This is a genomic window from Corynebacterium sp. sy039 (assembly GCF_007904105.1).
In the GTDB taxonomy this organism is placed as follows: domain Bacteria; phylum Actinomycetota; class Actinomycetes; order Mycobacteriales; family Mycobacteriaceae; genus Corynebacterium.
In genome coordinates, this window is the sequence record NZ_CP042325.1 from 1,845,484 (window position 1) to 1,903,154 (window position 57,671).

General features: G+C 49.5%; 50 protein-coding genes (2 of these 50 only partly in view). 15 read left to right on the forward strand and 35 right to left on the reverse strand.

Annotated features, from left to right (window positions below; all coding sequences use genetic code 11):
• Positions 1-204, reverse strand: partial view of a mycothiol synthase gene (mshD, locus tag FQV43_RS08310; RefSeq protein WP_146339955.1) — the beginning only. The gene continues 684 nt to the left of window position 1, outside the view; the window shows 204 of its 888 coding nt (coding positions 1-204); it begins with the start codon at positions 202-204; its stop codon lies off the left edge, out of view.
• A 120-nt stretch (positions 205-324) separates the two neighbouring features.
• Between mshD and FQV43_RS08315 the strand changes: the two genes are divergently transcribed.
• Positions 325-1,095, forward strand: coding sequence for an LmeA family phospholipid-binding protein (locus tag FQV43_RS08315; protein ID WP_144275488.1), 771 nt, complete (start codon positions 325-327; stop codon positions 1,093-1,095).
• Between the two features lie 18 nt (positions 1,096-1,113).
• Here FQV43_RS08315 and FQV43_RS08320 read toward each other — a convergent pair whose 3' ends face one another.
• The gene (locus tag FQV43_RS08320; RefSeq protein WP_144275486.1) at positions 1,114-2,241 is read right to left on the reverse strand and encodes a diacylglycerol kinase family protein; all 1,128 of its coding nucleotides are present in this window, start codon (positions 2,239-2,241) and stop codon (positions 1,114-1,116) included.
• 123 nt (positions 2,242-2,364) lie between these two features.
• Between FQV43_RS08320 and FQV43_RS08325 the strand changes: the two genes are divergently transcribed.
• Complete coding sequence (locus tag FQV43_RS08325) at positions 2,365-3,066, forward strand: FABP family protein (RefSeq protein ID WP_146339957.1); 702 nt, start codon at positions 2,365-2,367, stop codon at positions 3,064-3,066.
• A 38-nt stretch (positions 3,067-3,104) separates the two neighbouring features.
• Here FQV43_RS08325 and FQV43_RS08330 read toward each other — a convergent pair whose 3' ends face one another.
• Positions 3,105-4,085 (reverse strand): aminodeoxychorismate lyase, encoded by a 981-nt coding sequence (locus FQV43_RS08330; RefSeq protein ID WP_146339959.1) that lies wholly within the window; start codon positions 4,083-4,085, stop codon positions 3,105-3,107.
• A gap of 38 nt (positions 4,086-4,123) precedes the next feature.
• On the opposite strand from FQV43_RS08330, the gene FQV43_RS08335 reads away from it, so the two are divergent.
• The 4 genes from FQV43_RS08335 to FQV43_RS08350 all read left to right on the forward strand — a co-directional run bounded on the left by FQV43_RS08335 (position 4,124) and on the right by FQV43_RS08350 (position 8,318).
• Entirely contained in the window at positions 4,124-5,230 is a 1,107-nt protein-coding gene (locus tag FQV43_RS08335; protein ID WP_146339961.1) for a folate-binding protein YgfZ, read from the forward strand.
• A 192-nt stretch (positions 5,231-5,422) separates the two neighbouring features.
• Positions 5,423-5,692 (forward strand): DUF3073 domain-containing protein, encoded by a 270-nt coding sequence (locus FQV43_RS08340; RefSeq protein ID WP_144275477.1) that lies wholly within the window; start codon positions 5,423-5,425, stop codon positions 5,690-5,692.
• A 190-nt stretch (positions 5,693-5,882) separates the two neighbouring features.
• A complete protein-coding gene (locus tag FQV43_RS08345) occupies positions 5,883-8,117 on the forward strand; it encodes a carbon starvation CstA family protein (RefSeq protein ID WP_146339963.1) in 2,235 nt (744 codons plus the stop codon).
• A gap of 3 nt (positions 8,118-8,120) precedes the next feature.
• Positions 8,121-8,318 (forward strand): YbdD/YjiX family protein, encoded by a 198-nt coding sequence (locus FQV43_RS08350; protein WP_146339965.1) that lies wholly within the window; start codon positions 8,121-8,123, stop codon positions 8,316-8,318.
• A 73-nt stretch (positions 8,319-8,391) separates the two neighbouring features.
• Here FQV43_RS08350 and FQV43_RS08355 read toward each other — a convergent pair whose 3' ends face one another.
• The 13 genes from FQV43_RS08355 to rpsJ form a co-directional block, all read right to left on the reverse strand.
• Complete coding sequence (locus FQV43_RS08355; RefSeq protein WP_144275471.1) at positions 8,392-10,047, reverse strand: AbgT family transporter; 1,656 nt, start codon at positions 10,045-10,047, stop codon at positions 8,392-8,394.
• Positions 10,048-10,100: 53 nt separating this feature from the next.
• The gene (locus tag FQV43_RS08360; protein ID WP_146339967.1) at positions 10,101-11,486 is read right to left on the reverse strand and encodes a M20 family metallopeptidase; all 1,386 of its coding nucleotides are present in this window, start codon (positions 11,484-11,486) and stop codon (positions 10,101-10,103) included.
• Positions 11,487-11,620: 134 nt separating this feature from the next.
• Positions 11,621-11,899, reverse strand: coding sequence for a 30S ribosomal protein S17 (rpsQ, locus tag FQV43_RS08365; protein ID WP_144275467.1), 279 nt, complete (start codon positions 11,897-11,899; stop codon positions 11,621-11,623).
• A gap of 2 nt (positions 11,900-11,901) precedes the next feature.
• Entirely contained in the window at positions 11,902-12,132 is a 231-nt protein-coding gene (rpmC, locus tag FQV43_RS08370; protein ID WP_144275465.1) for a 50S ribosomal protein L29, read from the reverse strand.
• Positions 12,132-12,548 (reverse strand): 50S ribosomal protein L16, encoded by a 417-nt coding sequence (gene rplP, locus FQV43_RS08375; RefSeq protein ID WP_144275463.1) that lies wholly within the window; start codon positions 12,546-12,548, stop codon positions 12,132-12,134. The genes rpmC and rplP overlap by 1 nt, the downstream gene beginning before the upstream one ends.
• A gap of 3 nt (positions 12,549-12,551) precedes the next feature.
• On the reverse strand, positions 12,552-13,292 hold the full coding sequence (rpsC, locus tag FQV43_RS08380) for a 30S ribosomal protein S3 (protein ID WP_144275461.1): 741 nt from the start codon (positions 13,290-13,292) through the stop codon (positions 12,552-12,554).
• Positions 13,292-13,657 (reverse strand): 50S ribosomal protein L22, encoded by a 366-nt coding sequence (gene rplV, locus FQV43_RS08385; RefSeq protein WP_144275459.1) that lies wholly within the window; start codon positions 13,655-13,657, stop codon positions 13,292-13,294. The genes rpsC and rplV overlap by 1 nt, the downstream gene beginning before the upstream one ends.
• Positions 13,658-13,660: 3 nt before the next feature.
• The gene (gene rpsS, locus FQV43_RS08390) at positions 13,661-13,936 is read right to left on the reverse strand and encodes a 30S ribosomal protein S19 (protein WP_144275457.1); all 276 of its coding nucleotides are present in this window, start codon (positions 13,934-13,936) and stop codon (positions 13,661-13,663) included.
• A 16-nt stretch (positions 13,937-13,952) separates the two neighbouring features.
• Entirely contained in the window at positions 13,953-14,795 is an 843-nt protein-coding gene (rplB, locus tag FQV43_RS08395) for a 50S ribosomal protein L2 (RefSeq protein ID WP_144275455.1), read from the reverse strand.
• 24 nt (positions 14,796-14,819) lie between these two features.
• A complete protein-coding gene (gene rplW, locus FQV43_RS08400) occupies positions 14,820-15,125 on the reverse strand; it encodes a 50S ribosomal protein L23 (RefSeq protein WP_144275453.1) in 306 nt (101 codons plus the stop codon).
• The gene (rplD, locus tag FQV43_RS08405) at positions 15,125-15,775 is read right to left on the reverse strand and encodes a 50S ribosomal protein L4 (protein WP_144275450.1); all 651 of its coding nucleotides are present in this window, start codon (positions 15,773-15,775) and stop codon (positions 15,125-15,127) included. The genes rplW and rplD overlap by 1 nt, the downstream gene beginning before the upstream one ends.
• Positions 15,772-16,428: a 50S ribosomal protein L3 gene (gene rplC, locus FQV43_RS08410; RefSeq protein ID WP_144275448.1), complete on the reverse strand. Its 657-nt coding sequence runs from the start codon at positions 16,426-16,428 to the stop codon at positions 15,772-15,774. The genes rplD and rplC overlap by 4 nt, the downstream gene beginning before the upstream one ends.
• 31 nt (positions 16,429-16,459) lie before the next feature.
• Complete coding sequence (gene rpsJ, locus FQV43_RS08415) at positions 16,460-16,765, reverse strand: 30S ribosomal protein S10 (RefSeq protein ID WP_003848085.1); 306 nt, start codon at positions 16,763-16,765, stop codon at positions 16,460-16,462.
• A 750-nt stretch (positions 16,766-17,515) separates the two neighbouring features.
• Between rpsJ and FQV43_RS08420 the strand changes: the two genes are divergently transcribed.
• The 5 genes from FQV43_RS08420 to FQV43_RS08440 all read left to right on the forward strand — a co-directional run bounded on the left by FQV43_RS08420 (position 17,516) and on the right by FQV43_RS08440 (position 24,806).
• Positions 17,516-18,499 (forward strand): ABC transporter permease, encoded by a 984-nt coding sequence (locus FQV43_RS08420; RefSeq protein ID WP_146339969.1) that lies wholly within the window; start codon positions 17,516-17,518, stop codon positions 18,497-18,499.
• On the forward strand, positions 18,500-19,384 hold the full coding sequence (locus FQV43_RS08425; RefSeq protein WP_144275444.1) for an ABC transporter permease: 885 nt from the start codon (positions 18,500-18,502) through the stop codon (positions 19,382-19,384). It begins immediately after the preceding gene.
• Positions 19,381-21,336 (forward strand): ABC transporter ATP-binding protein, encoded by a 1,956-nt coding sequence (locus FQV43_RS08430; protein WP_144275442.1) that lies wholly within the window; start codon positions 19,381-19,383, stop codon positions 21,334-21,336. The genes FQV43_RS08425 and FQV43_RS08430 overlap by 4 nt, the downstream gene beginning before the upstream one ends.
• A gap of 53 nt (positions 21,337-21,389) precedes the next feature.
• Positions 21,390-23,075, forward strand: coding sequence for an ABC transporter family substrate-binding protein (locus FQV43_RS08435; RefSeq protein ID WP_146339971.1), 1,686 nt, complete (start codon positions 21,390-21,392; stop codon positions 23,073-23,075).
• Positions 23,076-23,216: 141 nt separating this feature from the next.
• Positions 23,217-24,806: an ABC transporter ATP-binding protein gene (locus FQV43_RS08440; protein WP_146339973.1), complete on the forward strand. Its 1,590-nt coding sequence runs from the start codon at positions 23,217-23,219 to the stop codon at positions 24,804-24,806.
• 10 nt (positions 24,807-24,816) lie between these two features.
• On the opposite strand, the gene FQV43_RS08445 is transcribed toward FQV43_RS08440, so the two are convergent.
• A complete protein-coding gene (locus FQV43_RS08445) occupies positions 24,817-26,040 on the reverse strand; it encodes an MFS transporter (RefSeq protein ID WP_146339975.1) in 1,224 nt (407 codons plus the stop codon).
• 208 nt (positions 26,041-26,248) lie between these two features.
• Here FQV43_RS08445 and FQV43_RS08450 point away from each other — a divergent pair, with 208 nt between their 5' ends.
• Positions 26,249-27,496 (forward strand): ATP-binding protein, encoded by a 1,248-nt coding sequence (locus FQV43_RS08450; protein WP_146339977.1) that lies wholly within the window; start codon positions 26,249-26,251, stop codon positions 27,494-27,496.
• On the opposite strand, the gene FQV43_RS08455 is transcribed toward FQV43_RS08450, so the two are convergent.
• From FQV43_RS08455 to FQV43_RS08470, 4 genes are all read right to left on the reverse strand, one after another.
• Positions 27,485-28,261 (reverse strand): ABC transporter permease, encoded by a 777-nt coding sequence (locus FQV43_RS08455; protein ID WP_168195078.1) that lies wholly within the window; start codon positions 28,259-28,261, stop codon positions 27,485-27,487. The two genes, FQV43_RS08450 and FQV43_RS08455, sit on opposite strands and share 12 nt — an antisense overlap.
• Positions 28,239-29,015: a hypothetical protein gene (locus tag FQV43_RS08460; protein WP_146339981.1), complete on the reverse strand. Its 777-nt coding sequence runs from the start codon at positions 29,013-29,015 to the stop codon at positions 28,239-28,241. Before FQV43_RS08460 ends, FQV43_RS08455 begins: the two co-directional genes overlap by 23 nt.
• The gene (locus tag FQV43_RS08465; RefSeq protein WP_146339983.1) at positions 29,012-29,989 is read right to left on the reverse strand and encodes an ABC transporter ATP-binding protein; all 978 of its coding nucleotides are present in this window, start codon (positions 29,987-29,989) and stop codon (positions 29,012-29,014) included. The genes FQV43_RS08460 and FQV43_RS08465 overlap by 4 nt, the downstream gene beginning before the upstream one ends.
• A 199-nt stretch (positions 29,990-30,188) precedes the next feature.
• Complete coding sequence (locus tag FQV43_RS08470; protein ID WP_146339985.1) at positions 30,189-31,418, reverse strand: MFS transporter; 1,230 nt, start codon at positions 31,416-31,418, stop codon at positions 30,189-30,191.
• A gap of 195 nt (positions 31,419-31,613) precedes the next feature.
• On the opposite strand from FQV43_RS08470, the gene FQV43_RS08475 reads away from it, so the two are divergent.
• Together FQV43_RS08475 and FQV43_RS08480 are read left to right on the forward strand one after the other, a co-directional pair.
• Positions 31,614-31,949, forward strand: a complete 336-nt coding sequence (locus FQV43_RS08475; protein WP_146339987.1) for a VOC family protein — start codon at positions 31,614-31,616, stop codon at positions 31,947-31,949.
• A 10-nt stretch (positions 31,950-31,959) separates the two neighbouring features.
• Complete coding sequence (locus tag FQV43_RS08480; protein WP_146339989.1) at positions 31,960-33,261, forward strand: MFS transporter; 1,302 nt, start codon at positions 31,960-31,962, stop codon at positions 33,259-33,261.
• 1,165 nt (positions 33,262-34,426) lie between these two features.
• Here FQV43_RS08480 and FQV43_RS08485 read toward each other — a convergent pair.
• The 6 genes from FQV43_RS08485 to FQV43_RS08510 all read right to left on the reverse strand — a co-directional run bounded on the left by FQV43_RS08485 (position 34,427) and on the right by FQV43_RS08510 (position 41,800).
• Positions 34,427-35,593, reverse strand: a complete 1,167-nt coding sequence (locus FQV43_RS08485; RefSeq protein ID WP_146339991.1) for a hypothetical protein — start codon at positions 35,591-35,593, stop codon at positions 34,427-34,429.
• 78 nt (positions 35,594-35,671) lie between these two features.
• Entirely contained in the window at positions 35,672-36,862 is a 1,191-nt protein-coding gene (gene tuf, locus FQV43_RS08490; protein WP_144275421.1) for an elongation factor Tu, read from the reverse strand.
• Between the two features lie 334 nt (positions 36,863-37,196).
• On the reverse strand, positions 37,197-39,326 hold the full coding sequence (gene fusA / locus FQV43_RS08495) for an elongation factor G (protein WP_144275419.1): 2,130 nt from the start codon (positions 39,324-39,326) through the stop codon (positions 37,197-37,199).
• A gap of 210 nt (positions 39,327-39,536) precedes the next feature.
• The gene (gene rpsG / locus FQV43_RS08500) at positions 39,537-40,004 is read right to left on the reverse strand and encodes a 30S ribosomal protein S7 (protein WP_144275417.1); all 468 of its coding nucleotides are present in this window, start codon (positions 40,002-40,004) and stop codon (positions 39,537-39,539) included.
• 3 nt (positions 40,005-40,007) lie between these two features.
• The gene (gene rpsL / locus FQV43_RS08505; RefSeq protein WP_144275415.1) at positions 40,008-40,379 is read right to left on the reverse strand and encodes a 30S ribosomal protein S12; all 372 of its coding nucleotides are present in this window, start codon (positions 40,377-40,379) and stop codon (positions 40,008-40,010) included.
• A gap of 272 nt (positions 40,380-40,651) precedes the next feature.
• Positions 40,652-41,800 (reverse strand): ABC transporter ATP-binding protein, encoded by a 1,149-nt coding sequence (locus FQV43_RS08510; protein WP_146339993.1) that lies wholly within the window; start codon positions 41,798-41,800, stop codon positions 40,652-40,654.
• Between the two features lie 140 nt (positions 41,801-41,940).
• On the opposite strand from FQV43_RS08510, the gene FQV43_RS08515 reads away from it, so the two are divergent.
• On the forward strand, positions 41,941-43,512 hold the full coding sequence (locus FQV43_RS08515) for a hypothetical protein (protein ID WP_146339995.1): 1,572 nt from the start codon (positions 41,941-41,943) through the stop codon (positions 43,510-43,512).
• A gap of 48 nt (positions 43,513-43,560) precedes the next feature.
• Here the strand turns inward: FQV43_RS08515 and FQV43_RS08520 are convergent, their stop codons facing one another.
• The 8 genes from FQV43_RS08520 to FQV43_RS08555 all read right to left on the reverse strand — a co-directional run.
• On the reverse strand, positions 43,561-44,106 hold the full coding sequence (locus FQV43_RS08520; RefSeq protein ID WP_146339997.1) for a hypothetical protein: 546 nt from the start codon (positions 44,104-44,106) through the stop codon (positions 43,561-43,563).
• The gene (locus FQV43_RS08525; protein ID WP_144275407.1) at positions 44,103-45,119 is read right to left on the reverse strand and encodes a hypothetical protein; all 1,017 of its coding nucleotides are present in this window, start codon (positions 45,117-45,119) and stop codon (positions 44,103-44,105) included. The genes FQV43_RS08520 and FQV43_RS08525 overlap by 4 nt, the downstream gene beginning before the upstream one ends.
• A gap of 33 nt (positions 45,120-45,152) precedes the next feature.
• Positions 45,153-46,142 (reverse strand): hypothetical protein, encoded by a 990-nt coding sequence (locus tag FQV43_RS08530; protein ID WP_146339999.1) that lies wholly within the window; start codon positions 46,140-46,142, stop codon positions 45,153-45,155.
• 9 nt (positions 46,143-46,151) lie between these two features.
• On the reverse strand, positions 46,152-48,116 hold the full coding sequence (locus tag FQV43_RS08535; RefSeq protein ID WP_146340001.1) for a hypothetical protein: 1,965 nt from the start codon (positions 48,114-48,116) through the stop codon (positions 46,152-46,154).
• Between the two features lie 33 nt (positions 48,117-48,149).
• On the reverse strand, positions 48,150-50,435 hold the full coding sequence (locus FQV43_RS08540) for a hypothetical protein (RefSeq protein WP_144275403.1): 2,286 nt from the start codon (positions 50,433-50,435) through the stop codon (positions 48,150-48,152).
• Between the two features lie 57 nt (positions 50,436-50,492).
• Positions 50,493-53,252, reverse strand: a complete 2,760-nt coding sequence (locus tag FQV43_RS08545) for a hypothetical protein (RefSeq protein ID WP_146340003.1) — start codon at positions 53,250-53,252, stop codon at positions 50,493-50,495.
• Positions 53,249-56,878 carry a tubulin-like doman-containing protein gene (locus FQV43_RS08550; RefSeq protein WP_146340005.1) on the reverse strand — a complete coding sequence of 1,210 codons (3,630 nt, stop codon included), beginning with the start codon at positions 56,876-56,878 and terminating at the stop codon, positions 53,249-53,251. Before FQV43_RS08550 ends, FQV43_RS08545 begins: the two co-directional genes overlap by 4 nt.
• Before the next feature lie 165 nt (positions 56,879-57,043).
• Positions 57,044-57,671 carry the final stretch of a vWA domain-containing protein gene (locus FQV43_RS08555; protein ID WP_146340007.1) on the reverse strand. It continues 2,276 nt past the right edge of the window, so only the last 628 of its 2,904 coding nucleotides appear in the window; its start codon lies off the right edge, out of view; the stop codon is at positions 57,044-57,046.

Below are 57,671 nucleotides of genomic sequence, written 5' to 3' on the forward strand. Positions count from 1 at the left end.
AATGGCGAGCAGGGCGATCATCTCATCGGCGTCAGGGTCAGGGTGATAGACGCATATATGCTTATGCCCCAGGGTGCTATCACTGATACCACGCAAGTATTGCTCTGATAATGGGGCAATCTGATCATTCTGTTGGGCAGCGGCACAAAGGTGCACTGCTTGTTCTGGGTTGAGATGCTGGCTGAGTTGATAGGTGGCGCTCATTGATGATCCTCTGACAAGTTTCTCAGTAATCTTTTGTAGCCTTTGTAGCATATTTGAGGGGGCGGGGTGCAGCATTGCGCCGCTGGCTCAAAAACTCAAAATACAGTAAAGATATAAGTTGTGAATGCTTTTCTTCGTGCCTTACTCACCACAGCCAGTAGCATAGCGGTTGTTACGTGCTTTGCCTTTCTTGGCGATGCCTCGTTGGCTGTTGTGGCAGAAAAAGCAATCTCTGATGATGTTCAGCACACGGCTGGTCTTGATATAGCACCTCATGTACGAGTTGGTGGTGTTCCGTTTAGCGCTGGGTTTGCCCAGAACAAACTAAAAGAAGTATCAATCGGAATCTCAGATATTTCGGTGCCTACTTTTGGCTTAGTTCGCGCCAATACAGTGCTTACCGAAGTAGCAGTTGATCGCAACCATATCCTTAATGGTCAACTCGAAGGCAGCACTGCACAACTTATCTCCCGCACCATTGGACTCGACGCTGTTGCCATAGGCTCGTTAATCGGCATTCATGATCTAGAGCTATCCAACCCCTATGACATCTCCCCGTCAGGCGGAACAGCAAGCGAAGTGCAGCTGAGAGGAACGCCAGCTCACTATGAAAAACCTGTAACAGTTACCGCATCTCTGAGGCTCATTGGCTCCGCGTTCTATCTCACCCCCACCACTCTCATTGCTGGTGATGAACATAAAAAAGCAGAGATATTCAAGACTTTTAGCCTCACATTTGATACCACCACCCTCCCGATGGGGGATCAAGCAAGTTATGTGTATCTTTCTGGTGGCAATATCTATTTCCAATCCCAAAAGCGCAATGTAACCATCACCAAAGACGACCTATCCCCCATCGTCTCGCATCCTCAGGCAACCCGCGAAAACTAGAGCTGCTGAGAGAACTGCTTAGAGCCGGAAGTCAAAGAAACTAAACGCAACGCGCAACTTCGACAACGGTGTCGGCTGCACTTTCTCTATTGGCGCGTACACGCACAGTGCATCTGCGACGGCACCCAAACGTATTTTCTCGTATTTACCAGCATATTCACCATCAACCTGGAATCGCTGCTGCGCATGACAATCGAGAATAATGCTCGTAGCATCGTCAAATGTCCGAGTCCGACCGTCGATAAGCTTTTTGATTTTCTGGTGCTTGCCGATACCAACCAGGTGAATCATACTTGCTACACCGCCAATACCGCTGATGTCTTCCAAGGCAAAAATACTCAAGCCCAGATCAAAGGAATTGCGCGGATTGGTTACCACCGGCAAAGGGCCAAGAAATGTCCACGGGTTAGTATTGGACGCCATGCAGATCGGCAATTCCTGCAATTCCAACACCTCATTATCACGATTGACCGCGTGCACATCAATATGTGGTGGCTGCCGACGCGTTTTCAACCAGGCGCGCAATGCCACACGCAAATAACGCAATGGTGTTGCAGCAAAGCCACGCTCGCGAGCACGCTCTACCTCAGCGATAACATTGGCGTCAATGCCAAAACCTGCATTGACCGCAAACCACTGATCTTCCCAAGTGCCCAGCTCAATGCGTCGTTTCTGCTGATGTTCAAGAGTGTGTGCAAGTACCTGGGTCGCATGAATCGGATCTTGGGGGAATCCAAGAGCACGCACGAAAACATTAGCCGAGCCGGTGGGAATGACTCCCAGCGTAGGCACATCGTCGAGCGTTATGGTTTGAGTACCTTGGGTTGTGGTGGTCGCTGAGGAAACAGTGCCTAAAAGCCCATTGATAACCTCATTGACCGTGCCGTCGCCACCGACGGCGATGATTGTGTCAGGGTTGAAGCGGATAATTTTCTCCAGCGTAGGGTCAGCGTTGGTGGCAAGTGGTGTACTTTGTCTACGCGCTGCCATGAGTTGTTCACACATCTGGCGCGCGTGTCCGGCGCGTTGAGTGAAAACAGACAGCAATTCCATTCCCGGCACTGCACGCAAAATAGGGATAATGCGACTAAAGAGCGTGGCAGTCTGGGTGGTGGAATGAGGATTGGAGATTAATAAAGCTCGCACGTATTAGCACTTTATCGTATTGTGCTGAGCTTACGCATATTACGCTGGGCTGTATTGTGCCGCACAGTGCTGTTTGTGGGATAGTGATTGGACTTTTTGCGCTAAACCCTTAGGGTTGTCTATATGAATTCTGATAATATTTCTGGCACTTCTGAGAGTCCGCACCAGGATACTCCTGGCGACGCTGCCGCAGCCGGTGGGCAACCACGTATTTCTTTAGCAGGTAGTGAGGCAGTTAACCAAGCTGCCCAGCAGTGGAAAGATACTGCGCATCGCAATATCCCTGGTCTGGGAGATCTTCCCATTCCTGATGACACCGCGAACCTGCGCGAAGGTCCTAATCTTCATGACGGTCTGCTCGCTCTCTTGCCGCTGGTTGGGGTATGGCGTGGCACTGGTCAAGCGGATATTCCAGAAAGCGGACAGTATAACTTTGGGCAACAAATTACTTTTGCTCACGACGGCGAGAATTACCTCACTTATGAATCGCGCATCTGGAAACTCGATGAACAAGGCAATCCAACCGGTCTTGACCAGCGAGAAACTGGTTTCTGGCGCATTAACCTCAAAGATGAAATTGAGGTTGTGTGCGCTCATTCCACTGGTGCTATCGAGATTTTTTATGGTCAACCAGTTAATGAACGCGCTTGGCAAATAGAATCAGCCTCTACTATGGTCACTGCCACTGGGCCACAAACCTTAGGTCCAGGTAAGCGGCTGTTTGGTCTTATGCCTAATAACAACTTGGGGTGGGTCGATGAGCGTCTGGTTAATAATGAGCTGCGTCCTCGTATGTCTGCAGAGCTCCACCGGGTCATTGGCTAATTTTTTGGGGGCGTACCCCAGCTTTGGCGGTGTAGCGTTTAGGGCTGGGATAGCGCCGAAACAATCAGGGACTGTATGTCCTGTTCATTGTCAGGGCGCGCAAGTTTCATGTCATTGATTTTGCGCACCCGCACTCCCATGCGCACAGAGCTGAGCAACCATACGCTATCTGCCCTGTAGAGATCTTCCAGGTATAGGTCTTTGGCTTTGCAGCGCCACCCTCTTGTGCTGGCATAGTCAAAAAGCGCTGCTTGTGCGGTACCGGCTAGAATGTCTCCGCCGGGTATGGGAGTGCGTATTTTGTCACCGCGAACAAGCACGACATTTGAGGTGGCACCTTCCAGGATTTTTTCTCCCTCCACATAAATGACATCATCAAAGCCGTGGTTTTTGGCATAGCGCAATGCCGCCATATTCGCAGCATAGTTGAGGGTTTTTGCTCCTACTGCCAGCCACGATGGCATGGGAGTTTCTTCTTCAGTGGCACTCATGCGATAGCCGCGGGCAGCGGTCATGGCTTTTACTCCATGCTTTCGCTGTTGTGTAATTGTACTGCTTACTTCGGTAAGGCTCAGCCAGGCACTAGGTTGTCCGGTTGATTCTCTGCCGCGAGTATAGGTCCATACGCATCGGGCATCTGGGCATTGTGTTCTACTATCAGCTCCGCTTGCTTTGCGACGCAACCATTGCTCTTGCCACTGTTGGGCGGCAAGTTCGGTAGCGCGCACCCAATCGGCAAGATGTGGTTCCGGCAAATCTAAAAGAGCAGCCGAGGATTGAAAACGCGCACTATGGCGCTCAAAATTACAGAGCTTGCCATTGTGGAGGAGAAAAGTCTCAAAGATACCGTCACCGCGTGTAACGGCTGCATCATCCCAATAGATAAGCGGCAATTGTGGTCGGTGGTTTCTGATTGAACCGCCAAAAGGCTCAATCGCAATGATGATAGGTTCAGCTGGTTTGTGCTTATGCTCCCCGTGTTCCCTGTGCGCACCAGGTACGGTATGGTCAGCTGCCATTGTCTCTTATGCCCTTTCAGCTAGCGCTATCATAAGTAATTGTGACCCAGGAACTACGTGATTCTCATCAAAGCTATCAGTCGCCCTTGCTTCACTTACCTCATGCAAGTTTACCCCAGGGAGACGATGACCTGCCAGAATACCGGGCAGTGGCATGGCATTATGGCGATCCACTGCGCGAGCAACGCGCTTTTAGCAAAGCTAACAGGGGTTTTGTTGATCAATCTCATAGGCGGTTTATTAAAGTTAGCGGCACAGACGCTGCCACTTATCTCCACACACTCTTTTCCCAGAAACTTGACGACCTTGCCCCTGGTACCACCACCCAGGCGCTTGATTTAGATGCTCAAGGGCGTATTCTGCACCAGATTACTGTCAGTAGAATTGGGGAGGATTTTTATCTCGATGTCAGTGCCCCACAATGGGAAAGTCTGGTCACGTACCTCACCAGAATGGTGTTTTGGTCGCAGGTAAGTATCAGCACCCCTGATCTTGGGTTTTTGAGCTTGGTCGGAGGTGAGGTTACGCAGCACCAGGACATCGTCGACAAGCTCAATACTGCCCACTTACTTGTGGCGAGCCGGTATTCACACTGGGGTGTACCCACTTACGACGTCATTGTGGAGCGTTCTGAGCTGCTCGACGTAGCACATACGCTCATTTCCTTGGAATATATGCCGGTTGGTTTTATGGCTTATACTGCCGAGCGAGTCAAGGCATTAGCACCAATGGCTGGCATCGACCTGGATGATAAGTCCATTCCGCATGAGTCTGCGTTATTAGTTGAGCAGGCAGTATGTCTGAATAAGGGATGTTACCGTGGGCAAGAAACTGTGGCACGGGTGGCAAACTTAGGGCAATCACCCCGAGCATTGGTGTTATTGCAGCTCGATGGCTCTGCTCCGCGTCTGCCGCGTACTGGTGAACCAGTAATGGCGAGAAATCGTAGCGTGGGCAGAGTTGGCTCAGTTGTGCATGACCATGACTATGGCCCCATTGCGCTTGCTTTGATTAAACGCAGTGCTTTGGCAAGTAGTGAGTTGAGTGTTGCCGAGGCAGGTGTTGTTATTGATCCGGATAGCCTGCCACATGAGGAAAGTATCAAACCGGGTCGTGCTGCGATTAACAAATTAAAAGGAAACTGAGTATAGCACTTTCCACCAAACGCTTTTGCTGATATTTTTGAGTTTTTACAAGAAAATATGTGGATTGGGCGTTAAGATTCAGCAAAATTGTTGTACTCACGCTATCCTATGTAACAGGAAAAGATTAACTAGATAAATTATGGGGTGTCCAAATTCCCAGGAACACCCGAGCAACTCCAAGGGGGTCATGCCATGGGACGTGGTCGCGCGAAGGCTAAACAGACCAAAGTCGCACGCCAACTCAAATACAACACACCAAGTATGGACTTGGACTCGTTGCAACGAGAGCTCGCAGAGCAATCCCATCGTAACTCCTCTGACCGTACCAATGACAAGGACTACGATGGTTACGGGGATTATTCAGATGATTACTCTGATTACGAAGACCAATATGCAAAGTATGCAGATTGGATTGAAGAAGACTCTGAGGATGATTCTGCAGATCCTTATTCCAAGAACTAAGCCTCTTGCCTAAAAGAGCGAAAGCATCGCTTTCGCTCTTTTTCTATGGTTAGGAAACGACATGGAACAGCCTTCCCGCTTTCCTTACCTCTCACTCTTACCCCTAACTTTGGGTACTTTCCTAGGCTATTCACAGATTCCCCCCAAAAGCATTTTCGTTTCTTACTATATGAGATGGTAGTCTCATCACATGGAAAGCGATGTTCTTCATAAATCCGAACACCCGCGCAGCAACACACATAAACCTGTGCGCGGTTCTACACATCAAACTGCCAACACCACAACACGCCTTGTCATCCTTGGCGCGGCAATACTGGCAGCATTAGGCTGGGGCGCTATCGCCCTCGGGCGCGGCGAAAGTATCAACACCCTGTGGATTGTCCTAGCCGCAATCGGCTCTTACATCATTGGATTTACCCTCTACGCACGCCTGATTGAATATAAGGTTGTGCGCCCACGCAATGACCGAGCCACCCCTGCCGAATATATGTCAGACGGCAAAAACTATATGCCTACCAATAAGAGCGTACTCTTTGGGCATCACTTTGCCGCCATCGCAGGAGCAGGACCGTTGGTCGGCCCCATCATGGCAGCTCAAATGGGTTACCTACCAGGCACTCTCTGGATCATTCTCGGCGTAATCTTTGCCGGTGCTGTTCAAGATTATCTCGTACTATGGATCTCCACGAGACGCGGTGGCCGCACCCTCGGACAAATGCTGCGCGACGAGGTCGGCAGAGTGGGTGGCATTGCCGGAATGCTTGCCATTTTGAGCATCATGATCATTCTCATTGCGGTTCTTGGGTTGGTCGTCGTCAATGCTCTTGCTGAATCACCATGGGGTGTGTTCTCTATCTCCATGACTATCCCCATCGCACTGTTTATGGGTGTGTACTTGCGTTATCTGCGCCCTGGAAAAATTCGGGAAGTCTCCCTCATTGGGGTGGCGTTATTACTGCTTGCCATTATTGGTGGCGGACAGATCGCAAACACTGACTGGGGTGTGGAGTATTTTACCTGGTCTAAGCTCACCTTATCGCTTGCCTTGATTGGTTATGGTTTTGTGGCAGCTGTATTGCCGGTATGGCTTTTGCTGGCACCACGCGATTATTTATCAACATTCATGAAAATCGGGGTTATCGGCCTACTTGCCGTGGGCATTATCCTTGCACGCCCCAACATCACCATGCCAGCACTAACCCAATTTGCTACCGACGGCACCGGACCAGTTTTTGCTGGCGACCTTTTCCCCTTCCTCTTCATCACCATTGCCTGCGGTGCTCTTTCAGGATTCCATGCGCTTATCGCATCGGGTACCACGCCAAAACTCATTGAAAAAGAATCACATATGCGTACCATCGGTTATGGCGCCATGCTTGTTGAATCTTTCGTAGCCATCATGGCAATGATCACGGCAGTTATCCTTGACCAACACCTCTACTTCGCCATGAATGCACCAGCAACCCTCACTGGTGGCACCCCAGAAAGTGCCGCTGCCTATGTTAATTCTCTCGGGTTGGGTGACGGCAATATCAGTGCTGAAACTCTTGCTGCCCATGCCGACGCCGTGGGCGAGCATTCTATCATCTCACGTACAGGTGGCGCCCCCACCTTTGCATTTGGTATGTCTGCTATTTTGAGTAGCGTCTTTGGCAGCTCCGCACTCCAGGCTTTTTGGTATCACTTTGCCATCATGTTTGAGGCACTATTCATCCTGACCACCGTCGACGCTGGCACTCGTGTCGCCCGCTTTATGATGAGCGAAGTCATGGGTAATGTGCCGGGGCTGGGCAAGTTCAAGGATCAAAGTTGGTCACTGGGTGGCTGGATTGCTACCTTATTGGTTTGTGCAGGTTGGGGCAGCATTTTGGTGATTGGTGTTACCGATCCACTCGGTGGTATTAACGCCCTATTCCCGCTCTTTGGCATCGCCAACCAGCTCCTTGCCGCAGTAGCATTGACTCTGTGCATCGTGGTTTTTGCCAAGAAAGCACTATGGCGGTGGATATGGATACCCGCACTGCCACTGGCGTGGGATTTGCTCATCACGTTAACGGCCTCTTGGCAAAAGATTTTCTCCTCCGACCCGAAAATTGGCTACTGGGCACAGCACAATCGCTACCAAGAAGCTCTTGCTGCAGGAAAAACTGAGCTTGGCACAACAGTTGGTGTCGAAGCAATGCAAGCAGTGGTAAGGAATACTGCCCTACAAACATCCTTATCAATCATCTTTGCACTCAGTGTTATCGTCGTAGTGCTTGCTGCATTGGTGAAAATCATGCAGGTAGCACGCAAGCCACTCGAAGCAGAAAGTCACGGTGAAGTGTGTACTGAAAGCGAATCCGCATTCATTGCCTCACACATTGAACCGCTCCACTCGCAATACCAACTCAGCCGCAACTATACGACGCTATCCCACACATAACACATGAAATTCACACACATTACTGGGCTAATCCGTCGCACCTGGCATGGTCTTGGCGAGATGATGGGCGAACATGATTATCACAAATATGTTGCCCATATGCGCGCGCACCACCCAGAGCAGCCTATTCCTAGCGAAAAGCAGTATTGGCAGCGCAGATGGCAAGAACAACAGCGCAATCCAGGAAGTAGATGCTGCTAGGTTTGGGTGAGCGTCGAAAAGCATAACCACATAAATAAAGCGCCTGCTGCAACAGCAGGCGCTTTATCAGACCTTATTGACCAAGGAAAATTCCATTGGCCGGACCCAGCGGCAAATCTGCATAGAACCACAGTGCCAAGAGCGCAGCCCAGAGGAGGAAATACACCGGGGTAAACGGTAGCAGGCGGCTCATCAACGTACCAATACCCGCCTTAGGTTCATAACGACGCAATAGTCCCAAAATCACAATCATATAAGGATTCAATGGCGTAATAATCTGCGTTGCAGAGTCACCCACACGGAATGCCGCCTGAATGAACGCCGGCTCATAGCCAAGCAGAGCAAACATTGGCACAAAGACCGCCGCCATGAGCGTCCACATGGCAGAACCGGAAATAATCAGCAAGTTCAATACTGCTGCCAATAGAATGAACGCAAAAATAGCAGTAAACCCAGTCAAACCAATGGTCTCAAGTAAGGCAGCGCCTTTGACTGCCGTCCAGGTGCCAATACCAGTCCAAGAAAATAGCGCAACGAATTGCCCCAGGATAAAAGCCAATACTAAGAAGCTGAGCATATCTTTCATGGAATCAGACATCATCTTCACTACGTCTTCCATGCGTTTAATGGAGCCAACAACCACACCATAAACCAAACCGAGCACAGCAAAATACAGCACCACGATAAACACAATGGAATCAAGCAAAGGCGATTTAGGTAAGAACTGCCCTTGCTCATTACGCCACGGCGAACCAGGCATAAAGCACACTCCGACGATAGCGATAGTCACTAATACGGCAGCAAGCAAGGACCAGAGCAAACCTTTTGACTCGGTCTTTGTCAACGTAGCAGATAATTCATTGCCCTCGGCGTCGCGGTCGCCACGAGCAGAAAGATCTTCGGTTTCGTCGAAAGTTTCTTCCGCAGGCACGCTTTGGCGCCACATACGCGGCTCCAAGACCCTATCAATGATGAAACCAGCAGCAAGACCAAGCACCACCGAAGACGCAATGTTGAAGTAGTAATTCGAGAGCGCATTAACTGGGCTAGCTGCAGAATCAGGCAGGTTCTCCATCACCGAGGTCGTAATACCGGCAAATAATGCGTCCAGAGAGGTAGGCACCAATGCTGTAGAATAACCAGCTCCTACCGCGGCAAAGGCACCAAGCAAACCCGCAACAGGGTGACGACCACTCGCCTTGAACACCATCGCAGCAAGAGGCGGAATAACCACAAAAGCAGAGTCAGCCATGATAGAACCGGTTACACCAACGATACCCACTGCATACGGCAACACCCACTTAGGCGAGGAACCGAAGATTTTGCGCACCAAAGCAGAGAGCATACCGGAACGCTCGGCAATGCCTACTGCCAACAAAATGGGCAACACTGTAAGAAGCGGTGGGAATCCCACATAGTTCGCGCCGATTGTGGTACTGATCCAGGCAAGACCCTCTTTGGTGAAAAAGCCTTTCACAGCTACTTCTTGAGGTTGATCCCCAGGCACGGTGACGCTTTGATGTGTCCATGCCATGATCGTCGAGGCAATGGCGGTGAGGAAGAATAGAATCAAAAAGAGCGTAAACGGCTCAGGTAATTTATTACCTACGCGTTCAATGCCGTTGAGTGTTTTATCCCCCAGCCGTGCCCAAGCACTTTGTTTTGGGGGGTGATTATCACCTTGAGCAACTGCAGTAGCGTTATGTGTGTTGTGGTCGGACTCGGACATCGAGACAGCCTCCCCTATTGTTCAACAGGTTTTGTATTGCCCTTAACCATAAACTAAAACAGCTCAGTTGCGAAAACTTGCCCACCCGATTGCTCAAACTCCACCCGAGCTGCCTGCAATAACTGTGCATCATAAACACCATCAAGCACCACCGCAGCAAGACCAATGCTGCCATCACGCATTGCACGATAGGCTGCTGGAGAAATCGCAGCTTGAGCAAAGTCTGTGGTATGCAAAGCCACACCAGAATCAGAAACAGCAATCATGGGGTGAATACCAGGAATAATCTGGCTCACATTACCAAAATCTGTCGAAGCAGCAACCGTATCTGGCACTACCCCCGCAGGCACTGGATTGCGCTGACAACCCTGTTGAGCACGAGTCCAGCTTTGCGCCAAAACATGATTATTACGCACTGGCAAAGTAGCGGGATTATCATCCCATTCAATGCGCACTGCACAGCCTGTCATCAAGGCAGCACCGTGCATAATATCTTCAATGCGCTCAGATAAATCTACGAGCGTGGGAATCATCGTCGAACGCACATTGAGTTCCATAATTGCACTATCGACGATAATCGATGGGCGTTTGCCGCCATCGGCAATAATGGCATGCACTCGGTCTGAGGGCGGCATTTGCTGACGCAATAACCCAATGCCCTGATAAGCCAAAGAGGCGGCGTCGAGAGCATTTCTGCCCATAAAAGGCTGCGCACTGGCATGGGCAGCAATTCCACTGAACGTGACCTTGAGAAATCTGCGCCCTACCCAAGCGTGCTCTGCCACATCCATATTGAATGGGTGCACCATCACTGCGGCATCACATTCACGGAATGCGCCCTGCTCAATCATAAGCTGCTTACCTGAACCGCCTTCTTCAGCAGGCGTGCCGTAAAGAACTACTCGGGCGGCTGCGTTATTTTCTGCAAGCACCTGCCGTGCTGCTAAATATGCGCCTATGCCGCTGGCCGCAATGATATTGTGCCCACAGGCGTGACCGATGCCCGGAAGGGCATCATACTCTGCACAAATAGCAATGGTGGGGTGAGTGTTTTCCTCAAAATCCTGGCTTGCCCACTCGCTGCGAAACGCTGTGTCCAATCCATAGCAACCATGATCTACCTGGCAGCCATGCTTTTCTAGAATACGCACTAATAGTGCCGAGGATTGATACTCCGCAAAACCTTCCTCAGGGTGAGCATGAAGCTCACGGACAATCTGCGCTAGATCCTCTTCGAGCTGTTCTACTACTGCGACAACACGCTCATGCCATTGCGAGGGTGCGCCGTGGAAAGCGGTGGCAGCAGTCTCTTTCCCTTTTTCAGTGCTTTCGACGCTGCGTCGAGCGTCGGTGGCGATTTTCTCTGAGAGGTAGTCGAGGTAGGCAGTTGAGGGGGTTTGAGGTTTGTCCGGTAATTTTTTACTTTGCTCACTGGTCATGTTCCAAAGTTAGCACAGCTGGGGTGCTAATTCTCTGGTGAGCCAAGGCGGTAGTGTTCGTGGGGCTTTTGTGGTGGAATAGCAAAAACCGCCCTCTGCGGGGCGGTTTTGCAAATAGTGATTGCGGAAAACTCTTAGCGAGCTTTTTCGATAATCTCTACCAAACGGAAGTGCTTGTCCTTGGATAGTGGACGAGTTTCCTCGATACGTACGTGATCGCCTACACCAGCGATTTCTTCCTCATCGTGAGCTTTCACTTTGGAGTTGGTACGAATCGTCTTACCGTATAGAGAGTGCTGCTTACGGTTTTCGAGCTCAACTACGATGGTTTTCTGCATTTTGTCAGAAACAACGTAGCCGGTGCGAACTTTACGAGCACCCTTTTCTTTCTTGTTCACGTTTGCCTCACTCATGATTAAGCCTCAGCTCCCGGAACCACAGACAAGCCCAGTTCACGCTCGCGGATAACGGTGAAGATGCGGGCGATGTCGCGCTTGACCGTGCGTAGGCGACGGTTATTGGTTAATTGACCTGTTGCGGCTTGGAAGCGCAAGTTGAATAGCTCTTCTTTAGCCTCAGCCAGCCTGGTCTTTAGCTCCTCGGTGTTTAGCTCGCGAAGCTCATGTGCAGGGGTACCGGTAGCCATTAGAACTGGTCCTCCTTCTTAACAATGCGAACCTTGCAAGGTAGTTTCTGACCTGCGCGGCGTAGAGCTTCTAGTGCGATTTCCTCGTTAGGGTAGCTCATCTCGAAGAGAATGCGACCTGGCTTAACGTTGGCGATCCACTTCTCCACTGGACCTTTACCTGAACCCATACGAACACCAAGTGGTTTTTGGGTCAAAGGACGGTCTGGGAAGATGTTGATCCACACTTTACCACCACGTTTAACGTGACGGTTGATAGCAATACGCGCAGATTCGATCTGGCGGTTGGTGATGTAAGCAGGCTCTAGTGCCTGGATACCGTAATCACCGAAATTGATGCGGTTACCGCCTTTGGACACACCAGAACGAGTTGGACGGTGCTGGCGGCGGTACTTTACGCGCTTAGGGATAAGCATTTCTTAGCCCTCCTGCTTCTGTTCAGCACGGTTGCGACGTTGGCGACTACGAGGACGCCCGTTGCCACCGCGGTTGCGGCGTTGTTCAGATGCGTTGATTTCGCTCTCACGACGACCACCGACAACGTCACCCTTGTAGATCCACACCTTAACGCCAATGCGTCCGAAAGTGGTGTGAGCCTCGTAGATACCGTAGTCGATTTCTGCACGGAGAGTGTGCAATGGAACGCGACCCTCGTGGTAACGCTCGGTACGTGCCATTTCAGCACCGCCAAGACGACCAGAGCATACAACTTTAATACCCTTTACGTGAGGTTGGCGCATTGCACCTTGGATTGCTTTACGCATCGCGCGACGGAATGCCACACGGTTGGTCAGCTGCTCAGCAATAGACTGCGCTACGAGCTGAGCGTTAGCATCAACATTCTTTACCTCGAGGATGTTGAGGGCAACTTGCTTGCCGGTGAGCTTTTCGAGCTCACGACGCAAACGATCTGCCTCAGATCCACGACGACCAATAACAATACCTGGGCGTGCGGTGTGAATATCAACGCGAACTCGATCACGGGTGCGCTCGATGACGATGTCAGCAAGACCAGCGCGATCTAGAGTGTTGGTGAGGAACTCGCGGATTTTGATGTCTTCTGCGAGGTACTCAGCATAGTTTTTGTCGGCGTACCAGTGGGACTTCCAGTCGGAAGTAATGCCCAACCGGAGGCCGTGCGGGTGGATTTTCTGGCCCACTACTTGGCCCCTTCCTTCTGGCTCTCGACAACCACAGTGATGTGGCTGGTGCGCTTACGGATCTGGAATGCACGACCCTGTGCGCGTGGACGGAAACGCTTCATTGTTGGTCCTTCATCAGCAAATGCTTCAGAAACAACCAGTGAACGGCGATCCAAGCCGAAGTTGTTTTCTGCATTTGCTGCAGCAGATGCAACAACTTTAGCAACCGGCTCTGAAGCAGCTTGTGGCGCATACTTCAAGATAGCCAATGCTTCTTCGACGGACTTGCCGCGTACTAGATCAATCACGCGACGAGCTTTCATCGGAGAGACACGGACGAAACGAGCGGTTGCGCGTGCTGAAGTGATATCTACTTCACTCATCGCTTATCGACGTCCCTTCTTGTCCTGGATGTGACCCTTAAAGGTCTTGGTTGGTGCAAACTCGCCCAACTTGTGTCCGACCATTGAATCATCCACGAACACTGGTACGTGCTTGCGTCCATCGTGGACAGCAAAGGTGTGACCAATGAAGTCTGGAAGAATGGTAGAACGGCGAGACCAGGTCTTGATAACCTGCTTGGTTCCCTTTTCGTTTTGAGCATCAACTTTTGCGAGGAGGTGCTCATCGACGAATGGACCTTTCTTAAGGCTGCGTGGCATCTTTCGTTACCTCCTCTTAGCGCTTCTTGCTGCTCTTCGTCTTACGACGAGAAACAATCATGTTGTTGCTATAACGGTTAGGGTTGCGAGTGCGACCCTCTTTCTTACCCCAAGGGGATACTGGGTGACGTCCACCGGAGGTCTTACCCTCACCACCACCATGTGGGTGATCCACAGGGTTCATGACGACACCACGAACGGTTGGGCGTACGCCCTTCCAGCGCATACGTCCAGCTTTACCCCAGCGGATGTTGATCTGATCGGCGTTTCCGACTTCACCAACGGTTGCGCGGCAACGGATGTCAACACGGCGGATTTCTGAAGAAGGCATACGCAAGATAGCGTATTTACCTGCTTTACCCAGCAACTGGATAGAAGAACCAGCAGAACGAGCTAGTTTTGCACCAGCGCCTGGCTTGAGTTCTACGTTGTGGATAACAGTACCAGCTGGGATATTGCGCAATGGCAAGTTGTTTCCAACTTTAATATCTGCATTTGGGCCAGCCTCAACCATTTGTCCTTGGGTAAGACCCTTTGGTGCTACGATGTAGCGCTTTTCACCATCGATGTAGTGAAGCAATGCGATATTTGCAGTACGGTTTGGATCGTACTCAATATGCGCAACCTTTGCTGGGATACCGTCTTTGTCGTTACGACGGAAGTCGATGAGACGGTACTGGCGCTTGTGTCCACCACCCTTGTGGCGAACGGTGATGTGACCGTGTACGTTACGGCCACCTTTCTTTGGAAGTGGGCGCACCAAAGATTTTTCCGGCTTCGAGCGAGTGATTTCGTCGAAAGTGGAAACAGAACTCTGGCGACGACCTGGAGTTGTCGGCTTGTATTTACGAATAGCCATAGTTTGTCCTTACCTCGACCTTTCTTAAGCGGCTGATCCGCCGAAGATGTCGATTGCGTCGCTGCCCTCACGAAGTGTCACATAAGCGCGCTTTGTTGCTTTACGAGTACCGAAACCAGTGCGGGAACGCTTACGCTTACCTGCACGGTTAAGAGTATTAACGGAAGCAACTTTCACGCCGAAGATTTGCTCAACAGCAATCTTGATTTCAGTCTTATTTGCAGTTGGAGCTACGAAGAAAACGTAGGTGTTTTCTTCCATGAGTCCATAAGACTTTTCAGATACAACAGGGGCGAGAATGATGTCTCGTGGATCTGTAATTTTAGCCATTACTTCTCCTCCTCTTTCGCCGCAGTACGGTCGATGAAAGCGTTAAGAGCTTCGAGAGAGAAGATAACGTCATCAGACTTGAGTACGTCGTAAGTATTCAACTGGTCATCGTGCAAAATGTGCACACCTGGCAAGTTGCGAGCACTCTTCTGTGAGGTTACATCTTCACGACCAACAACGAACAATACATTCTTGCGGTCAGTCAAACGCTCGATGAACGCACGTGCGGACTTGGTTGAAGGGGTCTGACCAGGAACAAGCTCAGATACCACATGAATGCGCTCGTGACGTGCACGATCGCTCAATGCGCCATAAAGAGCAGCCTTGATCATTTTCTTCGGAGTACGCTGGGAGTAGTCACGTGGCTTAGGGCCATGTGAAATACCACCACCGGTAAAGTGAGGGGCACGAATCGAACCCTGACGAGCACGACCGGTACCTTTCTGACGGAATGGCTTACGGCCACCACCGCGAACTTCACCACGAGTTTTTGTTGAATGGGTTCCTTGACGCTTTGCAGCAAGCTGTGCAGTAACAACCTGGTGCATAAGAGCAACAGATGCTTCGCGATCGAAGATGTCTGCAGGTAGTTCCACTACACCATCAGTCTTGCCTTCAGCGGTGTGAACGTCCAATTTTAGATTGGTCATGCGTGTGCACCGCCCTTCACTGCGGTCTTAACGGTAACAATGCCACCACGGTTGCCAGGGATAGCTCCCTTGATCAAAATGAGGTTAGCATCGGCGTCGATTTTCTGAACCTTAAGGTTCTGGGTTGTAACGCGATCTTGACCCATGCGACCAGCCATGCGCTTACCCTTGAAGATGCGACCTGGGGTAGCACAAGCACCAATACCACCAACACGGCGGTGAGCTGCTTGGTTACCGTGAGATGCACCTTGTCCGGCAAAGCCGTGACGCTTCATACCACCGGCGAAGCCCTTACCTTTGGTGATACCGGTTACATCAACGTAGGTAATTCCCTCGAAGATGGACGCGGTAACTTCTTGACCAACCTCGTAGCCTGAAACATCGTCGAGACGAATTTCGGTGAGGTGGCGGCGTGGGGTAACACCAGCTTTCTTGAAGTGACCAGCTGCAGGCTTATTTACCTTGCGTGGGTCGATCTCGCCATATGCGATTTGGATAGCGTTGTAGCCATCGGTTTCTACAGTGCGAATCTGGGTAACGACACATGGACCAGCTTCAACGACAGTAACCGGGATAACGCGGTTCTCTTCGTCGAAGATCTGAGTCATGCCGAGCTTAGTACCCAGAATGCCCTTGATCTCAGTTTCACTCATTATTTATTCTCCGCTGCCAAATTTTCGTCGATCACTGGATATTCACATCGACGCTAGCTGGAAGATCGATGCGCATAAGTGCATCAACCGTCTTAGGCGTCGGGTCGAGAATGTCGATGAGGCGCTTGTGCGTGCGCATCTCGAAGTGCTCGCGAGAATCCTTGTACTTATGTGGAGAACGAATAACGGCATATACGTTCTTTTCGGTAGGCAATGGCACAGGTCCAACTACACGAGCACCAGTACGGGTGACTGTCTCAACGATCTTCTTTGCAGAAGCGTCGATAGCCTCGTGGTCATAAGCCTTGAGCCGAATGCGGATCTTTTGTCCCGCCACGCTTATCCTCTTCCTCGCTTGTCTCACTTCCTTCATAAATGAAGGCTTGGTGAGAATCGCTCATTCTTTACTCTATAACGTTGTCCGATACCTTAAGGAGTATGGGCGCAACGCCAGTTCTTTACTTTGCTTGGTGGAGATGGGGCGTAAGGCACAAACACACGCCACACATCTTCCATGAGCTACCCCATGAAAACAAGCCAGAAGGGATATTCGCATGACGCGAACCCTTGAGGTAATACTGCCGCTGTTTATTTGCCATACTCCCTTCACTCCGACCCTCAAGGTAGAACAGGCGATTGCCCTGTGCATACCCCTTAAGGATCCTCTGTGGCCAGCTTTTACGCTTGCCACCATGAAAGGTGTCATGGTCACTAAGCCACGTAAACATCACATGAACTCGCATGAGCATGGAGTGTTTATATGTCAAAGCAACCTGAATAGTAAAACATAAATAGCACAGGAACGCAAGCCGTAATTTTCAGGCAGAAATACTCAGGGCAATAACGCTTTTCGACGCCCATCCATATCGCACCATCAGCACATTCCGATAGGGGGAATACCCAACCGTTTGGGGGTAAATAAGAAAATGCATTTTTTACGCAATAAATAACCTATGAGATGTATTTTTAGCCACAGTCCACCAGAAAAATCACCCAAAACACATACCCACTGAATACCTTTTTGATAGCAATATAGATTAAATTACAGGTATTCCTTAAACTGACTCCCAACTTAAGGATTTCAGAGATGATTAAGTACATCGTGAAGAAAGTGGCGAGCTGGTTGCTTATTATTTTCCTAGCAACCAATATCGCCTATTTCTTGGCGTCGCTCTTTCTTGACCCACGGTCAAATTATCGTGGGCGTCGTCCGCCACTTTCCTCAGAACAAATCGAAACAATCCTTACCCCACTCAACCTCAACCCAGAAACTCCACTTATCCAACGCTGGTGGACATGGCTCAAAGGAGTAATTTTGCACTGGGATTGGGGTAAATCTCCTGTGGGTGAGTCCGTGAACAGTCAGATCGCACACCGCATTTGGGTATCAGCAGAACTTCTCTTGCTCGCCACGATTCTCTCTGTGATTATCGGTGTTGCTTTGGGCGTTTATACCGCCTCGCGCCAATATAAAATAGCGGATCGCTTTTGGCAGGGTGCATCTATTATCACCATGAATATCCACATTGTGGTGGCTTCTTTGCTGGTAGTGTGGGCAGCACTGAAAATCAATGAGTGGAGCGGGCACCGCGTTTTCTACGTGACCGGTAGCGCTAATCCTGATGTTTCCGGTTTCTTCCCACACCTCGTGGATTTGGCGCAGCACTTAGCATTGCCCACAATTTCCCTGCTCATTATTTCTTATGCGGGCTACCACCTCACGCAGCGTTCGCTTTTGCTCGATAATCTCAACGCTGATTATGTCCGTACAGCCCGCGCCAAAGGTTTAACTCGCGCTCAGGCTGTTCGACGTCACGCCCTACGCACCTCTATCATTCCGGTCGCTACCTCTGTGGCATTTTCATTACCGGGTATCTTCACTGGTGCAGTGATGACAGAACGCATTTTCGCTTGGAACGGCATGGGTGTGTATTTCACCGATGCACTGGCCAAAAATGATGTGCATGCTATGGTTGCCGTGGCTGCTTTTGGTGCTGCCACCACTGCTGTATCGGCAATTTTGGCAGATATTGTTGTTGTGATCCTCGACCCACGAGTGAGGGTGAGCTAAATGTCTGAGACTAAAACACAAGTGACCCGAGGGACTTCCAAGCTCAAGCTATACACCAAGCGCTTTTTACGCAATAGGATTGCCGTCGTCGGGCTTATTATTTTCGTTCTATTGGCAGTGGCTGCGCTCATTGGCGAGAAACTCACTTCGTGGGCTTTCGACGACCCGGACTTCCTTAACTTAGCCACTCCCCCTTCTAATGAGCACTGGTTTGGTACTACAGACTCAGGCAATGACCTCTTTGCTCAGACCATGCATGGACTGAGGCGTTCGCTCATTATTGCAGTGTCAGTATCGCTGAGCACCACAATCATTTCTTCGTTTATCGGTGCCGGTGCTGCGCTGTATGGCGGGCGGGTAGAAAAAGTAGTTTTGGCTATTATTCACTTCCTCTTAGCCATTCCCTCTTTCTTATTCATTGCTTTGTTGGTTTCCGGTTCAGGTGGAGATTGGAAATTGCTCATTGTGGTGCTGATCCTGTTCGGTTGGATGTATCAGTCCCGAGTTATCTGGACGTTGGCATTGTCTATTCGTGAAAATGATTATGTTCGCGCCGCGGATTATATGGGTGTGTCCCGTCTGCGGATTATCGCTCGGCATATCATTCCCAATATCGGTTCCTTGCTGATTATCCAGTTCACATTGGGAATTGTCTCCACTGTGATGTCCGAAACAGCATTATCTTTCCTTGGTTTGGGTATTAAAATCCCTGATGTTTCACTCGGTACGCTGCTCTCCGGTGGCACTGGCACGCTCAACACCGCACCGTGGCAGTTCTATTTCCCTGCTGCGGTGTTGACCCTCCTCACAGTGTCCATGGCTTTTATTTCCGATGGGCTTCGTGACGCACTTGATCCTAATTCCAAATCTGGAGGCCGAGCATGAGCGAGAACAAGATGAACACGCCACACACCGGCAGTCCACAAGCAGCTACACCACAACAGGCGACCGCCCAGCAACCCGTCCTGTCCGTGCGTGACCTCACCGTATCCTTCCCCTCAGAAGCAGGAACAGTCTCCGCAGTACGCGGAGTAGATTTTGACCTCTACCCAGGGCGCACCCTTGGTATTGTGGGAGAATCCGGCTCCGGTAAATCTGTCACCTCATTGGCAGTCATGGGGCTACTGCCGCAGTATGCAAAGGTCACGGGCTCCATCTCATTCGACGGCACCGAGCTCCTAGATCTCAACGACAAACAAATGTCTAAAATCCGGGGCAATGGCGTCGGTATGATTTTCCAGGATCCACTGTCTGCGCTCACCCCGGTGCTCACCGTGGGCGCGCAACTCATCGAGGCAATTCAGGCACACCAGCATATCTCCAAAAAACAAGCCTTGAAACAAGCCATTGAGCTTTTAGATCTTGTGGGCATCCCCAATCCTGATGTGCAGGTTCATTCTTTCCCACACCAATTTTCTGGTGGTATGCGCCAGCGCGTGGTGATTGCTATGGCAATCGCGAATAATCCTCGGGTGCTCATTGCCGATGAGCCAACTACTGCTTTGGATGTCACAATCCAGGCGCAGATTCTTGATGTGATCAAGCTGGCTCAGAAAGAAACAGGCGCGGCGACCATTATGATTACACACGATATGGGTGTAGTTGCGGGTATCGCTGATGATGTCATGGTGATGTATGCCGGGCGCCCGGTAGAAAAAGCGGACGTGTACACCATCTTCAAGCAACCAAAAATGCCTTATACCATTGGCCTTTTGGGTTCCACTCCACGGGTGGATCAGAAAACACACCAACCGCTAACCCCCATTGAGGGTTCTCCGCCGATCCTGGTGAACCTTGAGCAGCGATGCCAATTCGCTAACCGTTGCCCCATCGCGATTGATGAATGTACTCATGCCGAACCGACGCTAGAAACAATCACCACACAGCCTGCGCACCATGCTGCGTGTGTGCGCAGTGCCGATATTCACGACCAGAAAATCAATGGTCAGCGCCTCTTTCCACTGCCGGAGCTTCCCGACGATATGTACGCGGATATACCAAGGCAACAGCGCGATAGCGTGCTTTCAGTAACGGAATTAAAAAAAGAATTCCCCATTCTTAAAGGTGCTTTCTTAAAGCGCAAAGTGGGTGTTAAAAAGGCCGTTAATGGTCTAACCTTTGATATTCGCGCTGGTGAATGTATGTCTATCGTGGGGGAATCCGGCTGCGGTAAAACAACCACTCTGCGCGAAATTATGGACCTGAATCCCAGCGACGGCACCGTGATCCTCAATGGACAGGACGCTCACGCAATGTCTCGCAGCCAACGGCGCAAGGCACGATCCCACATCCAAATGGTGTTCCAGGATCCCATGAGCTCCCTCAACCCACGCATGACTATTAAAGAAGTTCTAGCCGAACCGCTTCATTCCCTCGGCTACCAGGGCAATATCGACGAGCGTGTATCCGAGTTGATGGGTCTTGTTGGGCTAGACGCCTCCCAGATAGACCGATTCCCTGGTCATTTCTCTGGTGGTCAACGCCAACGCATCGGCCTAGCACGTGCCCTGGCCACCAATCCATCAATTATCGCCCTCGACGAACCGGTGTCCGCACTGGATGTGTCTATCCAGGCAGGCGTTATCAATCTTCTCGATGAGCTAAAACGCAAACTTGGATTGTCTTATCTTTTTGTCTCCCATGATCTCTCTGTAGTTCGGCACCTTTCCGACCGAGTTGCTGTGATGTATCAAGGGGAGTTCGTTGAAGAAGGCAGCGTCGACGAAATTTTTGATAATCCACAGCATGAATACACCCAAAAATTACTAGCGGCTATCCCCATCCCCGATCCCACAATTCAGCGGGAAAAACAAGACTATTCGTCGAGAGTTCCTTAAAAGATTTTGCTTCACGACGATACCCCTCACTACGAAAAAAGGAGATGAGATTGATGAAGTCACTTCTTCGTTCCACTGCCATCGCTATGGCAGCAACCCTATCCATTACACTGACTGCATGTAGTAGCAATGGTTCTGATTCTGCCGCTGGTGGCGCTAGCATTAGCGTTGAGCAAGCAGGAAACTATGCTCCTACTGAGCGCGATAAAATCAAAGACGGCGGCACGCTCACGCTTGCGATTTCTGAAATTACACCTCAACTTAACACGATGCAAGCAGATGCTACGCTGGATAGCCGCGAGCTATGGGAAACATATAATCCCACTCTTATTTTGACAGATGGAGCAGGTAAACCGTCTATCAATGAAGACTACCTCACCGATATGAAGCACGAGGTAGTGGATGGGAAAACAAAGGTCACTTATACCATCAATGAAAAGGCAACATTCAATGATGGAACTCCTATTGACTGGCGCAGCTTTGAGACTACACGCAAATTTCAGAGTGGTTCCGTAGAAGGTGCAGTACCTGATAGTACAGATGGCTATATTGATATTGAATCAGTAACACCAGGTGAAAATGATAAGCAAGCTGTTGTTACGTATAACCGTGTATTCCCTTTCTGGGAAGAAATGTTTGGTTTTATTCTGCACCCAAGCATCACTACGGCAGAGGACTTCAACACGTTCTACCTTGATTCTGCAAAACCAGAACTCGGCGCTGGACCATTCAAGGTAGAAAAAATTGATCGCCAAGCTGGTATTGCCACATTCGTGCGCAATGAAAAATGGTGGGGAGATCCAGCAAAGCTGGAAAAAATCACCTACAAGCAGATGAGCAATGAGGCATCCATCAATGCATTCAAGGCTGGGGAAATTGATGCTACAGGTGTATCAACCAGGGATCGGCTAAAAATTGCTAAAGATATGGGCGATAGCGTAGATATTCGCGCAGCAAGCCGTAACTCTGTGTCTTACTACACCCTCAACTCCAAGACACCTTTGCTTGGGGATATTAAAGTTCGTGAAGCTATTGTGAACGCGATTGACCGTAAGCAGCTTGCCACTATCCGCTATAACGGTTTGGATTACACTGAGGAGTTGCCTGGATCCTTTATTGCTAAACCATTCCAGGAATACTATGAGGATAACTTCAGTGAAGTAGCGGGTTACGACCCAGAGAAATCTAAAAAGTTGTTAGATGAGGCTGGTTGGGTTGAAGGTTCTGATGGTATCCGTGAAAAAGACGGTGAGAAACTAGCTTTGCGCTATGTAACTTTTGACTCCGACCCAGTCTTTGACGCAATGGATGTCGCTACTCAAAAAATGTTGAAAGATGTCGGTGTTGACCTACAGATTGATCGTCGCCCCAGTTCTGATTTCTCTACTGTCATGGCTAACCGAGACTTCGATATAATCGGTTCTGTCGTTGGCGGTGGTTCAGCTAATGGGGTACAGAATTTCGGTCAGCACTACCTCTCTGATTCTGAACTCAATAAATCAGGTCTTGGTTCTGCAGAGTTTGATGAAAAAATCCGTGAATTACAAAAACTTCCTACCATAGAAGAACAGTACAAGCGTGGCAATGAACTAGAGAAAGAAGCTCTTGCGGAATACGGTTTGGTTCCTTACCTTAATGGTGCTTCTATTAGCGCAATGAAGAAAGGTTTAGTGAACTTCGGTCCACTTACTTTCGCAACAGTACCTAAGGAAGATATTGGATATCTCAAAGAGAGCTAATAGTTCATAAGGTTTCTTTTAAGGTGCCTAGGCTGCAATAGCCTAGGCATTTTTGTTACCCCCACCCCTTTACTATCAATCGACAGTTATCTAACATACTGATTACCTGCCGTTACAAACCTCTACCATGCAGGAGGCATCATGAATTTTCTTGTTCGCGTCATAACACAAGCATGGAGGTTATCACCGTGGCGTAATGCGGTCATGGTACTCATGATTATCCTATCGGCACTATGCTCAGTAATAGCACCATATGTTTTAGGTCAAGGAGTTGCGTCGATAGTTTTAATCTCCGATAGGGGCGAATTTCTCCGATCAGCCAGCATTATGGCCATCGCATACTCACTATTGTGGTTTATTGGCTCCACTTTGCGCTATATGGCTTATCCAATTTATGGGCTTATCGAGCAGAAACTGCAATCCGATGTTATGGCTCGTTCCTTGTCGGATAGCATTACAGCAGATGCGCATATGCGCCATCGCATTGACAATACAGAAGTTTCCTTTGCTATCGACACCGAGGCAGGAGCATATCGAGACACATTGAGTGGGCTTTATCTATCACTACTACCTGCTTTTATTTCTCTCACAGCTGGTATCGGTACAGTCATCTATGCAAGCACTTGGGTTGAGGGACTGATCCTCCTTGCAGCCATTGTGCTCTATGGTTTCATAACTCGCAGTCTCATTGGTCAACATCAGGCGGCACAAACAGAGATGTTCCAACAGAATATGCGTAGTTTTGGGGTATTGGGAAACTCTCTTTCCTTATGGAAAGAGGCTATGGTCTTTTCTGTCCCTCATTTTCTGGCAACGCGTTATCGGGAAGATCGCATTCCAGTGGAAAATGCTGGCAAAAATGCTTACGCAGCCACCAGAAAATTATATGTTGCACAAAATTCTATTTTGGCACTGACCATTTGTGCACTCATATTCACAATTAGTTTCCGCACCCATTCTGACCCTGCTACCGCAATCGGCACTATTGTGTCCACTGTCGGTATCGCCATTGCAGCCATTTCCCCACTCCAAACCGTAGGCTTTGGGTTCTCCTCCCTTGCGGTTGCCATTACCCATGAGAAAGAGTCCAGAGCAAAAATCAACCCCACACGTTCAGATACAGATCTTCCTAACGAAGAATCCTCGCAAGCACCTTGGCAAAAGCACATTCACGAACTCGCACAACTTCTTACATCTGAGCAGGCACAACACTCAGGCAGACCAATTTGGGTACTAGGCGCCAGTGGCACCGGGAAAACCACTGTTCTTGAGGGACTTCTCGGGCTTAACACTTCACAGCCTCAGACTGACGTCGTCAAGCGTGGTTATGCACAGCAAACACCAGGGTTACTCAACGCAACCGCAATGGATAATGTTATTTTTGGTCGAGAGATACCCGTAGAAACTGCAAGTTCCGCGCTTTCTCGCCTTGGCTTGGAGATGTTTGCTCTGGATGGTTCCGCGCATGGGCGTGACGTCGCTGGTGAAGAAGGTGGAGTATCCGGTGGAGAACGCCAACGCATCGCCATTGCTCGGGCATTGAGCGACGCACCAGGAACTCTTATTGTTCTTGATGAGCCAACAAGTGGTCTGGATGCCACCGCACGCGCCTTGGCATGGGATTTTATCGAAGAAAAAGCGCACGAAAACACTGTTATTATTGCGACACACGACAGCTCCGCGCCGATACGCGCAGACGATAAAGTAGTGCGCCTGTCTGCCCAAGATTAACAATTTCTGTTTAGCTCTGCTCTACTTCAAGAGCACACACTGCCTTGTCAAAGAAAAATGTGCTACACAATCCACCCAACGCAAGTAAGGCACACGACCACATGCCTATGGTAATTGACCATGCATGAGAAATATAGCCTAGCGGCGTACTCCATAACCCACTACCAGCAGTAACGATCTCTACCTGAGTATTCGTTGCCCGCCCGAATATATCTTCATCAAGTAGGTCATACATTTTCGCATACACCACAGCATTAGCAGCTGGAGCAAAAATTACGCATAATCCCAAGGGGACAACCATAGCTAATGTAGGAGTCAACAGTGCCACGGCAGAAAGCATAACCGTCAGGTTGATTCCATTGAGGAACATGAGCGTACGCAAGGAAAATCTTTTCTGTAAATAGCCCGTTGCCAACGCTCCAAGAACACCAATCACGCCAATTGCCGCTCTAGCAAAACCAATAATGTAGTTATTGTATTCCGCTTCTTCCAAAGCTATGACAGATAAAAAGAGAACTCCCGACATCGCGCTATTGAGAAATAGCTGCACAATAATTAAGTTACGCACAAAGGCATTGCGAATGACGAGGGATAAACCACCCATTGTGGTTTTCAGCAATGAGGTTTGTGCTCGTTGTTGTGGTTCCAACGGACTCTTGATGAGCACAAAACACGCAGCAGAAATAAGAGCGCTTAGCCCACTAGCCAGAAAGGGCAACCAATCATTGACGCTAAGCAGAAAACCACCAAACACAGGTCCCACTAATCCTGCTGCCTGCATACGGGCTTGCATCAGTCCTTCTGCACTAGCAAGTTTTTCCCTAGGCACTAGCTGCGGCAAAGAAGAACCGATGCTAGCTCCCGAAACAGCACTACACGACACTTCTAGCGACAACAGTGCACCAAAAGCAATGATATTGAACGTATCACTAGCAATAAGTACCGCCGTGGCACAAGCAGTAAGAGCAGCAAGAACCTCGCCAATAAAAATGATCTTTTTCCGTTGCTTCATGTCAGCCAAGCTGCCACCAATAATTCCTGCTACCAGGGATACCAGTGCCAGAATAGTCTCGATAATTCCGGCAGCTACCAGGCTTTGAGTATGCCGATAAATAACTAAAGGAATCGCTAAAGCTACAGCAACACCCACTACCTGCGACGCTACGCCAGAGAAAAGATACAGCTGAAACTCACGGTTTGTCGGCTTTGACTTCGACGTTGCATCCTGTGGCATAGCATCCCCTTTCAATAAATAACTATCATTATACAGTTATCCAATTAAGGGCAGGACAGGAATAAAAAAGGAAAATTGGTAGCGTAAGTTACGGAAAATTGGTAGCGTAAGTTACGGAAAATTGGTAGCGTAAGTTACGGAAAATTGGTAGCGTAAGTTACGGAAAATTGGTAGCATACGTCAAATAGAAAATGTAAAGAAGCAGATTATGTCCTATTTACACCGAGCAGCAGACCAGCAACTCGACCAACTTCTTCCTTATGTAAGCGCTATTGCCATTGAGGGGCTCAAAGGAGTGGGAAAAACTGAAACTGCACAGCGCAGAAGTACCACCACCTTAAAACTTGACTACCCAAGCGACCAACAAATCATCGCCGCTGATCCATATTTTACTTTCGCACCAGAAGGAACCATTCTGCTCGACGAATGGCAAAAACTCCCTCAGACATGGGACTATGTACGTCGAAACATTGATGCTGGCGCACCTGCCGAAAGATTCATTTTGACTGGTTCAGCAACTCCCATTGCAGGAACAGATACCCACAGTGGGGCAGGAAGAATCCTCTCGCTAAGAATGCGTCCACTGGCACTTTTTGAGCGAACACCCCAACACGCAACAATCTCCTTGCGCGAGCTTTTCTCTGGTACTGCCACTATCTCCGGGCAAACACATTTCACACTAGAAAACTATGTGCATGCCATAGCAAGCAGTGGTTTTCCGGGTTTTTATGAAGCTCCAGAACCCGTGCGCAACGCTCAGTTAGATTCCTACTTGAATCGAATCGTCGACCGTGACTTACCCGACCAAGGCTATACGGTACGCAATCGCGCAGGTCTACTGCAGTGGTTACGTGCCTACGCAGCTGCTAGCTCCACTACCACCAGTTACTCCGAAATACTCGATGCAGCCACCCCTGGCGAAGGTCAAAAACCGGCAAAAACCACCACCCTGGTGTACCGAGAAAAACTAGCAGAAATATGGATGCTCGATGAAGTACCTGCGTGGGACTTTAGTCGCTCGCCTTTTACCGGCCTAGCGCGCGCCCCGAAGCACCAGCTTGCCGACCCTGCTTTTGTGCTGCGCTTGCTCAACATCAATGAATCACAACTACTCAGTTCCCGATTCTCGCACCTCATAGGGCCATTATTTGAGTCACTGGCTACCCTGTCAGTGCGCGTAGCTACCCATGCATTATTGGGGACTGTGAGCCATTTCCGAACTCAAAAAGGAGATCATGAAGTAGATCTTATCGCTCAAGATCAAAATGGTTCCCTACTCGCTATCGAGGTAAAACTCACCGCTCACGTGCGTGATGAGGATGTTCGACATTTATTATGGTTGAAAAAACAGCTACCCCAAGACATCACCGATACCATTATCCTCACGACAGGTGAGCGTGCTTATCGACGAGCAGACGGCGTAGCTGTCATTCCACTAGCACTTCTAGGTTTGTAGCAATACCCCTTTGCGCATACGCGCGCTAAACCTTTGGGCAATCAAGCAGCCTAAAACAGCAAGCAAAGCACAAGAGAGTAACGTCGCAAAGTTATCGTGGTAGGTTGGCACTCTGCCACCACGCCATGCCTGCACAACCTGAGTCAGCGGTAGCATACGCAACAATGCAGCAGCGGGTGGTGGATAAAACTCAAGTGGCACCACCACACCGCTACTCAGCGGCAATAAGGCGACCACCCAATTGAGCAGCACGTAGGGGTTAGCGCGCAATAATCCAACACCAGCAGCGCACATACCAAAGCCAACTCCGCATAACGCACTGGGGACAACAAGTTGGAAAAGCAAAGACCATGACACCCCTGCGGTGAGCGTCAATACTGCCAGCACCACTACACTGCCCAGCACTGAGGTAGCACAGGAAAGAATGCTTGCCCCACACCAATATGCAAGCGGAATGCGCCTGCGAGAAAAGATCTCCAGTGCGATTCCGGTATTGCGATCGTGAACCACAATACCCACCACAGTCGCTGCCGCCAACGAAAACGAACTAATGACCAAAGACGCCACCACAATTGGCACCAATTCTGGCGCCCCAACTCCATTGCCGAGGAGTACGTCGAGGCTTATGCCCAAAGCTGGGACACAAAAACTGTGACAATAAAAGTACGCACACTCGCAAAAGTAGCGTTCGACGACCGTGCCAACACTCGCACAGCGTTTATGATCGCGTAGATACCCATCATTACACCAGCTCAATCGTCGCATTTTTGCGTGCCAGACTCGCGGTGCGTCGCACAATCATTTTCGCTGCAATCAGCCAGACGACGCACACCACAACGCATAGGGCGGCGTCGAGAAGCTGAAAATCCATCAGGAATCGAACACTGCCAGCGCTGGGCACAAAGAATCTGCTCCATTGGCTCAAGCTGGTGCCGCCGAGAGAGATGTCGAAAATGCCACTCAATGCTATGAGTGGGACGAGTAGCAACCCCTCGTACACTAAGGCGTGTGGAGTGGCGAGAAAAACTACGGCAATGATGTAACTCATCACCACCAAGGACAGCCACAGCAATAATGCGCCGAGCACGCATAATAAGCACTGATTCCACCGGAATGTCGGGAATACTTGGGGTGTCGGCAACGTACGCACAGCCCCAGGGAAAAACCATATAGCAGCAGAAATCGGAATGGCTAGCAGCCCGAATGTAGCGCAGGCAGTAATGCTTGGCGCAATACCAGCAAAGGTGCCAAGTCGACTATGGGCTAAAAATACTAATGTGCCCTTGACACGCTCAAAGCCTAAAATACCAGAGGCAGTGACAGTCACAGTCCACATCCCAATCGCAATTGTTCGGATAAAACCCACCCACGGTTGCCCACCCCATGCGTTAAGTGCAAGGAGCTGGATGAATGCAGTGGCAAAAGTGGCACTCAGTACCAATTCCAGGAAATAGCTAGTGCGGGCGAGCTCACGTATGTGAAAGCATGACATACGCACAAATCTGGCAATGTGTTTCATTGTGCTCTCCTTGCTGCTAAAGCGAGGAAAGCGTCCTCAAATACAGCATCGCGAATAGTCACATCGTGAGGCATAGCTACTCGAGCTGACGCACACGCCTGTTGTATCCGATGATAAATCTCTGCCCGGTTGTATGGTGGCGGCACATAAATGCTAAAACACCATGTTCCACCCTGCGCGTGGAGTGAGCATACTCCCAGAGAAGCCAAAGCAGTACGTAGGGCAACGACCTCTGTTTCCGAGTGCGGAATATGGGAGAACTGCACCACTGTTGCTAATTGTGCAAAATCAAATATGTGCTGCTCGCTGCCAGAGACGAGCACTTCACCTTGGTCGAGCAGCACAATGTTATTGCTCAGCTGTGCAATCTCAGCCATGGAGTGCGAACTTAGCACAATGGCAGTTCCAGAGTCGGCTACCTGACGCACCACATTACGAATCTGTACCGAGACATCAGGGTCTAAACCGCTTGTTGGTTCGTCGAGAAGCACTAAGGCAGGATTGCCGAGCAGTGCTCGCGCAATATGCGCGCGTTGTCTTTGCCCATGCGACAACGTAGCCACTGCGCGTTTACGCAGCTCAGACAAACCGACCAAGGACAATACGCGGTCAATTTCCGCCCGCTGCGCCCGATAGGGTACATCTGCTAAATCAGCAAAGAACCTTAGGTTACTGTGCAATGAAGCGCGAGCATAAAAGCCACGTTCTACCCCAAACATCATGCCGATGTGTGCGCGTGCGCGTTCTGGGTGGGCAACAGCGTCAATCCCGGTTATTGCTACGCGACCACTGCTGGGAGCTAAAATGGTGGCGCATATTTTTAGCGTGGTAGTTTTACCAGCACCATTGATCCCGACCAGGCCGAGAATCTCACCAGGTGCTAGCGAAAAAGATACATTTTTTAATGCGATTATTTCCCCACGCTGGTACGTTCTTGATATTTCTTCTACCAATAAAGCTGGGGAATTACTCACACCTAAACCTCATTCTTAGTCCTTATGCTGTCATGGGATGTTCCTTCTTTTTCTTGTTCTGCGGCATGAACTGCGCAGAGAAACCATCGACTGACATAAGGCATTCTCCTTGAGTAAGCGGAATAAGAATGTTCTTAGCATAATCCGTCGATAAGCAATCCGCTACGCTTTCGACGAAAATCCCTACCTGGGCAGTACGCTAAGAACCACCAGAACTTTTCGACTTCACCATAATTGGGCATAAGACCAGCACACACGCTAGTGCCATGACCACACTCACTGGCAATTGCACACTAAATGTCGTTGCCAACCCAAAAGCAACCATACCCAGCGGAATAGTTCCTGTGGTCAGGAATTCTTCCCAGTTTGCAAAGGCACGCAGCCTGCCGGGTTCCAGGCTTTGCTGAATCCGAGTATCCCAAGCAATACCGGCAGCACTCATCATAAATGCGGTGCTAAATGCAAGTAGCGCAATCACCATCACGGACCGACTCAGGGAAAAAGATACTACTTGAGCAGCGATAAGCGTCGCTGTGGCGGTCTGCAATAGTGGCCAAGAAAACTTTTGCAGCATACCCATTAGTTGCCCCGCAGAACCTACTACCCCGCCTAAGGCCAGAGCAGTGGAAATAATTGCCCAGCCGGTCGCATCGAAGCGTTGGATAACCAGCGCTGGACCCGCTGCCCCTGAGTACCCCATCAGCAATGTGATACACGCCCATGAGCACAAACCCCACACTGCCCAACGAGGAAAGAAACGCATATCGCGGATCCGCCTAGGCTCGCTTTCCGACGTCGAGCCAGCACTATATTCCTCCTCATACTCATATTCTTCCTGGATACGAGGATCAATCTTGATGCTGAGCAATAGTGCAATCCCAATGAGGAAAGTGAGAGCGTCGAAAAGCAGAATCGGTACAAACCCGGCTTTGAGAAAGAAAAAGGTAGCGGCAGCGGGTGCCGCGAACATCAATATATTATGCGCCAAATCTGCGGCGGAGTTGAAGCGTTGCAAGCGTGACCTGGCGACGATATCAGGTGTAATGGCAAAACGTGCCGGCATAAAAAATGACGTAGCGATCCCGTAGAGCAGAGAAGATATACACATTGCCACAATGGAATCCTGATGCAGCATAATCCATGCCACCAGCCCAAGTTGAGCAATAAGGCGCACGCTATCAGCGCCAATCAGAATACTTTTGAGCGCAATATGCGGTATTCGACGAAACCCTAGCGTACCGCCAAAACGACCAAGCCATAGCGCGATTAGCACTAATGTGAAACCTGTCCCCTGTGGTTCCACTCTCAGCGATTCCAGAATGAATGCGGTGGGGATAAGCACATCACCACAGATAGAAACAAACGTAGCAGCGAAAAATAGTTTCTCTTGGCGAGAGAATGTCTCTTTTGTCTCTTTTATGTGAACCATTCCTTAAAACAAATACAAACAACAACGAGTTTTTTACTCAAAGCACTACATAATCATGTTCTATGTATTACTCTATTGAACTATAGAAAATAAAGATTGTGTATTCGTTAACGACAAACACTACCACTGAACTGCAAAAATACAAGCGTCATCGCCACATAGGCAACTCAACAAAACTAGAAGGAGCGTGGTCGTATGAAACTTCTGGCTATTCGGTACACAGATGAAACAGCGGCTTCTATCAAATTTTATGAGGCGCTAGGGCTTAGCCTCAGCGTCGGAAGTGACGGAGATTCTTGGGTGGAGCTCAGTGGCGACCAGAGCATTCTTGCACTACACACAGCATCAGGCGCGAACTACCCTAAAGAAGGAATTGAGCTGTGCTTCGTCGCCGACACTGCCCTAACCGAAATACAAGAATCGCTACAAGCTGCTGGGTTTGATCCAGGCACAATCGTGAAAGAAGACTTCGGCACTTCCCTACGAGTGATTGATCCATCTGGTTTAGCGCTCCAAATCAACGACCGCTAATTGTAATTGCATGGGAAACAAAGAAAAACTTTATCGGGATAAAAACTTTGTTGCCTATTTTTCAGCGAGCATTGTTTCATCCTTTGGGTCCTCTTTAGTTGATTCCGTCTGGCCCGTTATTGCTTATTGGCTCACCGACTCCCCTCTTATCACTGGGTTGACCGTGCTAGCACAGGTTGCACCCCAGCTCCTATTTGGTTTAGTAGCTGGGGCACAAGTAGATCGAGCGCGCTCGAAACGTAATTTTCTCCTCATTCCTAATATAATTTCAGCCCTAGCGTATGCTCTTGCAGCCGCTTTGGGAGCGCATAGTCTTACAGCCTTGGCATTGGCACTTATCTGTTACACCATTTCAGAAACCGCTGACCTATATTTCAGCACTGCTCTGATGGCTACACTACCATCACTGTTCGGCAGGAAAAACATAGCCCAGGTACGTTCCACAATCAGTATTGTTATCAGTGTTCTTGGTTTTATCAGTCCAGTTCTCGCTGTTTTTATTCTCAACAAAACCAATGAACGCATCCTTTTCCTATGCAACAGTGTCTCTTTTGTAGTTGCTTTCTTTTTGCTCCTTCGCATCACGACGCTACGAAAAGAAACCACACCACCCCTACACACGGATTCTGCAACAACATCACAAGAAAAACCCAGCCTTTGGGCTGATATTACGTCAGGGTTTACCTACCTCTGGCAAAACGCACCCGTTAGGGTACTTACCTTAGTAGGTATCCTCAATGCTTTCGTCGGAGGCGTGGTAGCCGCCCTATATCTGCCTCTTGCCGACAATAACTATGGCATTGGTAATCACGATCCACGCATTACTTATTTGCTTTATGCCATGCTCATTGGTGGGATTGTCGGTAGTTTTCTGCTCCCAAGGCTAAGGGAGAGAGAAATTTCACCCATCCTTGTAGGTGCCAGTTCTCTCCTTATCAATACACTCACGCTCCTGCTCATGGTGTTCAGCCAATCATTCCTGCTTTTATTTGTGAGCCTATTGTTCTGGCAAGCCTCCTATGGACTTGTCATCATGAACGCAATTGTTCTGCGTATGGAGGTTGTTGCAGAAGAATACCTTGGGCGTGTTTCTGCCACAGCACGACTTATCTCTTGGGGTGCTTCACCTGTCGGCGCTCTTGCTGCTGGTTTCCTAGCGCAAATCAATCTAGCAACGCCGCACACCATACTCCTATGTTCAGCATTATTGCCTGTCATAGGTGCTGGCTGCCTACTGGTCTTTCACAAGAACTACCGCTTGCGCATCCCAGATGCCCCTTCGAGCGATTCTGCAAGTGAACAATCAGCATAAACACGAAAGAACCTCGAGTTTATTTATGCGTATGCCTTGAGTGTTGCTTCATAAAATTAGGCACTGGCGTAGCAAGAAAGAATATCTAAAGAAAATAGGGTAGTTCCACAAAGATTGACATTTGGGTGTGAGCATTCTTTAGAATAGGCTTGCGTCAGTGCCCATAGTGATGTCGTAATCCACCACTAACCTTACCGATGATATGCGGGTAGCTTTGTTGAGTGCTATGGAACCTGGGGCACGGTTTGTTTCCGATAAAGCGCGCCTACCCTCGGGCTTTCACACAACTAGGCGTAAATCATACTATCATTCGTGGCACACAAAACAGTGGCTCCCTGATGAGAATTAATGGGATTCATTCTTCGCTCAAAAAAATCATGGACGCTTATAATGGCGTTGCCACAAAGTACTTAGAGCACTATCTAGCGTGGCATAAGTGGTACAAAATGGACGCAAGTAGTGGACGGGAATTATTGTCTGCCGACCCTCATGACACTTATAGCAGCACCCGCGACACCATGAAATGGTGACACGATGCCAGCAATGAGTAGCCAAGCTCATTGCTGCATTATAACTGCACTACAAGAACGTAGCGCCCAACATACATAAAAATTGGCACTGACTAGGCAACCAGTAATATCTTTCACCGGTTTTTGCTGTTAAAATAGTTTTTTGTAATCAAATGCCAATCTTTAAGGTGCCTAGGCTGCAATAGCCTAGGCATTTTTGGGGTTAAGGGGCAATCAAATTAAATATATAAATCCATCATATCCAAAAATAGAACTAGCATACATCAAACTATATTTGATGTATGCTACACAACCAACGCTATTTTCGATGTTTTCTTAAAGAGTGCGCTAATTTGACTATTGCAAAATAGATTACGCAACAGACAATCACCACCACAGCAGAGAATACAAAGTGCTCTACCGATGGACTTCGCACGAGAAACGTGACTTGCGTTGCAAGCAAGATTATCAAAAAAGGGAAAAACATTTTAGAAGAATTCCCATGCATGGTGATCTCCCAACTCAAAAGTTACTTGTCACGGCATATTGTGTATCCATCACGGTTAGCTCTGGGCATAGCCTATAGGACTACAGTTAGTATGGCTCACTCCGTTCATGCGGGCAAGTGATTGAGGTAACATTTTATCCATTATTTATCATGTATTAACTTTCCTAGCAGCACTACCCCTCTGATTCTGCAAGTGAACAATCAGCATAAGCGCAAAGAATACTAAGGTCATAGCCGGTATGCGGAACATTTCGTGCGGATAGACCAGTGTGCGCCAACCAAGCATAGACATCATCACCAATTGGGAGGCAACCACCCACCCCAGTGCGTCGCGACGCCAGAGTCCCACAATGATCCCCACAACGATTACAACAATGAGTGCAATGCTAAACGACGTCGTGGTGCTGCCGATTTGATTCGAGAGCGCATCCCCTGCTCGTAACTGCGCTGCGTAGTCAACAATGCCCAAGAAACCAGAAAATGGGATTCCGATATTGCCGCTATCATACTCCTGCTGCTGAGCATCAAAATTACTACGCACATACACCAACCAGCACAATAAACTAAGCGGCCCTATAGCAAGGGCAAAAATTGTCGTCCTTGCCCGCTGCCAAGAAAGGTTATGCTCTACAAGCCATCGCCATACAGTTAGGGCTATCAAGGCCAAAATTGCGAGGCTAAGCTGCTCTTTTGTTAAGCACACTGCAATACTCAAGGGCATGAGTAGCCATCGCGAACGTCGACTGCCATACACCAGAAGTACCAATGCAAGCATAAATACTTGGAAAGGTTCCGTAAGCACCGTAGTAGTAGAAAACAACAAACCCGGGCTCATGGGAACAAGCAGCCCCCACCAAGGACTTCCCCCAAGGCGATAAGCAAGATAGGCAATGCTCATGGCCGCTGCCGCTGCAGAGCCTATCGCCAAAACCCATGCAACGGTGTCAAAAAGATGTTCCTGCCCCAATGCACAAACACGGATCAACCATGCATAAAACGGGTGCCCATAGCGATAAGCCGCCAGGTCAATGAGATCATGTGCGCTGCCGCGAGCAAAAGGATCAGCTGCCATTGCCCATAGATATACCCCGTCATAGTGATCTTCCGGGTTAGACGAAAGTCGAAAACTAGGGTCGCGTGTTTGGATATAACTAGCTATCGGATCATCTTCGGTAGCATTCATCAATAGTGATGGGGAAAATGGTTCCGCACCTCGTCGTGAAGCCCATTGCGCCAGCAATGTTACGAATGCGCTGAGGATACCGCAACATAGTATGGCGAGCCTGGGATTGGATATTTTCTGTGAAAAGGGCACGCAGCTCATTATGGCATAGAACAATAAGAAAAACCGCCCTGACGAGCAGAGCGGTTTTAATCCTAGATTCTAGGGATATTACTTGATGATCTTGGTAACACGACCAGCACCAACGGTACGGGAACCCTCGCGGATAGCGAAGCGTAGACCCTCGTCCATAGCAACTGGCTGGATCAAAGTAACAGACATATCTACGTTGTCACCAGGCATAACCATCTCGGTACCCTCTGGCAACTTCACAACACCGGTAACGTCGGTGGTGCGGAAGTAGAACTGTGGACGGTAGTTATCGAAGAATGGGGTGTGGCGTCCACCTTCATCCTTAGAAAGAACGTACACAGAACCCTCGAACTCGGTGTGAGGAGTGTAAGCACCTGGCTTAACAACAACCTGTCCACGCTCAACATCTTCACGCTTAAGACCACGAAGAAGAAGACCACAGTTGTCGCCTGCCTCGGTGTAGTCAAGAAGCTTACGGAACATCTCGATACCGGTAACGGTAGTCTTCTGAGCCTGCTCACGGATACCGATGATCTCAACTTCTTCGTTAACGTTGAGGGAACCGCGCTCAACACGACCGGTAACAACAGTACCACGACCAGTAATGGTGAAGATATCCTCGATAGGCATCAAGAATGGCTTATCAGTCTCACGCTCTGGATCTGGGATAGAGTCGTCACAAGCCTGCATGAGGTCGATGATGGACTGAGTCCACTTCTCGTCACCCTCAAGAGCCTTCAATGCAGAGATGTGGATGATTGGAGCTTCCTCATCGTATTCCTGCTCAGCAAGAAGTTCACGAACTTCCATCTCAACGAGCTCGATGATTTCCTCATCGTCAACCATGTCACACTTGTTAAGTGCAACGAGGATGTAAGGAACACCAACCTGACGAGCAAGAAGAACGTGCTCGCGGGTCTGAGGCATTGGACCGTCGGTAGCAGCAACAACAAGAATAGCGCCGTCCATCTGAGCAGCACCGGTAATCATGTTCTTGATGTAGTCAGCGTGACCTGGCGCATCAACGTGTGCGTAGTGGCGCTTCTCGGTCTGGTACTCCACGTGGGAGATGTTAATGGTAATACCGCGTTCTTTCTCTTCTGGCGCCTTGTCAATAGCGTCGAAAGCGAAAGCCTCGTTGAGATCTGGGTAAGCGTCAGCCAACACCTTGGTAATAGCAGCGGTGGTGGTAGTCTTACCGTGGTCAACGTGACCGATAGTACCGATGTTTACGTGCGGCTTAGTACGCTCGAACTTAGCCTTTGCCACTGTATGTCCTCCTGGACTTCGCGGTGACCACGACTCTCGCAGCCACATGGTTTACAAACACTGTGCTTTCAGCTGCTAATTCGGCAGCCTGGCAAACACAGCACATTACAAAATTGTGCCAGTTACATAATGCTATTCCCACACGCCTAATTTTTCAAGCCGCGCAGCACTATTAGGGAATCATAGCGGGTAACGGCCTGCTCATTACTCAGTTTTCTACAGCAATAACGCACGAACAGAACTCTGAATAATCAGCAGACCACTACCCGATTCGCATTTCCTCAGCAACTGACACGCAACTGAGAAAATGCAGGCAGCAGTACCTAATTAAATTCTAGGCAGTACCATTACGCTCAGCAACAATTTCAGCTGAAACGTTAGTTGGCACCTCTGCATAAGAGTCGAAGATCATGGTGTACTGTGCACGACCCTGAGTACGGGAACGCAAGTCACCAACATATCCGAACATCTCAGAAAGAGGAACCTTAGCCTTCACAACCTTAGCTCCTGCGCGATCATCCATAGAAGCAATCTCGCCACGACGTGAGTTGATGTCACCAATAACATCACCCATGTAGTCCTCAGGAGTGATAACTTCAACCATCATCAAAGGCTCAAGCAATACTGGCTTTGCCTTTGCCACAGCTTCTTTGAGCGCCTGGGAACCAGCGAGCTTGAAGGCCATTTCAGAGGAGTCAACCTCGTGGTAAGCACCATCAAGCAACGTAGCCTTGATGTTTACCAATGGGTAGCCTGCAAGGTAACCATACTGCATAGCGTCTTGGATACCAGCATCCACAGAAGGAATGTACTCTTTTGGCACACGACCACCGGTAACAGCATTCTCGAAGGTGTAGGTTGCACTCTCGCCCTCTTCCAGAGTCTCTGGATCTGGGTTATATGGCTCAAGGGCAATGATAACCTTAGCGAACTGACCTGAACCACCAGTCTGCTTCTTGTGCGTGTACTCGACCTTCTCCACAGCCTTGCGGATAGTCTCACGGTAAGCAACCTGTGGGTTACCCACATTAGCTTCAACCTTGAACTCACGCTTCATACGATCGACGAGAACGTCGAGGTGGAGCTCACCCATGCCACCAATAACGGTCTGACCTGATTCCTCATCAAGCTCAACGGTGAATGTTGGGTCCTCTTCAGCGAGCTTCTGAATAGCAGTACCGAGCTTCTCCTGGTCGGACTTAGTCTTAGGCTCGATGGAAACCTTAATCACGGGATCTGGGAAGTCCATAGACTCCAAGATGATTTGGTTGTTCTTATCACATAGGGTGTCACCGGTGGTGGTGTCTTTCAGACCAATGAAAGCGTAAATGTTACCCGCGCGCGCTTCTTCAACAGGGTTTTCCTTGTTAGCGTGCATCTGGAATAGCTTACCGATACGCTCGTTCTTACCCTTGGTGGAGTTAGCAACCTGGGTACCAGGCTCAACAATACCGGAGTACACACGAACGAAGGTGAGCTTACCAAAGAATGGGTGCGCAGCAATCTTGAAAGCAAGAGCAGAGAAAGGCTCATCAACAGAAGGCTTACGAGTGATTTCCTTGGACTCATCACCAACAGCAGTACCGTGTACCTCACCAATGTCTAGTGGAGTTGGAAGGAAGTCGATAACTGCGTCGAGAAGTGGCTGAACACCCTTGTTGCGGTATGCAGTACCACAAAGAACTGGGTAAATTTCAGACGCAATGGTGAGCTTGCGGATAGCACCCTTGATTTCTTCAAGAGTAAGCTCCTCGCCACCAAAATACTTCTCCATGAGTTCTTCATCAGACTCAGCAACAGCTTCAAGGAGCTTCTCGCGGTATTCCTCAGCCTTTTCCTGAAGGTCAGCTGGGATTTCCTCGATTGTAGGCTCAGCACCAGTCTCTACTTTACCGCGCCAAGTAATTGCCTTCATTTCTAGCAAATCGACAACACCGTCGAAGTCATCTTCAGCACCGATTGGAAGTTGCAATACCAATGGCTTTGCACCAAGGCGGTCGATAATGGTCTGAACGGTGTAGTAGAAGTCTGCACCAAGCTTATCCATCTTGTTTACGAAGCAGATACGTGGAACGTCGTACTTAGCAGCCTGACGCCACACCTGCTCGGACTGAGGCTCAACACCCTCTTTACCGTCGAACACAGCAACTGCACCATCAAGAACACGCAAAGAACGCTCAACCTCAACGGTGAAGTCCACGTGACCTGGGGTGTCGATGATGTTGATCTGGTTACCATTCCAGAAACAAGTAACAGCAGCGGAGGTAATAGTAATACCGCGCTCTTTTTCCTGCTCCATCCAGTCTGTGGTGGAGGCGCCGTCGTGAGTCTCGCCTACTTTACGGTTGATACCGGTGTAGAAGAGGATACGTTCAGTAGTAGTAGTTTTACCAGCATCGATGTGAGCCATGATGCCAATGTTGCGAACCTTGTTGAGGTCTTTAAGCACTTCTTGAGGTGCCACGTTATTCCCTAACTGTGTAGCCCAAGCGCTCGAAAGCGCCCGTTATACGGATATGTCTGTTTAGTAATTATTTATCTTGCCAAAAAACTGCTGAACTTTCAGCACGAGTTTAAGCAGACGGAAAAAGAACCCAACCACAGGGCATAACATCTAATGCACTGAGCCATAGATGACGCATACATGGTTGGGTTAGTTTCTGCATAAGATATTTTACCAGCGGTAGTGTGCGAATGCACGGTTAGCTTCAGCCATCTTGTGAGTGTCTTCACGACGCTTCACAGAAGCACCAAGACCATTAGCTGCATCAAGAATCTCATTAGCAAGACGCTCGATCATGGTGTGCTCACGACGCTGACGAGTGAAAGTTACCAACCAGCGAAGTGCAAGAGTGTTAGCACGATCAGGACGAACCTCAACAGGAACCTGGTAGGTTGCACCACCAACACGACGAGAACGAACCTCGAGGTCAGGCTTGATGTTTCCAAGAGCCTTTTCCAAGGTAAGCACTGGGTCGGTACCAGTCTTTTCTTTGCAGATATCAAGTGCACCGTAGACGATACGCTCTGCAGTGGACTTCTTACCGTCGAGAAGCACTTTGTTTACCAGCTGAGTAACAACCTGAGAGCCGTACACTGGATCTTTAACAATAGGACGCTTTGGAGCTGCATTTTTACGCATTGATTACTTCTCCTTCTTTGCGCCGTAACGGGAACGAGCCTGCTTACGGTCTTTTACGCCCTGAGTATCAAGTGCGCCACGGATAACCTTGTAACGAATACCTGGAAGGTCCTTTACACGACCACCACGAACAAGCACCATTGAGTGCTCCTGGAGGTTGTGACCCTCACCTGGGATATACGCAGAAACCTCAATACCAGAGGTCAAACGCACACGAGCGAGTTTACGAATAGCTGAGTTAGGCTTCTTAGGTGTAGTTGTGTAAACACGAGTACACACGCCACGACGCTGAGGAGAACCCTTCAGCGCAGCTGTCTTTACCTTAGCTGCTTTATCGTGGCGGCCCTTGCGAACAAGTTGCTGAATAGTAGGCATGAACCGTCTTTCTGTAATTTTCTTAACGCCCCAGCACTGCACAGTGCAGCACCAATGACTTTTACATGGAAATGACCCCAAACACGACAAAAAAGGGGCTCTTTATCGGGGCCACTTCCGAGATTCCCAGAACATCACGCCTCATGGTTTTACAAGAAATCCATGAGAAATGATGACAGGTTCCCATAGATAATCGGGATCAAAAAGACACACTACCCTATGATCTTGGGATTAACCAAATCATAGGGTAGGCGTCGAAAGCGCAAGGGACATTAGTCTACAAGACGCTGCCCTGTTGTTGACGAGAAGAAATGCTGACCATCTTCCCGAATACGGGCGTACACCACAGTACCTGGTTGAGGTGCCACGTGAGGCAACGCACGAACCACAATCTGATCACTCTTTTCCGGATTCTGCTCAGCACCAGAACTCAACTGCCCGCCACCAACGAGACGCCCATACAGATAGGAGTCCGAACCAAGCTCCTCGACGAAATCCAACTGCACCGGAATAATGCCCTCGGTAGCGCTCGCCGCCTCTGCCTCAGAAACCAACTCCAACGCCTCCGGACGGAACCCAATCACTACCTGGGACTTATCCTCAGCTGTCAAGGCTTGACGCACCTGCTCAGGGACCCGGACTCGTGCTTGCCCTAAAGTGGCATAACCATCATCGTCTAGAGCAAAGGTGCCGATATTCATAGCAGGCGAACCAATGAATCCTGCCACAAACACATTATTAGGGTGCTCATAAAGCTCCCGAGGAGTACCCACCTGCTGCAATTCTCCCTGGTTAAGCACCGCAATACGATCCCCCATTGTTAAAGCCTCAGTCTGATCATGGGTAACATACACCGTGGTAACACCTAAACGACGCTGCAAACTAGCTATTTGGGTACGGGTTTGCACACGCAATTTAGCATCCAAGTTTGACAATGGCTCATCCATGAGGAACACCTGCGGCTCACGCACAATAGCGCGCCCCATTGCAACACGCTGACGCTGACCACCAGAAAGCGCTTTTGGTTTCCGATCCAATAGCTCAGTCAGATCAAGAGTTTTCGCCGCCTGCTCCACTCGCTGATTGATAACCTCCTTAGGCTCACCAGCGATTTTTAGCGCAAAGCCCATATTTTCCCGCACGGTCATATGCGGATAAAGCGCATAGTTCTGGAACACCATCGCAATATCGCGCTCTTTAGGCTGAGCATGAGTAACATCACGACCACCAATCAAAATGCGCCCACTGCTGACTTCTTCCAAGCCCGCAAGCATACGCAAGGTAGTAGATTTACCGCAGCCCGACGGTCCGACGAGCACCAAAAACTCGCCATCAGCAATATCTAAGTTGATTGATTTAACCGAGGGCTCACTAGCGCCTGGGTACACCAATGTCGCATTCTCATAAGTAACACTTGCCATTTTTCCTCCATCGGCAGGAACGTGCCGAACGATCCGTAGTGAAGATAAGTGAAGATTGCAGTTTTAACCACAGTAAGACGTTTACTGTGATACATAACAAACCTAGCAGAAAACAGTTATCCTGTTATATCGTGTTAGGTGTGAATACTCCTGGCACCCCATCCGCACCTTCCGCAGCAGCGTCGACTGCATTCTCAGAAGCACTGCACCCTGCCCCACGCCTGAACTATCGGCAAACATTGCCAGATTTCTTCTGGTACCCAGTACAGCCAGCTCATTCATTTCTGACCGTGCCAGTAGTACAAAAAACTTTTAGCGACGCAGGTTGCCCAGTAGATGCCAGCCTCAGCCCTCGGGAATTTTTTGCGCATATTGAATCCACATTACGCACCCCGGAAACACCTTATGGTCAAACCCCCGTACACACCTATGCCCTAGTGACCATGTACCATCAGCTCATTATTGATCTCGTGGTGTTCCAAAATGATGAAGCGGTCATTAAATCGCACAAAAATATCAGCAACATCTTGCGCCTCGCCGCACTGTGCAATTTCATCCTCGGTGACAGCGCCGCACGCATGACTAACCATCTCTACCTTGGAATGCTCTACCACTACAACAAACTCACCGACGCAGCTATCAACGAATTCCGCGCTGCTACCAACTGCGCCGCGCTCTGTTCCTATGATGAGCTGAACCTAGCTGAGTACCTCTTACCTGATTGCTCCCCACAAAAACGCGAGGAATTGGTACGGGAATTAGGCAATTGTTCACTTGTTCCAGTTGCCAGCGTGGCGCGTCGATTTGCTCAGATTAGCCAGAATCGACAAGAAGCGCAGCAACAGGCTCCGGCGCAGACTCAGCAATATACTCAGCAACAGGCGCAACCCCAACAGCAGGCGCAGGCTCCTGCTAAACCTACCCCGCAACACACCCACACCACACAGCAACCCAAATCCGCCACAACTCACACAGCTCCAGAAAGCAATGCTCCACAAAAAACAGCTCAAGACGTGCAGAATGAACAACGCTTGCGGGCACAGGCACTCAGTGAGGTCATTATTGATACGCAGTCCATTAGCGAGGCTCACAAATATACCGATGAGCTTTTCGAGGTACTTGAAGGACTCGACAATGACTACGCTGCAGAACTTTTAACAAGCACTGCCGATACCTTGGGCCAGCAAAATAATGCAGAACAACTTGCGGTAAAAGTCTATGACCAATTAAGCCAACTCTATCTACACAACCGCAATCCTATTGCAGCTACTGCCGCAAACTATCGTGCCATTATGACTCTGCGGTCTACCAATGAAAAAGAACATCTACGCGAAGCCTTCGACCGCGCTACCAAAAATGAGACGCTCGCTGCCACAACTGGCGACGCAGAGTCGATCATTAAAGCCAAAATCCTCCTAGCACTGCTCTACATCAATGCAGGACAACCCAAAAATGCCATTGGAAAATTATTAGAGGTCACGGATAATCCTGCGTATCAAAATCTGCGGGAAAAAACCGATCTCATTATGCTGGCACGAGCACAATGTATATTAGCTAAGGCATGGGCGCAGTGGGCGGCTACCTTAAATAGAGATAGCCAAAAGGACGCTTTACACTTTTCAACTCAAGCATTTGAGACTGCCAATGCCATTTTCCAGAAGGTCGGGCAGCCCGACGGTGTGGACGTTACCCGCAATCTTTATAACATTTAAGCGCGCGCAACACTCTGGCACGTGCAGCTAGAACGCCACAGCACAACCCTAACGCAACCAGCCCTTATTACTTGGCAGCCATATGAGCACCAGCGCAATAATGCCGATGATCCCGCCAATCCATAGGCGATCGTCGATAAGGAAAAACAAACTCAATACTGACCATATGCTAAGCCCAATGCGCCCCCACTGGTAGCCGCTGAGCATGAAAATTGCGCAAGTGGCGGCAAAGATGAGCGCTATGATACTTAACCCTATGTGAATATCGAAGTCATGCGCATACTGCACATCAAAGAAGAAACGGTTACCTAGCAGGAAAAACAGGTAAATAAAATGCAGCAATGTCAATGCTGTAGCAATCAATAATGCCCACGGCGCATGGAAGATATTTACCCGCCCACGGATGTGATTTGATCCAACAGCCCCCACATATTCCTGCTCAGGGTAGGTAGACTGTGTGCTGCCAAAGCGATAATCATTCTGGTTAATGCCCGTGGTTGCCCGAGTTGGCGCAAATGCTTGGTCACCATTGCGATCATTCCCCTGGTCATAGCCCTGGTTAGGGTTTCTAAAACCACCAAAGGTCATGTTCATTTCCCTCCTGTGAGAATGTTGTAGTCATAGAGCAACCACAATACGGGGTCAGCGCAGCGGAATGGCGCAATGCCAGAACGATCCAAATGCGAACCATGCGGATTATTCCCCAGTGATGACACCGCAAAAAAACGCAATTGACTACCTTGGTCAAAGCCCTGACTAGTCAGCGTGTTAATCAAGCGCTTGGCGTCGAGCCGCACTAAGAGAGAAGAAATCTCATTATGCAATAGTACCTGGTCAGTGCCAGTGTATGGTGGGTCGAGTTCCCGATTAAACGCCGCACCATAATTACCCATGATCTCTGCCCAATCCAGCCCTTGTATCTCCTCTAGCTGGCGCAACGTATCAAACTTAGACAAGGTGACCGCTAACCGAGTACGCGTGCCATTCATCAGATACAGCAGGTTATCAAGAACATTCTTCGTTGGTTCCTCATCAGCGCTCTCCACATGGACTTTGCCGCGCAGCATTTTCTGGATTTCTTCCACAGTAAGCGGGTCAAAGAGGAAAATAATTTCATGCGCGTATTGGAAAAATTCCAGTTGAGCAAGATTCTCCTTGGGCAACACCTCCAAATCTTCACCCGCGACGTCGCGCAGTACCAAAAAAACTTGGCGCTGTTCGCCTTGAATATCCCACTTTCCAATGTCAAAGATGAGTGGATCATGCTGGTAGGCGTCGCCAGAATTGATGGACGGAGTTGAATTCGGCAAGCCCATCTTCCGATACAACGGATCCTCATAATTATGCGCATAGCTTTCTGCGGTCGACGCATCAGCTGGACGCAACACCTGCCCATAATTTTCAATCATCTGCTCAAGCACTTTGAGCAACACCGCAATGTAGAGTGTTTTTCCACTAGCCCGAGCCCCAGCAAGGGCAATAGTTATGGTCAATGAACCCTGCCAACCTTGCGGCAATTCCCTATCCACAAACTCAGAACGAGTAGCCATAGGATTAGCCAAAGGACGGAAAGTGTAAGGGCACCTAGTTGAGTAGTCGAGAGTCATGAACGCTTACTTTCTACTTTCCTTATTCTTTCCTTATTCAGAAACGACACAAGCATGCACAATATCAGCGTAAACGCCACGCAATGCCTCAGTGTTATTCTCTTTTAACAATGCCACCAACTGCGGACTAAGCGATAACGTTCGAGTACGTGGCTCAAAAAAAGTCTCTTGATCCCGCACACCAAGCACAATACTAAACCCTGCATTCGATTCTGGCTCAGGCTGTTCGTCACGAATACAGAAAGTGGGAACCTCAGGAGCCTGCTCATCACACCCACGCACCACACCAGAACCAATATGCCCTGCACCCTGACCAACCACCTCAGAAACAGCAGTCAATAACTCCGCACTATTATTGGTATAAATAGGCTGATCATTATTTTTATGCGTTTTCCCTGCATATACCGCAATGCCTTTATCAGGATAAAGCGCACCCACCACACCAGTAATAACTTCTGTAGCCACTTCCAACTCAGCAGCCGTACTCTGCGCACTCATCGACGCCGTAGCATCAACAATGAGTTTGAGAACACCAGGAGCAGCCGGAATCTGAGTATGCGAGAAAGTACCACGATTCTTTTCACTCAACACCCCGGCACGCACCATAGCAGCCACACCAGTCATAACCTTCTCGCTGCGAATCCCCTCAGCTTTCACCACAAGGTTCTCCCCCGCAAAAGCCAATGTGCCCACCACAGCACTTTGCCTGCCGTCGAGAGCAATAGGCGGCAGCTCCACTCCTTGTGCTGCAGGGGTTCCCATCTTGCCGCGAATAACCACCACCCGTACCTGGGTTCCAGGACCAAACTCCTCGCTACCTACTGGGTGCAAAGAAATTTTTATCTCCCCACTCCCACCACGTAATTTGAGCAGGCTATCGCGAGCTCGGTTATACTGCGCATGCCCTGTTAATTCAATGCGTATCGGGGTCGACTGTGCCCCAAGTGCGAAAGCCTCAACATCAATCGCACCACGCATAAGAATTTCGGTGCTTTGTCCTGCGCTAAGAGTACGAACTGCCATGATTATTCCTTAAAAATTTGTCGATATATTTCCGGCGATATGCTGCGACCTCATCTGGCGGAGATCACGAGATCCTTGAGATTGCTGTGCTTGCTGTGAGGATTGAACTGGCCCAGAACGCCTAGGAGGTACTGCCACGGGCGCCCCAACCATTCCTTCCTTCACAACACGCTGCACCAACGCAGCAGTATCATGCAGAGGATGGTTGGGCTTTGCCCGCACCATCTCCAATCGCGGCAGCACACTAGCCGTATGCGCATTCGCCAAAAACTCATGAATACGCGCCACATAGCGCTGTTGCAATTCCGGCTGCCACGTTTTTACGCACTGCCACGGCATAGACATAATCAAAAAAGAATGTTCTGCCCCCACACCAGCAAAATAACCAGCTGCACTGGCAGCATAAATGACCAACAACTGCTCTGTATGCTCTGGGCTTAAGTGCTCTGGGGAACGTCGCAAGAACTCTACCACTGCCGACCAGGTATAGCAGAGTGTTTCCTCAGGATAGCGCTCTATAGCATCCAACCATTGCGCACCCTGATGAGCATTGATGTAGTCGATAACCGGCTGAACCACATGAACTTCCGACGTCACACCTCGTTGATTATGCACCTGCGTTCGAGGTGTAGGCGGCGTTTTCTTGTCCTTTGCTTCTGCTATGGGGCTATCCGTCGAGGATGCGTGATCGGAACTAGCTCCAGAACGTGCTAAGGAATCAGTGACATCAGCAAAAGGATTCGCACCATAGTCGTGATCCTGGTTCTGCGCCAACAAATCAGTGGCTGCGGATCTGCGCTGCGCCTTAGCTGATGGTGCCGATTGCGTTCCTGAAAGGGATGCGTCTAGCGCAACCACAATGGCAAGTGCTGTTGGGTCAGTCCATAACTGCGCACCATACTCAAGTAGTTTCTTCGACTTAGCTGTTTTCTGAATCTGGCGCATATACTCGCCACTGCGTACATAGGACAGTGTCTCTGAGCTGTCGTAATCCACACCAGCAGCAATGTCAATAACTATTGACTCTGTTTCTTGCTCATTCTCCCGCACCTGTGCAACATCACTACGCGGAATCGCAACCAAGCGTGCTCGAGAAACCTTGGCAAGAGTATTCTCTCGCTCAAAAGTGGAAAAGTATAGTTCTTGTGCGGTTTCAGGAGAAAAACAATACCCGATGGCAGCAATCCACAATGCCGCCTGCTGATGATCAACACCAAGAATAATTCTTTTTTCCCCACTAGCAAGCGCATCGACAATGACCCCAAGAGTAACAAGCTGTGCAGGTTCCTGGGCAAACAGCTCTCGCATAACTTGCTGCGGATTAGCAAGGGCACGAGGGTCAGAATCAGGACGAGTGCTCAACTGCGTAGAGCTAAGCTGCACAGAATCAATTTCATTGTTGAATGGTTCAGCAAGTTCTGGTGCAGCGATGAAACTAGCCGGATAAAAAGTTAGCTCAGACTCGCTCGCGTGGGAATAGCGAAAAATATGTGCCGTGGAAAAAACATTACCTGCGCGGTTCGCGGAGTCTTTTCCAGCGGGAACAGAATGAATGAGCACCTTGGCGCGATGTGGCGCTAAAGACAGCCATGCTGTTCGACGCACAAATTGCTGTCTGTCCTTGGCAGAGGCATAGAGCGGAATAGGTGTTTGACTAGCCAGGTGGGTAGGGATTTTGCTAATCACTGAGCTTTTTTCTTCTTCACTCATCTGCCCAATGCAGGTGCCGATCTGCCAACCAGCTCGTTTGCGTGACGATGTTGCTGCGGCAAAAGAGGCATAGGTAAGCGCACCATCACTGCAAATAGTCTGTGCTTCAGGCTCAATCCTTTGCCCAGCGTCGTTATGCGTCTGAGCTTCCGACGCTGTGCCTTGTACCTGCTGTTCCCACTGGCGCTGGGTCTGTGACTCAGATTGCTGATAAGCATCATGAAGAATACTTGCCATGCTGGCTTTTTCTTCTTCCCAGGACATTTCCCACCTCCTTAAAGCTCTATTGCGACTTGTCTAGCGCGAAAACCAACCGCGTTTTTTGGGTTTTTGCTGCGCTGGTTGTGCTGGTTGTGCTGGTTGCATCGGTTGCGGCTGTTGTGGTTGCTCTAGTGGCCGGACTGTTTCGACAACACGGGTATATTCACTATGCCCATTACCAGGCTGGTAGCCAGTACCTAACCCTGGATCTGCATACGACGAGGCACCAGGTTGCGCCACAGCACCAGATCCTCCTGCCCCAGGTACACCAGCTGGAGCAGCAGCATGGGCACTGTTGCTCTGGAATACTGCAACATGATCCTTATTGATAAACGTCAATTCATTACGCTCATCAGTTAAAATTTTGCGCACCCCAGCAGCATGAATATCCTCATGCACCATGAATAGCCGAATAAAGCCCGGACGAGTTATTTCTTTACCAGGAATAAACCATGTGGTTGCGCCCTGCTCATCAGCACCAAGCTCCTCAGTGGTCAAAATGGGACCACCAATGGAATCAGCGTGCGCATTGTCCCATCGTTGTGCGCTTAATTCCACACGATGTCGTTGCGCATAATCCTGTGAGAAAAGCGGCAGTCGATCCGCATTGTGGACGATACGGAATCGCGGTGGGTTAGGGTCACGCGCACCATCGCGCCACACTTTAATGATCAACCCTGGGTTATTGCCCGCTACCGCCTGAATTGTGTAAAGATAGCGCCATAATCCTGGATAATTCACCACAGTGGGATTTTGGGCACTCTCAATTCTGCCGGCGTCCATGCTCTGCGGGGTGAGCACAATATCTTCACCATTAGCGTTCAGGTTCAGTCTGATACCACCATTACGGCGATAATTCTTCTGGGTAATCTCACCAATTTTTGTCCGCTCTAAACCGTTGTGATAACCACCGGTAGAGGTTTTTTCTACTAAAACAGTGCTTGCGCCTAGTGGCCAGTCGAAGGAAATAAGTTGGAACCCAACATTTTCGCGTAATTGCGCCTGCTGTATATCGCCCACTCGTTGCAGCGCACTCGACTGCCCCACAATGGCTTTCTCTCCCAAGATATTTACCGGGGTGACATATACTTCATCTTCACCATCTGGCCACATGAAATAATGATCCACAGACTCACCTGGTGCGTAGTCGTCAAAATCGCGGTAGATAATGGCATTGCTGAGCACCCCGTCGTTCTCTAATGCCTCAATTGGTACTTCTTCCCACGTGAGGTCTTCATTAGGGCGTTGATTGCTCAGATATACGCGCACTTTACCTACCGGTGGCGCATACCAATTCACATAAATCTGAGTGCTTGCGGTGACATCATCTTGTATCTTATCCACCAACTCAAACGGTACTTTTTCCAGCTCACCATCGACATTGACAATATATTCTTTGCTGGTAGGACCATAGTTTTCATTGCCTGACGCGTCGAGCACCCCAGCACAAAAGGCGACTTTGACACTCACGCCACGGTTGTGCGTGCGATAACGGAAAGAACGCTTTGTCACGCCGTCGAAAAGCTCATTTTCGGGGCGGTCAATGCGTCCACGACCCCCCTCCATGACATACACGCGCATTTTATGTAGCCCACTAATAGCTGGCCAGGTGCCCTCAATGACTCCTTGGGCTTCGCTAATCTGAATATCGCACGGCGGGAAAATGCACAGTTGGCGACCAATGAAAATGGGTTGGGCGCGTCTAGCGTCTGCGATGTCTTTGCCTACATATGCCCACACTTGGTATTCCATATAGGCATGATGATCCGGGACAGGATCCTCAAAGGTGGTGTCAGTGGTCACCACCAGTTCTTCTGCGTCATCAGGTGAGGGTTCTTCTGTGAGATAGTCAGTGCGCATGACGCGGTAGAGCACAGTGTCATAGCCGTGGATGGGTTCCCAAACGATTTCCGTGCGCGCTTGGCTATCTGCATTCTCCCGACGATAATTCAGATCATAGGTATTAATCCCTGGTGCCCCAGCCACATCTGCACCATAATCATAGGCGCTAAACTCTAAACCAGTGATGATCTGATCCGCTGCTTGTGCGACTTCCGCTGCCTCTGCTGCCACGATGGCTTCTTCAGGTTCCGCTTCCGACGTTGCAGTTGTTCCAGGGGCAGCTCCAGAATCCTGAGCAGCTGTCAGCAAATGCTCGGGGGCAGCTTGCTGCCGTTTACGCATTATCTCAGGAATAAGATCGCTATGCTCTTCCCCCAATAGTTGCGCTAATTCTTGCTCATCCAACTGCGGCGCACGCATAATTCGCTCTAGCGTGACTTGATCTAATTGCGATAAGCGAAGGTGCAATGTCGAGTTCATAAGCGTCTTTCCTTTATTTGCATATTTGTGCGCTAAGGCTACGAGTGCTTGCGGGGGTTAAATCAAGCCATCAAAATCATCGGCAATATCTGGCAAGGGTGTCTGGAATTGTGCCGATACTGGCGACGCCGTTGCCGCAGATTCACTCTGCTCATTCTGGGTAGTTGCCTCCAATGACGGCAACTCTAGCGCTGTGGCTGCACGAGAATGATCAGTGTGTTGCTCAGCTGCAAGCTGGAAATATCCCAAGTCGGTGAAGGCACCATATTCCACCACGGTTAACGACTCAGAGAGAGAATCGCCAACATTATGGCGAGCTAATACTCGGATATGCGGATCTACCTCAGCAGCACCATTGTTCACCCCGTCGCTGGTGATGATCTTATGGTTAAAACTGCTGTTGAGTTTGCCTGTTTCTAAGCGCACCATATCGGTATTGAGCGCACTATGGGATATTTTCTGCTCATAACTGGAATTATGCGTACGCAAGAAATTCAACCCATACTGCCATGCTTGCATACCACGCTCATGCCCAAATACGCCAGTATCTTCAAGACACGCCTGTGCAACTGCTTCTAATTGCGAATTGTGCCCTGATTGCCCATAGAGCGTAACGTTTTCTCCACCATAATTTGCCCGCTTCATCGACTGCTCTAACGCCTGGCTAATGATAGTGTCATAGGCTTGTTCAACCCAGCCAATAGGATAAATCTTGGCACGAATGTGCTCGACCGCATTATTTATTTCTTCTGCACTCGCCTTGCTAGTGCTGATGTGGGTATTGCGTGGTAACCCTGATTGTGCCACGCGGCTCAAACTACGCTTGTGGTCTTGACGACCAAAAGGCTGCGTAAGCACCCTGCTCAAAATAGCCGACCACGCAAAGAATTGCGCATAGGCACCCGAAGTTTTCTGCACCTCCGCTATAGCGCGCTTGAGGTCTTCGGTAACGATCCGTTCATTTTCACTGAGCACTTTTTTCGCCTCAATGACGCTAAAAATTCCTTGGTTAGCTTTGGCAAAAACAATAATCTGCCACAGCAACATCAAGACAGAAAAAACAATGCCAAAGAGTAAGGTGCGCTGCCAGGTAAAGAACTCATTACTCAACGCCCATGATTGCTCAGCGTTATAACAGGACGCGCAGAGATAGCCCAGCAAAACCATACCCACGAACCAGATAATTTCTATGATTCGCAATTTTCTTGCCAGTTCTTTGACCTTTGCCGCAATGTCCGGCAATTGTTCTAGGTGCTGCCTTATGCTGCGCAAGTCATCACTACACGCCTGGGCTTTCACCCTGGCTTCTTCTACTTTGGTAGTGATTTTCTCGCCAATTTTCCAAGCGAAACTACGCACAGCTTGGTTTTGCCAGTGCCCAAAATCTTGGCGCAATTTTTGCACCCCAGCGTCAGTGGTGTGGCTGGCAGCATAGTTGATTGCCTCTTGGTAGCGCTTGGCACCTTCGGGGTCAAAACCATAGATTTTGGTTTCGGGCAAACTACCGCCGAGCACATTGCTCAATGTTGGGTGGTAGCCGTCGAAAGCCTCGGTGTAGGCGGGGACAGAAAAACGCGCATCGGATACGATCGCTGGAATTTGGTTTAAGGTCAGGCGGAGATCAGAGTCAAAGCGCTCTTTGCCATCAACCAGTGTTTTGGCTGTGTCGGTATAGGCGCGCCAGAAACCACTGAGCGAATCTTGTTGTGCCAGCTCAATGTGATTATTTTTAATCGCTGCGTTGACTTTTGTGGAGGCGTCGTTGAGCTCTTGGATTGTTGATTTGCGGCGACCAGAATGCTTCCCGACGATCACCTCAATATTAGAATCGCCACCATAGAGCAGGTTCTGAATATGCTCCGCCGTTTTTTGGGTAACAGTTGCCGAGAAACTCTGAATCCATGAGGTTGGGCTGCCAATGACTGCCTGGAAGAAGAACTTAAAAAATTGTTTGAGCATCTCAAAGCCGCGCACCTGGATATTTTGCGCATATGCTGCCGGGGTGCGTGGTAGCACGAACTGAGCTGCATTGTTATGCATGAGTGTCTCAGACATAAATTGGGTGGCTCTGTCGTCGTCATCGACATTAACAATGTGCTGCCCATTGGTCAGAGCAGGATAGGGCAAATTATGATCTAGGTCGAATACTTGCTGGTAGATTTCATTTTCTACTGCTGAGGCATCCACATACTGATGGTATGTTCGCACTAAACGGGCGTGTTCTGCAGAAGACACGGTACCACTGTTTTTGATGTATTCCAGATAAGGTGCGCAATCGGCAGTATTCCACAAACCAGCCAGGTTTGCGATTGCTGTGGCAGTATGCGGGGCATTGAGATAAGTAACATCATCTTTTGGCGATAATGGCGTCTCTGAATCCTCGGGCGACACAATCAGCGTATGCCCTTGGAATTCCTGGATAGATGCCGGCTGTTCAAGATTTGGCACTACGAGACGTACTACAGGAATATCTTGGTTTAAGATTCTGCTGCATTCAGCCCGCCAATCACTGACCCGACGCATAATGTCGTCGTAATTGCGGTAGGCGGAGTTAGTTACCGTATCCCCGGCAAGTTCCAGATAGATAATGAAATAGTTATCTGCAACCGACTCACGCCAACCTTGAGAAAGCGACTGCTTGCGAATACGCAAGTTCCCCTCAGTATCAGTATCAATGTTGTCGACGCTATCCATATTGTCTAAGTCTGCCCACAAGAATTTGCGGGTCATACCCAATGCTTGCAGATCGACAAGACTGCTGCGCACTTTGCGAGCATCACTACCGCTGCCGAGGATAAGGGTCGTCGCTGCGCTCATAGGAAATCACCCTCTGAATCACCAAAATCTGGCAATTGCGGCAAACTAGAGTCATTATGCTGCACAGGGGTAGCACTTGGGCTAAAGCTCTGCTCTGGTTGGCTCGCCTTCACTTTCGCTTCTGCCAACCACTGCTGTAGCTCACGCGCCATCTTAAAGGTATCGGGAGCTACATCGTGGAAAAGCGGCATCATCTTTGCGACGTTACGATCAGTCACATCAGCAAAAGGTTTTTGGGTACTGCCAGTACCAGGCACAAAGGCACCGTCGGTAGTTGGAATAAAGTCCAACGAGAGTTTTTCATACTTCTTAAAATACGACAGTGCTGCTTCGTAGCGTTCTTCCAAGGTTGCCGGAGCAGGATTATCTGTTCCTAAAGGTGGCTGTTGACCAGTACGCAACCACGCAGCAAGGACACTGACCACAGAGCGGTTGATATCACCGGTGGTTGGTCCTTCGATGCCGTTGTCGTAGAGTCCACGCAGCACATGATATGGGCGCATAGAATCTGCAATGGCACCCCCAGGCGGCACATCATGACTATTGGCATAGGCCAAAAGCACAGATTCGAGAATCGCTGGCATCCAATCATAGGACTTGCGGAAATAACGAGGTGGGGTCAGCAATTGCTTCGGGAAACTCAACCACCGAGTATTTTCCTCATCCCAAATATAGGCACACGCTTGTTCAGTACCAGGATTATCAATGTAGATACGCTTGAGCGCCATACCAATGAGCCAACCAGCAACCATAGCTTCACGCTCTTTGTTGGTCAGTGGCAATGCTGCTGGTAGTGGTCGTGAGCGACGCAATTCCCAGAAGGATTCTTTATTAGAACGACTATTCCAGTCATGGGCAATATGCGGCAACAAAGAAGAAAATACCAGCGGAGTATAGGCAGGATAAGCACCAAAAACTTCAATGGAACGTATCTTGCGTGACTGCGTTTGGGCATCGTCGAACGTGGTTTTTGTCGTTGCGTCGATATTGCTATCACCTTTGAGGACTTCTCGCAAAATATCGCCAGTTTCTGTCGCCTCGAATGGGATTTCAGAGAAACTATAACGGTACTGCACTTGTGCTTGCCCTTTATAAGCGCGCGCCACCATATCTGTTGAGACAGCCGCCAACGGACGCGCCTTTTCGATCGCCTCACTAAACGCAGCGCGCAAGCGTGCAATTCGATGAGAGAAATCAGCGTCATTAGCAGCATTATCGCGACTGAGATAGGTGCGCAAGTCCAGCTCGATGAAATCAGAGAATGGCTTATTGGGTCGCTGAATCCACAACCGTGCACGATCAAGCAAATCATGTGGACGCAAGCGAATCTCAAAGGTCGCTTTACGCGTCTCTCGACGCTCCCCAACCCCACCAATAGGTTCAACCAGAGAACGAGACACCCACCCCATGCGGTTACCCACTACCGCATCAGCTGGTAGTTGCGGCGCAAGCGTATCATTAGGTGCCTTAACTGCTGACTCAGTCTCCCACTTGCCCAAAATAATTTCTTTAATCGCAGAACGAATCGCATCAGCTGTATATTTCTCATTTTGCGTGGACATAATATGCGCCTCATAATCATGCCCAAAATTCTCCACTTTAGAAATAACAATTTCATTTGCCGAACCAAAGAAGCGCTTATCGACGCGCTCATCATCGTCACGAGGCCAATCCTTAGGCTCATAAGTGGTGACATCAGCAAACTTGGACGGAGTCTTAACCTTCGCCTCTGCTGCATTGAGATCAGCATGGATATTACTCAACGACTTCTGCAATGGCGCAAGTGCCGACACCGCAAAATCCTGCAACACTGGCGCTAACTTCCGGGCAAAAGCACCAGCAACAAAATGCGTAAACTGATTGCGATATGCATCAATCATGGCGCTGACCAGCTGCGCACTATTATTGACCGTGCCCTTACCATTGAGCGGCTGCAAATGCGCACTCAACTCAGCTGGTTGCGCAGTAACCCGCATATTCTGCACAGATTCACCGCGCTTATTGACAAACTCCACCAAGTTTTCCTGAATAGCCTCTCTGAGCCTATCGACGAGTTTCTCAGTATAAGGCACACCAAAACGCGCAATCTGCTGCTCGATATTGGCAACAAAGGTATTAGCAAGCACATCGGCATAGCGATGTACGGCACGATAAGCGACATCTTCGACGATAGCGTGCATTTCTCGATCAAGGCGAGGGTCGTTAATGCGCGCCAGGATAGTATCGTGCCAATCACGAGATTTCAGACCATCACCATTAGGAATGCTCTCACGCATAACTGCATTCATGCGCGCAATAGCTTCATTGCCTTCTTTACCAAAGATGTTAAAGATCCAGTTATCTACTTCGCCCTGGGATAATTGTGAGCGGTACAGTCCCTCAGGTAACCCAGTATCTTTGAGGAATAATGGGTAGTAATCGCGTAGTTTGGCGTCGAGCTGCTCAGTACCAGTGGCATCACTATCAGCGTCAATATGCCCGTGCAGCAGGCGCTCAAAGGCAGAACGAGAAAGACGTTGTGCTGAGTATTCAGCATAGCGATCACGGCCCATAGATAATTGCGCATACCCCATCGAACCCCACGGGATAAAGTCAGCACTTGGATCATGCGGATCACCCCAACCGTGTAGTCCACGGTCAGAGGCAATAACACCAGTGTTGGCTAGGGTATAAGACTTAAAGGAACGAGACGCCTTTTCCGAGCTCATCAAAGCGGCCAAGGCGCGACCAAGACCGCGGTACACAGAATCTGCGCTGCCGTCGCCAAAGGCAGTGCCTTGCCCACCCATGCGCGAACCGATAGGAATCATGCGCCCAATGGAAGAACGCTGTGGGCTACCACCAATGCCCAGTGCACGAAATAGGCGCGCATCGTGTTCCACAGCAGTACCAAATTGTGCTGCAATTGCCTCGCCGAATACTGCCAAAGCATTAGGCCACTGCCCGATGGATTGGTCTTTGGCTAAAGACTCGAACACCTCTGGGGTATACATGAACGCCACTGTTTCTGTAGGCTCGACGCCATCAATAGTGGTCAGAAGGCGGCAAATATCCAAGAACATGGAGGCACCCGCACCACCAGCCATAGAGGAAATCACAAAGATCAGTGGTTTCTCATTATCCATGGGGGTGGAGTCATTATTGTATTGGATATTTAGTTCTTGCAGCTCACGACTACCATTTTTAATACGCTGCAAGGCTTCTTCGAGCTGAGCACGCACCTTGGGCAAAGACTGGATGGTTAGCATACGACCAATACCGCGGAACTGACCAGCACCCGCAGAAATAGGAGTGTCCCGAGTCTCTGGGGAACGACTTGCCCAGGTAGCAATCTCGCCAAGAGCTTTTTTACTACCAAGCACTTGCGACAAGCCCTTATCAAAAGCAGCATAATTCTGGCTTGCTCCTACAGAGACATAGGTACCACCAGCATCAGTAACATTGGGCAATCCCTGAGGACCAGCTTCAGGCACAATAGGAACATCAACAGTAACGAACTGCCAGGATTCCGGCAGCTTAGTCCGATGAGGATCAATAGTTTTTAGGAACGCTTTGAGTTGGTCCATCATATAGGCCTGGGTAGCAGCACCTGATCCACCACAACCTACTACTAAAAACTTCTTCACTTCTTGTTTTCTCCTTTGAGTCACTGAGCTGAGCCATTGAGCGTGTTACATAGATCGCCTACTCAGTTACGCTTTTACTTCAATCCTAACGACTTTGCCCCAACGCGCTACTGCTCACGTTCATTTCAGAACTATTTTTGAGATTTTTCCTCATAATTTCGAGTTTTAGTTGCCAAAACTCGGTGGTTCATCCTCATTCTGCGTCTTGGGAGTATCGAAAGCTCCCTGACCTGGGTTAGCCCACTGTGCAGAATTATCAGCACCAAAACCGCCTTGGCCAAAGCCGCCAACAGGAGTCTCGGCTTGTGGGTTAAAGCCTTGAGCAGTAAATCCACCACCGGGGTTGAAGCCGCCATCGGGGTTGAAGCCTTGGGAAGCGTCGAAAGCTGGGGAAGAATCACTGGAAAAACCTTGTTGACCAGCGACACCAGCACTTGCTTGTTGTGGCGTGGACTGCACAGCATTCCCCGTGTTCCCGGCTTTCTTAGCACCGCGACCTGCTCGGCGCGTCTGCTTAGGATTCGGCTTCGCTGTGGTGTTCTCTAGCACCGACAATCTACTTTGGCGCAGCGCCCCAATGCGTTCAACTGCCTTAGCATTGATCGACGCCACAATATCGGCAAGATATGCGTCTTGGATATTCTCGTCAGCAAGCATAACCAAAGTGATATCTTCTTCATTATTTGGATTCATCGTGAGGAACCAATGGTTATGCACCGCAAGTGGCAATTGTGCCTGGTTATTGCGTTGGGCACCGTCGTCCGCAATCGACAAAGGATCATTGACCACAACA

Excerpts from the sequence above, each read along its gene's own strand:
- FQV43_RS08480 (WP_146339989.1), top strand. The coding sequence starts at position 31,960 with ATGGGAAACAAAGAAAAACTTTATCGGGATAAAAACTTTGTTGCCTAT.
- FQV43_RS08430 (WP_144275442.1), top strand. The coding sequence starts at position 19,381 with ATGAGCGAGAACAAGATGAACACGCCACACACCGGCAGTCCACAAGCA.
- FQV43_RS08525 (WP_144275407.1), bottom strand. The coding sequence starts at position 45,119 with ATGACTCTCGACTACTCAACTAGGTGCCCTTACACTTTCCGTCCTTTG.
- FQV43_RS08440 (WP_146339973.1), top strand. The coding sequence starts at position 23,217 with ATGAATTTTCTTGTTCGCGTCATAACACAAGCATGGAGGTTATCACCG.
- rplD (WP_144275450.1), bottom strand. The coding sequence starts at position 15,775 with ATGACCAATCTAAAATTGGACGTTCACACCGCTGAAGGCAAGACTGAT.
- FQV43_RS08435 (WP_146339971.1), top strand. The coding sequence starts at position 21,390 with ATGAAGTCACTTCTTCGTTCCACTGCCATCGCTATGGCAGCAACCCTA.
- FQV43_RS08530 (WP_146339999.1), bottom strand. The coding sequence starts at position 46,142 with ATGGCAGTTCGTACTCTTAGCGCAGGACAAAGCACCGAAATTCTTATG.
- FQV43_RS08330 (WP_146339959.1), bottom strand. The coding sequence starts at position 4,085 with ATGGCAGCTGACCATACCGTACCTGGTGCGCACAGGGAACACGGGGAG.
- FQV43_RS08520 (WP_146339997.1), bottom strand. The coding sequence starts at position 44,106 with ATGAACATGACCTTTGGTGGTTTTAGAAACCCTAACCAGGGCTATGAC.
- rpsS (WP_144275457.1), bottom strand. The coding sequence starts at position 13,936 with ATGCCACGCAGCCTTAAGAAAGGTCCATTCGTCGATGAGCACCTCCTC.
- rplP (WP_144275463.1), bottom strand. The coding sequence starts at position 12,548 with ATGCTTATCCCTAAGCGCGTAAAGTACCGCCGCCAGCACCGTCCAACT.
- FQV43_RS08340 (WP_144275477.1), top strand. The coding sequence starts at position 5,423 with ATGGGACGTGGTCGCGCGAAGGCTAAACAGACCAAAGTCGCACGCCAA.
- rpsQ (WP_144275467.1), bottom strand. The coding sequence starts at position 11,899 with ATGAGTGAGGCAAACGTGAACAAGAAAGAAAAGGGTGCTCGTAAAGTT.
- rplW (WP_144275453.1), bottom strand. The coding sequence starts at position 15,125 with ATGGCTAAAATTACAGATCCACGAGACATCATTCTCGCCCCTGTTGTA.
- FQV43_RS08460 (WP_146339981.1), bottom strand. The coding sequence starts at position 29,015 with ATGAAACACATTGCCAGATTTGTGCGTATGTCATGCTTTCACATACGT.
- FQV43_RS08540 (WP_144275403.1), bottom strand. The coding sequence starts at position 50,435 with ATGAACTCGACATTGCACCTTCGCTTATCGCAATTAGATCAAGTCACG.
- rpsL (WP_144275415.1), bottom strand. The coding sequence starts at position 40,379 with ATGCCTACTATTCAGCAACTTGTTCGCAAGGGCCGCCACGATAAAGCA.
- FQV43_RS08325 (WP_146339957.1), top strand. The coding sequence starts at position 2,365 with ATGAATTCTGATAATATTTCTGGCACTTCTGAGAGTCCGCACCAGGAT.
- FQV43_RS08510 (WP_146339993.1), bottom strand. The coding sequence starts at position 41,800 with ATGGCAAGTGTTACTTATGAGAATGCGACATTGGTGTACCCAGGCGCT.
- rpmC (WP_144275465.1), bottom strand. The coding sequence starts at position 12,132 with ATGGCTACCGGTACCCCTGCACATGAGCTTCGCGAGCTAAACACCGAG.
- FQV43_RS08450 (WP_146339977.1), top strand. The coding sequence starts at position 26,249 with ATGTCCTATTTACACCGAGCAGCAGACCAGCAACTCGACCAACTTCTT.
- FQV43_RS08345 (WP_146339963.1), top strand. The coding sequence starts at position 5,883 with ATGGAAAGCGATGTTCTTCATAAATCCGAACACCCGCGCAGCAACACA.
- FQV43_RS08545 (WP_146340003.1), bottom strand. The coding sequence starts at position 53,252 with ATGAGCGCAGCGACGACCCTTATCCTCGGCAGCGGTAGTGATGCTCGC.
- FQV43_RS08360 (WP_146339967.1), bottom strand. The coding sequence starts at position 11,486 with ATGACCAGTGAGCAAAGTAAAAAATTACCGGACAAACCTCAAACCCCC.
- FQV43_RS08350 (WP_146339965.1), top strand. The coding sequence starts at position 8,121 with ATGAAATTCACACACATTACTGGGCTAATCCGTCGCACCTGGCATGGT.
- FQV43_RS08455 (WP_168195078.1), bottom strand. The coding sequence starts at position 28,261 with ATGCGACGATTGAGCTGGTGTAATGATGGGTATCTACGCGATCATAAA.
- FQV43_RS08445 (WP_146339975.1), bottom strand. The coding sequence starts at position 26,040 with ATGCCACAGGATGCAACGTCGAAGTCAAAGCCGACAAACCGTGAGTTT.
- FQV43_RS08470 (WP_146339985.1), bottom strand. The coding sequence starts at position 31,418 with ATGGTTCACATAAAAGAGACAAAAGAGACATTCTCTCGCCAAGAGAAA.
- FQV43_RS08475 (WP_146339987.1), top strand. The coding sequence starts at position 31,614 with ATGAAACTTCTGGCTATTCGGTACACAGATGAAACAGCGGCTTCTATC.
- rplB (WP_144275455.1), bottom strand. The coding sequence starts at position 14,795 with ATGGCTATTCGTAAATACAAGCCGACAACTCCAGGTCGTCGCCAGAGT.
- rplV (WP_144275459.1), bottom strand. The coding sequence starts at position 13,657 with ATGAGTGAAGTAGATATCACTTCAGCACGCGCAACCGCTCGTTTCGTC.
- FQV43_RS08535 (WP_146340001.1), bottom strand. The coding sequence starts at position 48,116 with ATGTCCTGGGAAGAAGAAAAAGCCAGCATGGCAAGTATTCTTCATGAT.
- rplC (WP_144275448.1), bottom strand. The coding sequence starts at position 16,428 with ATGAGTGAAACTGAGATCAAGGGCATTCTGGGTACTAAGCTCGGCATG.
- FQV43_RS08425 (WP_144275444.1), top strand. The coding sequence starts at position 18,500 with ATGTCTGAGACTAAAACACAAGTGACCCGAGGGACTTCCAAGCTCAAG.
- FQV43_RS08355 (WP_144275471.1), bottom strand. The coding sequence starts at position 10,047 with ATGTCCGAGTCCGACCACAACACACATAACGCTACTGCAGTTGCTCAA.
- FQV43_RS08420 (WP_146339969.1), top strand. The coding sequence starts at position 17,516 with ATGATTAAGTACATCGTGAAGAAAGTGGCGAGCTGGTTGCTTATTATT.
- rpsG (WP_144275417.1), bottom strand. The coding sequence starts at position 40,004 with ATGCGTAAAAATGCAGCTCCAAAGCGTCCTATTGTTAAAGATCCAGTG.